The organism is Bradyrhizobium liaoningense (genome assembly GCF_018130785.1).
Taxonomy (GTDB): domain Bacteria; phylum Pseudomonadota; class Alphaproteobacteria; order Rhizobiales; family Xanthobacteraceae; genus Bradyrhizobium; species Bradyrhizobium liaoningense_A.
This window is the reverse complement of the sequence record NZ_JAFCJT010000005.1, coordinates 54,976-110,579: the sequence shown is the minus strand read 5'-3', so window position 1 is coordinate 110,579 and position 55,604 is coordinate 54,976. Positions and strand designations below refer to the sequence as shown.

Annotated in this window: 54 protein-coding genes, 1 tRNA gene and 1 riboswitch (2 of these 56 only partly in view); of the genes, 22 read left to right on the top strand and 33 right to left on the bottom strand. The window is 64.6% G+C overall.

Translation table 11 applies throughout. The features are described 5' to 3' along the window. The 4 genes from mnmG to JQ627_RS14795 all read left to right on the top strand — a co-directional run. Positions 1 to 998, top strand: partial view of a tRNA uridine-5-carboxymethylaminomethyl(34) synthesis enzyme MnmG gene (gene mnmG, locus JQ627_RS14810; protein ID WP_212484912.1) — the 3' portion only. 883 nt of this gene lie to the left of the window's left edge; 998 of the gene's 1,881 nt are visible here — the last part of the coding sequence; its start codon lies beyond the left edge, outside the window; it ends in the stop codon at positions 996 to 998. Between the two features lie 9 nt (positions 999 to 1,007). Then, entirely contained in the window at positions 1,008 to 1,778 is a 771-nt protein-coding gene (gene rsmG / locus JQ627_RS14805; protein WP_312015762.1) for a 16S rRNA (guanine(527)-N(7))-methyltransferase RsmG, read from the top strand. Positions 1,779 to 1,808: 30 nt separating this feature from the next. Further along, the gene (locus JQ627_RS14800; RefSeq protein ID WP_212484911.1) at positions 1,809 to 2,693 is read left to right on the top strand and encodes a ParA family protein; all 885 of its coding nucleotides are present in this window, start codon (positions 1,809 to 1,811) and stop codon (positions 2,691 to 2,693) included. A 137-nt stretch (positions 2,694 to 2,830) separates the two neighbouring features. Further along, a complete protein-coding gene (locus JQ627_RS14795) occupies positions 2,831 to 3,718 on the top strand; it encodes a ParB/RepB/Spo0J family partition protein (RefSeq protein ID WP_212484910.1) in 888 nt (295 codons plus the stop codon). 285 nt (positions 3,719 to 4,003) lie between these two features. Here JQ627_RS14795 and holA read toward each other — a convergent pair whose 3' ends face one another. The 3 genes from holA to leuS form a co-directional block, all read right to left on the bottom strand. After that, on the bottom strand, positions 4,004 to 5,032 hold the full coding sequence (gene holA / locus JQ627_RS14790; protein ID WP_212484909.1) for a DNA polymerase III subunit delta: 1,029 nt from the start codon (positions 5,030 to 5,032) through the stop codon (positions 4,004 to 4,006). A 61-nt stretch (positions 5,033 to 5,093) separates the two neighbouring features. Further along, positions 5,094 to 5,645 (bottom strand): LPS assembly lipoprotein LptE, encoded by a 552-nt coding sequence (gene lptE, locus JQ627_RS14785; RefSeq protein WP_212484908.1) that lies wholly within the window; start codon positions 5,643 to 5,645, stop codon positions 5,094 to 5,096. Beyond that, positions 5,632 to 8,256, bottom strand: a complete 2,625-nt coding sequence (gene leuS / locus JQ627_RS14780) for a leucine--tRNA ligase (protein WP_212484907.1) — start codon at positions 8,254 to 8,256, stop codon at positions 5,632 to 5,634. Before leuS ends, lptE begins: the two co-directional genes overlap by 14 nt. 163 nt (positions 8,257 to 8,419) lie before the next feature. Between leuS and JQ627_RS14775 the strand changes: the two genes are divergently transcribed. Then, positions 8,420 to 9,421 (top strand): GGDEF domain-containing protein, encoded by a 1,002-nt coding sequence (locus tag JQ627_RS14775; protein ID WP_249143096.1) that lies wholly within the window; start codon positions 8,420 to 8,422, stop codon positions 9,419 to 9,421. Here the strand turns inward: JQ627_RS14775 and JQ627_RS14770 are convergent. Next, positions 9,418 to 11,121, bottom strand: coding sequence for a diguanylate cyclase domain-containing protein (locus JQ627_RS14770; protein WP_212484906.1), 1,704 nt, complete (start codon positions 11,119 to 11,121; stop codon positions 9,418 to 9,420). The genes JQ627_RS14775 and JQ627_RS14770 overlap by 4 nt on opposite strands. Positions 11,122 to 11,229: 108 nt before the next feature. Here JQ627_RS14770 and JQ627_RS14765 point away from each other — a divergent pair, with 108 nt between their 5' ends. After that, on the top strand, positions 11,230 to 11,919 hold the full coding sequence (locus JQ627_RS14765; protein WP_212484905.1) for a YggS family pyridoxal phosphate-dependent enzyme: 690 nt from the start codon (positions 11,230 to 11,232) through the stop codon (positions 11,917 to 11,919). A gap of 87 nt (positions 11,920 to 12,006) precedes the next feature. Here JQ627_RS14765 and JQ627_RS14760 read toward each other — a convergent pair whose 3' ends face one another. Next, positions 12,007 to 12,792, bottom strand: coding sequence for a 2-keto-4-pentenoate hydratase (locus tag JQ627_RS14760; RefSeq protein ID WP_212484904.1), 786 nt, complete (start codon positions 12,790 to 12,792; stop codon positions 12,007 to 12,009). A gap of 6 nt (positions 12,793 to 12,798) precedes the next feature. Continuing rightward, positions 12,799 to 13,368, bottom strand: coding sequence for a L,D-transpeptidase (locus tag JQ627_RS14755; RefSeq protein WP_212484903.1), 570 nt, complete (start codon positions 13,366 to 13,368; stop codon positions 12,799 to 12,801). A 204-nt stretch (positions 13,369 to 13,572) separates the two neighbouring features. Between JQ627_RS14755 and JQ627_RS14750 the strand changes: the two genes are divergently transcribed. Then, entirely contained in the window at positions 13,573 to 14,259 is a 687-nt protein-coding gene (locus JQ627_RS14750; RefSeq protein WP_007598630.1) for a response regulator transcription factor, read from the top strand. A gap of 59 nt (positions 14,260 to 14,318) precedes the next feature. Next, on the top strand, positions 14,319 to 14,762 hold the full coding sequence (locus JQ627_RS14745; RefSeq protein WP_212484902.1) for a cyclic nucleotide-binding domain-containing protein: 444 nt from the start codon (positions 14,319 to 14,321) through the stop codon (positions 14,760 to 14,762). Between the two features lie 27 nt (positions 14,763 to 14,789). Here the strand turns inward: JQ627_RS14745 and xth are convergent, their stop codons facing one another. From xth to JQ627_RS14680, 13 genes are all read right to left on the bottom strand, one after another. Then, entirely contained in the window at positions 14,790 to 15,605 is an 816-nt protein-coding gene (gene xth, locus JQ627_RS14740; protein ID WP_212484901.1) for an exodeoxyribonuclease III, read from the bottom strand. A gap of 116 nt (positions 15,606 to 15,721) precedes the next feature. Next, the gene (locus JQ627_RS14735; RefSeq protein ID WP_212484900.1) at positions 15,722 to 16,477 is read right to left on the bottom strand and encodes an outer membrane lipoprotein carrier protein LolA; all 756 of its coding nucleotides are present in this window, start codon (positions 16,475 to 16,477) and stop codon (positions 15,722 to 15,724) included. 150 nt (positions 16,478 to 16,627) lie between these two features. Further along, positions 16,628 to 19,111 (bottom strand): DNA translocase FtsK, encoded by a 2,484-nt coding sequence (locus JQ627_RS14730; RefSeq protein WP_212484899.1) that lies wholly within the window; start codon positions 19,109 to 19,111, stop codon positions 16,628 to 16,630. Between the two features lie 9 nt (positions 19,112 to 19,120). After that, on the bottom strand, positions 19,121 to 20,335 hold the full coding sequence (locus tag JQ627_RS14725) for an aminotransferase class I/II-fold pyridoxal phosphate-dependent enzyme (RefSeq protein WP_212484898.1): 1,215 nt from the start codon (positions 20,333 to 20,335) through the stop codon (positions 19,121 to 19,123). Between the two features lie 350 nt (positions 20,336 to 20,685). Next, entirely contained in the window at positions 20,686 to 21,090 is a 405-nt protein-coding gene (locus JQ627_RS14720) for a GFA family protein (RefSeq protein WP_028158682.1), read from the bottom strand. A gap of 135 nt (positions 21,091 to 21,225) precedes the next feature. After that, the gene (locus JQ627_RS14715; RefSeq protein ID WP_212484897.1) at positions 21,226 to 22,824 is read right to left on the bottom strand and encodes a caspase family protein; all 1,599 of its coding nucleotides are present in this window, start codon (positions 22,822 to 22,824) and stop codon (positions 21,226 to 21,228) included. A 218-nt stretch (positions 22,825 to 23,042) separates the two neighbouring features. Continuing rightward, positions 23,043 to 24,491, bottom strand: a complete 1,449-nt coding sequence (locus JQ627_RS14710; protein ID WP_212484896.1) for an ammonium transporter — start codon at positions 24,489 to 24,491, stop codon at positions 23,043 to 23,045. Between the two features lie 37 nt (positions 24,492 to 24,528). Continuing rightward, positions 24,529 to 24,867: a P-II family nitrogen regulator gene (locus JQ627_RS14705; RefSeq protein ID WP_008142813.1), complete on the bottom strand. Its 339-nt coding sequence runs from the start codon at positions 24,865 to 24,867 to the stop codon at positions 24,529 to 24,531. Positions 24,868 to 25,312: 445 nt separating this feature from the next. Then, positions 25,313 to 25,915, bottom strand: a complete 603-nt coding sequence (locus JQ627_RS14700) for an ATP-dependent Clp protease proteolytic subunit (protein ID WP_038932646.1) — start codon at positions 25,913 to 25,915, stop codon at positions 25,313 to 25,315. 43 nt (positions 25,916 to 25,958) lie between these two features. After that, the gene (locus JQ627_RS14695) at positions 25,959 to 26,315 is read right to left on the bottom strand and encodes an SRPBCC domain-containing protein (protein ID WP_212484895.1); all 357 of its coding nucleotides are present in this window, start codon (positions 26,313 to 26,315) and stop codon (positions 25,959 to 25,961) included. Positions 26,316 to 26,327: 12 nt separating this feature from the next. Further along, positions 26,328 to 26,642 (bottom strand): helix-turn-helix transcriptional regulator, encoded by a 315-nt coding sequence (locus JQ627_RS14690; protein ID WP_018646000.1) that lies wholly within the window; start codon positions 26,640 to 26,642, stop codon positions 26,328 to 26,330. A gap of 41 nt (positions 26,643 to 26,683) precedes the next feature. Beyond that, positions 26,684 to 27,985 carry an ammonium transporter gene (locus JQ627_RS14685; protein WP_212484894.1) on the bottom strand — a complete coding sequence of 434 codons (1,302 nt, stop codon included), beginning with the start codon at positions 27,983 to 27,985 and terminating at the stop codon, positions 26,684 to 26,686. Between the two features lie 130 nt (positions 27,986 to 28,115). Then, positions 28,116 to 28,454: a P-II family nitrogen regulator gene (locus JQ627_RS14680; RefSeq protein ID WP_008142802.1), complete on the bottom strand. Its 339-nt coding sequence runs from the start codon at positions 28,452 to 28,454 to the stop codon at positions 28,116 to 28,118. Between the two features lie 251 nt (positions 28,455 to 28,705). On the opposite strand from JQ627_RS14680, the gene JQ627_RS14675 reads away from it, so the two are divergent. Further along, complete coding sequence (locus tag JQ627_RS14675) at positions 28,706 to 29,611, top strand: DUF4339 domain-containing protein (protein ID WP_212484893.1); 906 nt, start codon at positions 28,706 to 28,708, stop codon at positions 29,609 to 29,611. 37 nt (positions 29,612 to 29,648) lie between these two features. Here JQ627_RS14675 and tesB read toward each other — a convergent pair whose 3' ends face one another. Beyond that, positions 29,649 to 30,512, bottom strand: coding sequence for an acyl-CoA thioesterase II (tesB, locus tag JQ627_RS14670; protein WP_028158675.1), 864 nt, complete (start codon positions 30,510 to 30,512; stop codon positions 29,649 to 29,651). Between the two features lie 120 nt (positions 30,513 to 30,632). Between tesB and JQ627_RS14665 the strand changes: the two genes are divergently transcribed. Beyond that, positions 30,633 to 31,853, top strand: a complete 1,221-nt coding sequence (locus JQ627_RS14665) for a ubiquinone biosynthesis hydroxylase (RefSeq protein WP_212484892.1) — start codon at positions 30,633 to 30,635, stop codon at positions 31,851 to 31,853. A gap of 112 nt (positions 31,854 to 31,965) precedes the next feature. On the opposite strand, the gene JQ627_RS14660 is transcribed toward JQ627_RS14665, so the two are convergent. Continuing rightward, positions 31,966 to 32,163 carry a Trm112 family protein gene (locus JQ627_RS14660; protein ID WP_212484891.1) on the bottom strand — a complete coding sequence of 66 codons (198 nt, stop codon included), beginning with the start codon at positions 32,161 to 32,163 and terminating at the stop codon, positions 31,966 to 31,968. A gap of 60 nt (positions 32,164 to 32,223) precedes the next feature. Beyond that, positions 32,224 to 32,754, bottom strand: coding sequence for a TetR/AcrR family transcriptional regulator (locus tag JQ627_RS14655; RefSeq protein ID WP_212484890.1), 531 nt, complete (start codon positions 32,752 to 32,754; stop codon positions 32,224 to 32,226). 107 nt (positions 32,755 to 32,861) lie between these two features. Between JQ627_RS14655 and JQ627_RS14650 the strand changes: the two genes are divergently transcribed. From JQ627_RS14650 to JQ627_RS14625, 6 genes are all read left to right on the top strand, one after another. Then, entirely contained in the window at positions 32,862 to 33,212 is a 351-nt protein-coding gene (locus JQ627_RS14650; protein WP_212484889.1) for a hypothetical protein, read from the top strand. A 41-nt stretch (positions 33,213 to 33,253) separates the two neighbouring features. Next, on the top strand, positions 33,254 to 34,057 hold the full coding sequence (locus tag JQ627_RS14645) for a crotonase/enoyl-CoA hydratase family protein (RefSeq protein ID WP_212484888.1): 804 nt from the start codon (positions 33,254 to 33,256) through the stop codon (positions 34,055 to 34,057). Continuing rightward, complete coding sequence (locus tag JQ627_RS14640; protein WP_212484887.1) at positions 34,054 to 34,497, top strand: PaaI family thioesterase; 444 nt, start codon at positions 34,054 to 34,056, stop codon at positions 34,495 to 34,497. Before JQ627_RS14645 ends, JQ627_RS14640 begins: the two co-directional genes overlap by 4 nt. A gap of 3 nt (positions 34,498 to 34,500) precedes the next feature. Then, a complete protein-coding gene (locus JQ627_RS14635; protein ID WP_212484886.1) occupies positions 34,501 to 35,313 on the top strand; it encodes an SDR family oxidoreductase in 813 nt (270 codons plus the stop codon). Positions 35,314 to 35,533: 220 nt separating this feature from the next. Further along, complete coding sequence (locus tag JQ627_RS14630; RefSeq protein ID WP_014490760.1) at positions 35,534 to 35,812, top strand: PepSY domain-containing protein; 279 nt, start codon at positions 35,534 to 35,536, stop codon at positions 35,810 to 35,812. A 32-nt stretch (positions 35,813 to 35,844) separates the two neighbouring features. Then, positions 35,845 to 36,438, top strand: coding sequence for a cytochrome b/b6 domain-containing protein (locus JQ627_RS14625; protein ID WP_212484885.1), 594 nt, complete (start codon positions 35,845 to 35,847; stop codon positions 36,436 to 36,438). A 2-nt stretch (positions 36,439 to 36,440) separates the two neighbouring features. Here the strand turns inward: JQ627_RS14625 and JQ627_RS14620 are convergent, their stop codons facing one another. Next, positions 36,441 to 37,118 (bottom strand): LON peptidase substrate-binding domain-containing protein, encoded by a 678-nt coding sequence (locus tag JQ627_RS14620; protein WP_212484884.1) that lies wholly within the window; start codon positions 37,116 to 37,118, stop codon positions 36,441 to 36,443. A 104-nt stretch (positions 37,119 to 37,222) separates the two neighbouring features. Continuing rightward, positions 37,223 to 38,146 carry a thioredoxin gene (gene trxA / locus JQ627_RS14615; RefSeq protein WP_212484883.1) on the bottom strand — a complete coding sequence of 308 codons (924 nt, stop codon included), beginning with the start codon at positions 38,144 to 38,146 and terminating at the stop codon, positions 37,223 to 37,225. Positions 38,147 to 38,421: 275 nt separating this feature from the next. On the opposite strand from trxA, the gene JQ627_RS14610 reads away from it, so the two are divergent. The 4 genes from JQ627_RS14610 to JQ627_RS14595 all read left to right on the top strand — a co-directional run bounded on the left by JQ627_RS14610 (position 38,422) and on the right by JQ627_RS14595 (position 42,017). Further along, positions 38,422 to 38,496, top strand: a tRNA-Gly gene (locus tag JQ627_RS14610). Positions 38,497 to 38,572: 76 nt separating this feature from the next. Beyond that, entirely contained in the window at positions 38,573 to 39,559 is a 987-nt protein-coding gene (locus tag JQ627_RS14605; RefSeq protein ID WP_212484882.1) for an NAD(P)-dependent oxidoreductase, read from the top strand. A gap of 381 nt (positions 39,560 to 39,940) precedes the next feature. Beyond that, positions 39,941 to 41,221 (top strand): sorbosone dehydrogenase family protein, encoded by a 1,281-nt coding sequence (locus JQ627_RS14600; protein WP_212484881.1) that lies wholly within the window; start codon positions 39,941 to 39,943, stop codon positions 41,219 to 41,221. A gap of 202 nt (positions 41,222 to 41,423) precedes the next feature. Next, the gene (locus tag JQ627_RS14595) at positions 41,424 to 42,017 is read left to right on the top strand and encodes a cytochrome c (RefSeq protein WP_212484880.1); all 594 of its coding nucleotides are present in this window, start codon (positions 41,424 to 41,426) and stop codon (positions 42,015 to 42,017) included. 185 nt (positions 42,018 to 42,202) lie between these two features. Here the strand turns inward: JQ627_RS14595 and panE are convergent, their stop codons facing one another. The 4 genes from panE to JQ627_RS14575 all read right to left on the bottom strand — a co-directional run bounded on the left by panE (position 42,203) and on the right by JQ627_RS14575 (position 45,970). After that, positions 42,203 to 43,126: a 2-dehydropantoate 2-reductase gene (gene panE, locus JQ627_RS14590; RefSeq protein ID WP_212484879.1), complete on the bottom strand. Its 924-nt coding sequence runs from the start codon at positions 43,124 to 43,126 to the stop codon at positions 42,203 to 42,205. A 109-nt stretch (positions 43,127 to 43,235) separates the two neighbouring features. Further along, the gene (locus tag JQ627_RS14585) at positions 43,236 to 43,844 is read right to left on the bottom strand and encodes a 2-hydroxychromene-2-carboxylate isomerase (RefSeq protein ID WP_212484878.1); all 609 of its coding nucleotides are present in this window, start codon (positions 43,842 to 43,844) and stop codon (positions 43,236 to 43,238) included. A gap of 90 nt (positions 43,845 to 43,934) precedes the next feature. Next, positions 43,935 to 45,284 carry an MATE family efflux transporter gene (locus JQ627_RS14580; RefSeq protein ID WP_249143095.1) on the bottom strand — a complete coding sequence of 450 codons (1,350 nt, stop codon included), beginning with the start codon at positions 45,282 to 45,284 and terminating at the stop codon, positions 43,935 to 43,937. Positions 45,285 to 45,373: 89 nt separating this feature from the next. After that, positions 45,374 to 45,970, bottom strand: a complete 597-nt coding sequence (locus tag JQ627_RS14575; RefSeq protein ID WP_212484876.1) for a DUF2239 family protein — start codon at positions 45,968 to 45,970, stop codon at positions 45,374 to 45,376. Between the two features lie 147 nt (positions 45,971 to 46,117). Here JQ627_RS14575 and JQ627_RS14570 point away from each other — a divergent pair, with 147 nt between their 5' ends. Then, positions 46,118 to 46,783 carry a glutathione S-transferase family protein gene (locus JQ627_RS14570; RefSeq protein ID WP_014490749.1) on the top strand — a complete coding sequence of 222 codons (666 nt, stop codon included), beginning with the start codon at positions 46,118 to 46,120 and terminating at the stop codon, positions 46,781 to 46,783. 34 nt (positions 46,784 to 46,817) lie between these two features. On the opposite strand, the gene JQ627_RS14565 is transcribed toward JQ627_RS14570, so the two are convergent. Together JQ627_RS14565 and ggt are read right to left on the bottom strand one after the other, a co-directional pair. Continuing rightward, complete coding sequence (locus JQ627_RS14565; protein ID WP_212484875.1) at positions 46,818 to 48,113, bottom strand: MFS transporter; 1,296 nt, start codon at positions 48,111 to 48,113, stop codon at positions 46,818 to 46,820. Positions 48,114 to 48,210: 97 nt separating this feature from the next. After that, positions 48,211 to 49,959: a gamma-glutamyltransferase gene (gene ggt, locus JQ627_RS14560; protein WP_212484874.1), complete on the bottom strand. Its 1,749-nt coding sequence runs from the start codon at positions 49,957 to 49,959 to the stop codon at positions 48,211 to 48,213. A gap of 103 nt (positions 49,960 to 50,062) precedes the next feature. On the opposite strand from ggt, the gene JQ627_RS14555 reads away from it, so the two are divergent. Then, positions 50,063 to 51,448, top strand: coding sequence for an MFS transporter (locus JQ627_RS14555; RefSeq protein WP_212484873.1), 1,386 nt, complete (start codon positions 50,063 to 50,065; stop codon positions 51,446 to 51,448). Positions 51,449 to 51,604: 156 nt separating this feature from the next. On the opposite strand, the gene purH is transcribed toward JQ627_RS14555, so the two are convergent. From purH to JQ627_RS14540, 3 genes are all read right to left on the bottom strand, one after another. Beyond that, positions 51,605 to 53,197, bottom strand: a complete 1,593-nt coding sequence (purH, locus tag JQ627_RS14550) for a bifunctional phosphoribosylaminoimidazolecarboxamide formyltransferase/IMP cyclohydrolase (RefSeq protein WP_212484872.1) — start codon at positions 53,195 to 53,197, stop codon at positions 51,605 to 51,607. A 25-nt stretch (positions 53,198 to 53,222) separates the two neighbouring features. Beyond that, positions 53,223 to 53,304: riboswitch (ZMP/ZTP riboswitch) on the bottom strand. A 57-nt stretch (positions 53,305 to 53,361) separates the two neighbouring features. Continuing rightward, positions 53,362 to 55,080 (bottom strand): heparinase II/III family protein, encoded by a 1,719-nt coding sequence (locus tag JQ627_RS14545; protein WP_212485105.1) that lies wholly within the window; start codon positions 55,078 to 55,080, stop codon positions 53,362 to 53,364. A 155-nt stretch (positions 55,081 to 55,235) separates the two neighbouring features. Continuing rightward, positions 55,236 to 55,604 carry the 3' portion of an RsmB/NOP family class I SAM-dependent RNA methyltransferase gene (locus tag JQ627_RS14540; protein WP_212484871.1) on the bottom strand. 978 nt of this gene lie beyond the right edge of the window, so the window shows 369 of its 1,347 coding nt (coding positions 979-1,347); the start codon falls outside the window, past its right edge — the gene reads right to left on this strand; its stop codon occupies positions 55,236 to 55,238.

The window sequence follows — 55,604 nt, the reverse complement described above, 5'->3', positions numbered from 1 at the left end:
TCTTCCTGGAGCCGGAAGGGCTCGACGATAGCACCGTCTATCCCAACGGCATCTCGACCTCGCTGCCGGAGGAGGTCCAACTCGCGATCCTCGCGACCATCCCCGGCCTTGAGCGGGTCAAGATGGTCCGTCCGGGCTATGCCATCGAATACGACCATATCGACCCCCGCGAACTCGATCCGACCCTTCAGACCAAGCGTCTCCGCGGCCTGTTCCTGGCCGGGCAGATCAACGGTACGACGGGATACGAGGAAGCTGCCGGGCAGGGTATCGTGGCTGGCCTGAATGCAGCTTTGGCCGCGAGCGGCGCCGCTCTGACCGTTTTCGACCGCGCAGACGGCTATCTCGGCGTGATGATCGACGACCTCGTCACCCGCGGCATCAGCGAACCCTATCGGATGTTCACCTCGCGGGCCGAGTATCGGCTGACGCTGCGGGCTGACAATGCCGATCAGCGCCTTACCGAGAAGGGGATCGCACTTGGATGCGTCGGAAGTGCCCGGACGCAGCATCACCGTGCCAAGATGGGCGCTCTGAATGCGGCCAGGACGCTGTCGAAATCCCTGACGATCACGCCGAACGAGGCGATCAAGCACGGGCTGTCCCTGAACCGCGATGGTCAGCGCCGGTCGGCCTTCGAGCTGATGGCCTATCCGGACATCGGCTGGAGCCAGGTCCGGACCATCTGGCCGGAGCTGTCGGCGACCGACCCCGTTATTGCTACCCATCTGGAGATCGACGCCAAGTACGACGTCTACCTGGAGCGCCAGAGCGCCGATGTCGAAGCTTTCAGGCGCGATGAGGGGATGGTGCTGTCGGACGTCGACTATCAGCAGGTCCCCGGTCTCTCCAACGAGGTGCGGGCCAAGCTGGAGAAGGCGCGGCCGTTCACCGTCGGCCAGGCTGGCCGGATCGACGGAATGACGCCGGCAGCGCTCGGCATCCTCGCGGCCTATCTCCGGCGCGAGGCACGGAAGACCTCAAAGGCGATCGCATAGGCGTTTCACGTGAAACAGCGCGGGCCGGGCGGCAGATCGTCATCAGGGAAACCATCGGCGGGTGAGGGCGCGGGTCGTCGATTCGAACCGGCGCCGGCCAGACCGAAGATCGACAAAGCCAGTGCCAACGATCGGTCGCTGGACTCCATCATCGCCGCGGACAAGTTCGCGGCGCTCAGGCTCGCTCCCGTTTCACATGAAACGGAAGCGCGCCTCGATCGCTACATCGCGCTGCTCCGGGAGTGGCAGGCGAAGACCAATCTGGTCGCGCCCTCCACCTTGCCGCAGCTCTGGACCCGGCACATCGCCGACTCGCTCCAGCTCGTCGATCTCGCGCCGTCGGCCAAACGCTGGGCTGACCTCGGCAGCGGCGGCGGCTTTCCCGGAATCGTCCTCGCCTGTGCCATGGCCGGGACGCCGGGCGCCAGCGTCCATCTCGTCGAGCGAATCGCCAAGAAGGCCGCCTTTCTGCGCGAAGCGATCCGCGTCACCACATCTCCGGGGGTCGTACATCTCGCTGAGATCGGGGATAATGTGGATAGAATCACCGGCCCCGTCGATTGCGTCACCGCGCGTGCGCTGGCTCCGCTACATCAACTCATAGGCTTTGCGGAGCCGCTGATGCGCCAGGGCGCAAAGGCGCTGTTTCTTAAGGGTCAAGATGTAGAGGCTGAATTGACCGAAGCCGCTAAATATTGGAATATTCAGCCGCAGCTTCACCAGAGCCGTACAGGCGACGGTTGGATCGTCGAGCTGATGTCCGTCGAGCGGCGCGGCTGAGGCGTTCAGGGGTCGAGTGGGGAATTTGCGATGAGCGTGACTGACGAACCGCAGCAAGAACAGACCGCCCAAGAAGAGACCACCCAAGAACAGGCCGCTGAGGTCCCACAGGGCCACCCGCGCATCCTGGCGCTGGCGAATCAGAAGGGCGGCGTGGGAAAAACAACCACCGCGATCAATCTTGGCACGGCACTCGCTGCGATCGGCGAGCGCGTCCTGATCGTGGATCTCGATCCGCAGGGCAACGCCTCGACCGGCCTCGGCATCGACCGCCGCAACCGCTCCTGCTCGACCTATGACGTGCTGATCGGTGAAGCCCCTCTGCGTGAAGCCGTCGTGTCGACCGCGGTACCGCGGCTGCACATCGCGCCGTCGACCATGGACCTCTCCGGCCTCGAGCTCGAGCTCGGCACCACGCCCGGGCGCGCGTTCAAGCTGCGTGACGCCATCGGCGCGCTCAACAACAACGTCTCGCCGGACGCCGATTACACCTATGTGCTGATCGACTGCCCGCCCTCGCTCAACCTGCTCACGGTGAACGCGATGGCCGCCTCGGATGCGATCCTGGTGCCGCTGCAGTGCGAGTTCTTCGCGCTCGAAGGTCTGTCGCAATTGCTCCAGACGGTGGAGCAGGTGCGCTCGACGCTCAATCCGAACCTGTCGATCCACGGCATCGTGCTGACCATGTTCGACTCGCGCAACAACCTCTCGAACCAGGTCGTCGCCGACGTTCGCCAGTTCATGGGTGAGAAGGTCTACAAGACCATGATCCCGCGCAACGTGCGCATCTCGGAGGCGCCGTCCTACGGCAAGCCGGTCCTGGTCTACGATCTCAAATGCGTCGGCAGCGAAGCTTATCTGCGGCTCGCCACCGAAGTGATCCAGCGCGAGCGCGAGCTGCGCGTCGCGCATTGACGATGCCGTAGGGTGGGTAAAGGCGTGTTCGCCGTGCCCACCATCTTCCGCACACAACTGGTGGGCACGCTTCGCTTTGCCCACCCTACGATAATTCAGTTCTGGAGTGCTGCACCGTGAATCCAAGGGAGCTGGCGATGGCTGACGAAGCGCGTTCGCGACTGGGCCGGGGTCTTGCGAGTCTGATCGGCGATGTCGGTGGCGAGGCTCAGCATGTCGATCGTCCGCGCGCGCAGCGCAAGGTGCCGATCGAATTCATCAAGCCCAATCCGCGCAACCCGCGCCGTGCCTTTTCGGAAACGGAGCTCAAGGAGCTCTCCGATTCGATCAAGCAGCACGGCGTGATCCAGCCGATCGTCGTGCGTCCGGTGAAGGGCGCGCAGGATCGCTTCGAGATCATCGCCGGTGAACGGCGCTGGCGCGCCTCGCAGATGGCCGGCCTGCATGAAGTGCCGATCGTCCCCGTCGACATCAGCGACAGCGATGCGCTGGAGTTCGCGATCGTCGAGAACGTGCAGCGCGAAGACCTCAACCCGATGGAAGAGGCGCTGGGCTATCACGCGCTCGCCAACGAGTTCAAACGCAGCCAGGACGACATCGCAAAAGTCGTCGGCAAGAGCCGCAGCCACATCGCCAACATGATGCGGTTGACGAAGCTGCCGACCGAGGTGCAGGCGCTGATCACGAGCGGCGATCTGACCGCCGGCCACGCCCGCGCGCTGATCGGCGTGCCCGATCCGCTCGCGGCCGCCAGGCGCATCGTCGAGGAAGGCCTCAACGTCCGCCAGGCCGAGGCGCTCGCGCACGAAGAGGGTGTGCCGGAACGCAAGCCGCAGAAGGCACGCGCCAGCGGGGGCAAGGACAAGGACCCCGACACGATCGACCTCGAAAAGCGCGTCAGCGATGCGCTCGGGCTCAAGGTCACCGTCAATCACCGCGATCCCGGCGGCTCCGTCCAGATCAACTACCGCAACCTCGATCAGCTCGACGAGGTGATGAAGCGGCTCGCGAAGGGCGCGCTGTAAGCACACCAACTCTATCCCGTCACCCTGAGGTGGCCGCTTCTTCAGCGGCCCTCGAAGGGCGACGGCCCGGCTGTATCGGGGCCGTTCATCCTTCGAGGCTCGCGCCGCGTTGCGCCGCGCGGCTCGCACCTCAGGATGACGGATTTGGTGCTTCGCTCGATCGTTGCGAGCACAACTCTCTCCATCGTCATTGCGAGCGCAGCGAAGCAATCCAGACTGCCTCCGCGGCGGGATTCTGGATTGCTTCGTCGCTTGCGCTCCTCGCAATGACGACGAGGGGACGGCTCAGCCGCGCCGCTTCGCATTCGCGGCGATGGCCATCAGCGTGCGCTGGGCGATTGCCGCGGCGAGCGTCGATTGCTTGCGGGTGTCGAGCGCGGCGGTCGCGAGCTGCTCGATGATTGCGGCGAGCCGCGCTACGCTGAAATTGCGCAGCGCAGTTTCCACCGCCGGCTTTCGCGAAAAATGCAGGCGCGGATAGCCGCCCTCGAGCACGGCGGAGGCAGGCTGGCCATCGGCGATCGCGAGCGCGGATTTGTGCAGCCACGCGGCCTGGCGCTGCGCGGCGGAGATGATCACGCCCGGATAGGTGCCGGCGATCATGGCCTTTGCAAACTCGGTCTCGACGATGTCGGGCCGACCGGCGAAGGCACCGTCGACGATGGGATCGAGCTTCAGCTCGGACGCATCGGCGACCACGGACATCACGTCATCCAGCGTGATCTCGCCTTTGCCATGTGCATAGAGTGTCAGCTTGCGCAGCTCATTGCGCGAGGCCTGGCGGTCGCCGCCGAGGAATGACATCAGCGCCGCGCGGGCATCCTGCGCGATGCGCAAACTGGCGATGCGGAGCTCGTCGTCCATCAGCTTGGCAAGGTCGCGCTCGGTGTCGGGGTAGCAGCCGATTGCGACGGCCGCCTTGGCGCGCTCGCAGGCTTTGCGCAGTGGCGATTCCGGGCGCAGCTCGCCGGCCTCGATCACGATGCGGCAATCCTTCACGCCCATCTCCGCCAGCGTATCGATACCGCTGGCAAAGCTGCGGGAGCCGGCGCGGACACGGATGGCGCGCCGGCCGCCGAACAGCGGCACCGTCATGGCTTCATCGACGAGCCGCGACGGCTCGGCGGAGAGTTCGTCGCCGTCGAGCTTGACGAGTGAGAAGGGATCGTTGGGGTCGTCGACGGCCGAGGCAATCAGTGCATCGGCGCGCTCGCGTACGAGGCCGGCATCGGGACCGTAGAGCAGGATGATCGGTCGGCCCGCGTCGGGACGGGCGAGGAAGGCGTCGATCTCTTTTCCGCGCAGCGCGACCATGGTGCCTGGGTTCGTCCATTCCGCGGGGCGCTCCTCGAGCGCCCGAAATGGCTGGAGCGGTCTATGTGCCGGCGGTGAAGAACGAGGCGAGCCGGGTCGTGATGTTCTCGGCGATCTCGTTGGCGGCACGATCCTCGGCATCGCGCAAGGCCCGGTTGCGGGCAAAGCGCTGATAGGAGCCGGGCATGTCATAGGACACGCGCGAGAACGTCGTGCCGGTCATGACCGACTTGCCGCTGACGACCTCGATCAGATTGTACTGGGCATCGATGCCGTAGTTTTCACTGCTCGGCAGGCCGGTATTGGGATCGACGATCAGCGACGATTTGCTGCTCGCGAAGCGAATCTCCAGGCGGTGGGTCGGCGACATGCCCGTGGCCGTGCCGTAGAGCTTGAACGCCAGGGCATTGCGGACCTCGACGCCGACGCGGGCTTCCCGGGAGGCATTCGGCTTGGCGATTGGCGGGAGATCGACCCCCATCAGCTTTTCGCGCAGGCCGGGGGTGCCGTCGGTACGCTCGGCATACATCGGCTGGAAGCAGCCGGCCGTCAGCGCCGCCAATGCGGCAACCGCCAGCAAGCGGGCTGCGATGCGGATCCTAGCCGACAACATTCACGATCCTCTTGGGGACGATGATCACCTTGCGGACGGGCTTGCCGTCCAGGGCCAGCTTTACCGCATCGAGGGCCAAAACGGCAGCCTCGATTTCCGGATTCTGGGCCGCTGTTGCAACTGTGACCTCACCCCGCTTCTTGCCGTTGACCTGGACCACCAGGGTCACGCTGTCTTCAACCAGCAAATCGCGTTCGATTTGGGGCCAATCGGCCTCGGAAACCAGTCCGCCATGGCCCAGAACCTGCCAGCACTCCTCGGCCAGATGCGGCATCATCGGGGAGAACAGCTGGACCAGGATCTGGCTGGCCTCCCGGATCGCCCAGGCAAGGTCAGGGGCGGGCTGGCCGGGGCGCTGGAGCACCTCCGAAAACGCATTGGCGAATTCGCGGATATGGGCAAGGCAGACATTGAAGTGCAGCCGCTCGATCCCGGTGGTGACCTTGTCCAGCGCGCCATGGGCGGCCTTGCGCAAGGCGGTCGCATCCTCGCCAAACCCGGCCGGCCGGGCCTCTGACGCAGCCTTGCAGAGTTCCACCGCATCGTTCACCAGCCGCCACAGCCGCTGTACGAAGCGCGAGGCGCCCTGGACGCGCTCGTCGCTCCAGATCACGTCGCGGTCGGGCGGGGAGTCCGACAGCATGAACCAGCGGGCGACGTCGGCGCCGTAAGTCTCGATGATGTCGTCGGGGTCGACCGTGTTCTTCTTCGACTTCGACATCTTCTCGATCGGGCCGATCTGGATGTCTTCGCCTGAGGTCAGCAGCGTCGCGCGCCTGCCATTGCCGCCGACTTCGATCTTCACCTCGGCCGGCTGCACATAGGTGCCGTCGGCCTTTTGGTAGGTTTCGTGCACCACCATGCCCTGGGTGAACATGCCGGCGAACGGCTCGTCCAGTGCAATGTGCCCGGTCGCCTTCATCGCGCGGGTGAAGAAGCGGCTGTAGAGCAGATGCAGGATCGCGTGCTCGACGCCGCCGATATACTGGTCGACCGGCAGCATCCGGTTGGCGACCGCGGGCGTCGTCGGCGCGTTCTCGTTCCAGGGATCGGTGAAGCGCGCAAAGTACCAGGACGAATCCACGAAGGTGTCCATGGTGTCGGTTTCGCGCTGGGCCTTACCGCCGCATTTCGGGCAGGTGACGTGCTTCCACGTCGGATGATGGTCGAGCGCGTTGCCCGGCTTGTCGAAGGTCGCATCCTCCGGCAGCGTCACCGGCAGGTCGGCATCCGGCACCGGCACGACGTCGCACTTCGGGCAGTGGATCACCGGAATCGGGCAGCCCCAATAGCGCTGGCGCGAAATGCCCCAGTCGCGCAGGCGGAAATTGACCTGACGCTCGCCGACCGGCGCGTTGCCGCGCAGCTCGTTTTCAAGACGTTTTGCAACTTCGTCCTTGGCCTGATCGATCGTCATGCCGTCGAGGAAGCGCGAATTGATCATGCGGCCGTCGCCGTCATAGGCGGTGTCGGTGATGACGAAGGTCTTGGGATCCTGGCCCTCGGGGCACACCACCGGAATGTTGCCGAGATTGTACTTGTTGACGAAGTCGAGGTCGCGCTGGTCATGCGCGGGGCAGCCGAAGATCGCGCCGGTGCCGTATTCCATCAGCACGAAGTTGGCGACATAGACCGGCAGCTTCCAGCTCGGGTCGAACGGATGCACCGCGCGGATGCCGGTGTCGAAACCCTGCTTCTCGGCGGTATCGATAATCTCCTGCGCAGTACCGATCTTCTTGATGTCGGCGATGAACTGGGCAAGCTTCGGGTTCTTCGCGGCAGCTGCCTGCGCCAGCGGATGATCCGACGAGATCGCCATGAATTTCGCGCCGAACAAGGTGTCCGGGCGCGTCGTGAATATCTTCAGCTCGCTCTCGCCAGCGGGCGTCGTCGCCTGATCCAGCGCGAAGCGGACCAGCAGGCCCTCGGAGCGGCCGATCCAGTTGCGCTGCATCAGCCGCACCTTGTCGGGCCAGCGATCGAGCCCATCAAGCGCGGACAGCAGCTCCTGCGAGTACTTCGTGATCTTGAAGACCCACTGGCTCATTTCCCGTTGTTCGACAACGGCACCCGAGCGCCAGCCGCGGCCGTCGATCACCTGCTCGTTGGCGAGCACGGTCATGTCGACCGGATCCCAGTTGAGCTTGCGCTTCTCACGCTCGGCGAGGCCCGCGCCGAGCATGTCCAGAAACATCTTCTGCTGATGCTTGTAGTAGCTGGGATCGCAGGTCGCGAATTCGCGGGACCAGTCCAGCGACAGCCCGATCGAGCGGAGCTGCTTCTTCATCGCGGCGATGTTGTCGTAGGTCCAGGCCTTCGGCGCGACCTTGCGCTCGATGGCGGCGTTCTCGGCCGGCAGGCCGAAAGCGTCCCAGCCCATCGGGTGCAGCACGTTGAAGCCCTTGGCGCGCATGAAGCGGGCCAGCACGTCGCCGAGCGTGTAGTTGCGGACATGGCCGATATGGATGCGCCCGGACGGGTAGGGGAACATCTCCAGGACGTAGTATTTCGGCCGCGAATCGTCGTTCTTCGAGACGAAGATCGCCTGCTGGTCCCAGGCAGCCTGCCAGCGCGGTTCGGCGTCGCGGGCGTTGTAGCGTTCGGAGGTCATGGAATCGTTGGGTTTTCGTGGATTCGGCCGTCTAAAGACGGCGGACTAGGCCATAAAAGTCCTTAGGGGGTCAATGGGTTGCCGCTGGCTGCAGCCCCCCGCAATGCTGCTCCGCTAAAGTACGGAGCGCCCATTGGGATCGGATTAAGGGGTCGGTGCGAGGTTGGCCGCCAACAGCACCCCGCCAGGCGATGGAATCAGGCTTCCGCCGACGCCGACCAATTTTGCCGTCTGGTTCCAATATTTCGCAGGCAGCCATGATGACCTGCGCAACGCCATCGATCTCCTGATCGACCACAACCGTCCCTTCGACGCCAGGACCAATCAGGACCTGTTCGAGACCTATGTCGCGCCCCGGGCCGTCGCCGTCGCCTCCGAGACGTCCGAGCGGCTGCATGCCCTCATGGGGGCGGCGAAGGAGTTTCTGGCGACGGCGATCGCCGACAATCACTCCCAGATGCAGGCGATCAGCGAGGTCGCTGATCAGGACAAGGCCGGCGTCGATCCGAAGGCGCTGGTCGCCCAGCTCATGAACGAGCTGGCGCGGGCCGCCACGAGGGCGACGCGGCTCGAGGCAGGCTTTGCGGAAAAGACCCGCGAGCTCGACGTGATCCGCGACTCGCTCTCCAAGTCCGAAGAGCGCGCCCGGACCGATACGCTGACGGGCCTCGCAAACCGGCGGGCGCTCGATGAATTCCTGCGCAAGGCGCAGGCGACTGCGGATTGGGGCGAGCCGCTCAGCGTGCTGATGCTCGACATCGACCACTTCAAGACCTTCAACGACAATTTCGGCCATGGCGTCGGCGACCAGGTGCTGCGCCTGATGGCGAAAGTGTTGCGCGAAAAAGTTCGCGAGCAGGATTTGTCGGCCCGCTACGGCGGCGAGGAGCTGATCGCGGTGCTGCCGGATGCCGATCTTGCCACTTGCGCCGAGATCGCCGAGCGCATCAGGCGCGCGATCGCCGAATGCACCATCACGCGCCGCTCGACCGGCGAGACCCTGCCCAACATCAGCGTGTCGATCGGTGTGGCGCAGTACCGGACCGGCGAAGCGATCACCGATCTGATCGAGCGCTGCGACCGCGCGCTCTATCTCGCCAAGGGCGGCGGCCGCAATCGCGTGGTGACGGAGATCGAGCTCGATCGCGCCGGAGCCGCGGGCTAGGCGCTCGCCGCCAGGATCATGTCGGCCGGGCCGTTCTCGATCGCCTGCACGCCGTGCTCGACGACGTTGTTGCGGCCGCGGTGTTTTGCGGCGTAGAGCGCGGCGTCGGCGGCTTCGATGAGATCACCCGGACGCAGACTCTCGTTGGGCTTTGCCGCCGCGACGCCGATCGAGACCGTGACGATCATGTGGGCGGAGGTGATGTGCGGCAGGCACAGCTTCAGCACGGCCGCACGCACCTGCTCGCCGATCTCGACGGCGTGGTTCACATCGGTGTTCGGCAGCAGCAGGCAGAACTCCTCGCCGCCATAGCGGGCCGCAAATCCCATCGTGTCGGCCGCGATGCCGGACAACGATTCGCCGAGCCGGGTCAGGCAGGAATCGCCCTCGAGATGGCCGTAGGTGTCGTTGAACAGCTTGAAGTGATCCACGTCGATCATCAGCAGCGCGAGCTCGCTGCCATATTGCTGCGCGCGCATCCATTCGAAGTCGAGCCGGCTCTGGAAGCCGCGGCGATTGGCCAGCCCCGACAGCATGTCGATCGAGGCCATCACGGTCAGGCGGTCGTTGCTCGCGATCAGCTCGCGCTCGCGCTGGCTGAGCTGCGCGGCCATCGCGTTGAACGCGCGGGCCAGCGGCACGAACTCGGCCGGCAGCCGGTTGCGCGCGGCGCGCGCCGAGAGATCGCCCTCGCCGAGGCGCTTGGCCATGTCCGCCAGCATCTCGATCGGCTTGATCACGAGTTTTTCCGCGGCAATCAGCGCGCCGAGCAGCACGAAAACGACGACGAACGCGAGCTGGAGATAGGCGGTGCGGATGTCGCGGCTGACCGCCGCGGACACCTTGTCCTCGTCGATGCTGGCAATCAGGCGGGCATTGGTGCCGGCGATGCGGATATAGCTGACCGCGCGGCGGGAGCCGTCGGCGGCGAGGAAAGAGAGTGAGCCCTCGTCCTGGTCCGAACGCAGCGCCCTGTCGGCGATCGCGGACATCAGCGGCATGTTGTCGAGCGGACGGCCGATCGCGCTGTGCTGGTCGGCGGGCGCGGCCAGCACGGTGCCGGCGCTGTCGACCAGCACGGCGGTGATGCCGGCACGACCGCCGAGATTGCTCATGACCTTCGACATCCAGTCGAGGTTCACGGTGGCGAGCACGACGGCATCCGCCACACCGCTGAAGGCCGACACCGGATAGACCGCCATGACGGTCGGCGACGGCACGGGCCGCGACAGGATGAAGTCGCTCAGCACGAAGCGGCCGGTTTCCTGCGCCTGCTGGAAGTAAGGCCGGTCGCTGAGGTCGAGGCCCACATACATGTTGTTGGTGGCGCACTGGATGCGTCCGTCCTGGCCGGCGATCAACAGCGTGCGGATCCAGGGAAGGTTCGACGGCAGGCTCGCGCGCAGCACGTCGCAGCTCTTGCTGATGCCGCCGGCGGAGGCGCGGATGAAGGCTTCAGATTTCAGGATGGTCTCGACCGACGAGATCACTTCGCGCTGCGCATCGGCGCTGTGTCTTGCAATGGTGGTGAATTCGGTCGCGGCCTGCGCGATCTGCCGCGCGCGCGTGTCCTCGAGCGAACGGATGCGCTCGAACATCAAGGGCGTCACCAGAATCACCGCGAGCAACGCAAGCCGTGCCCGGATTCCGAGAACCTGCTTGAGTTTCGCTCGTTTGCGGTTGAAACTGACTTTTGCCATCTTCGCTGCCCACCCCATGGGCCAAGGTAAAGCGAAGGGTTCAAAAACTCTTTCTTGAACTCGGTAAAATTGGACTTACCTCGGTTACGATCGCAATCAATCGACGTCATGACAGAAGAAAACGCCGCGCCGGTAACCGGTCATTCACCAAACGCGCTCGCCGCGGTCGAAGCCGAAATTGCGCGCGCCTGCAAGGAAGCGCGGCGCGATCGCGCCTCCGTGACGCTGATCGCGGTGTCCAAGACTTTCGCCGCGGATGCAATCACGCCGGTCATCGACGCCGGACAGCGCGTATTTGGCGAGAATCGGGTGCAGGAGGCCAAGGGCAAATGGCCGGCGTTAACGTCCGCTTATTCCGGTATCGCGCTGCATCTGATCGGGCCGCTGCAATCCAACAAGGCAAAGGAGGCGGTGGCGCTGTTCGATGCCATCCATTCGGTTGACCGCCCGAGCATTTGCCAGGCGTTAGCCAAGGAAATCGAATCCCAGAACAGGCACCCGGAACTGTTCGTCCAGATCAATATCGGCGAGGAGCCGCAGAAGGCCGGCATCGCTCCCGGCGAGGCCGATGCCTTCATCGCGAGCTGCCGCGACACCTATGGGCTGACGATTTCCGGGTTGATGTGCATCCCGCCGGTCGACGAGCCGCCGGCGGCCCATTTCGCGCTGACGGCCAAGATCGCGCAGCGCAATGGATTGAAGAAGCTCTCGATGGGCATGAGCGCGGATTTCACGAACGCCATCATGCTCGGTGCCACGCATGTGCGCGTGGGGAGTGCGATCTTCGGACACCGGTAAGAGCCGTCATCGACGGCCGCGCCCAGTAACGGCTTTCGAATTCGTCATTGCGAGCGCTCGCAATGACGGCGGTGTGTGAGGCCGCCTCTACACAAACCTGACCGACACCTTCCCCAGCACGCCAAAATCCGCGGCGAAATGGTCGCCGGCCTGAATCGGCAGCGGCGGATGGCACGTGCCTGTCGTCACCACCTCCCCTGCCCGCAAAGTTATGCCGAGCCCGCGCAGCTCGTTGGCAAGCCAGGCCAGGGCAACACGGGGATCGCCGAGCACGTTCTTGCCGTGGCCGTGATAGCGCTGGCCGCGCAGCGTGATCTGCGGCCGCTCCTCGACGAGATCCATGGCGCGCCAGTTCGCAGTCGTCGCTGCGCCCAGCACGAACAGATGCGCGCAGGCATTGTCGGCGATGAGCTGCGCCTCCCCGGCGCTGATGAAGTCGCCAAAGCGCGAGTCGGGAATCTCGATCGCGGGATGCAAGGTGTCGACGGCGGCGAGCACGTCGGCGACGCTGTACGGCGTCGCGCGCGGCGGCAGATCGCGGCCCATGACGAAGGCGAACTCCGGCTCGCCGACGCGCATCTCGTTGCCGTTCATCGACGCCGTGCCGCCGTCGGCGATCACGGTGTCGCTCATGATGCGACCGGCCAGCGGTCCCGCGACATTGATGTGCTTCTGTCCGGCCTCGCTCGTTGCCGCGATCTTCCAACCGAACAGTTGTCCAAGTGATTGGTTTTCGAGGACGGCCTGGATCGCATAGCCATCAGCGCGGTTCTGCGGCCGCAACCGCGGCTCCAGCGCGTCAAACTTGGTGCCGTCGCGCCAATGTTTGACCAGGACCTGCGATGCGGCGGCAATCTGATCCTTGTCGAGCATGTGTCCTCACCCGATGATGATTCTTGTTCTTGGTCCCAGTCGCCGCAGCAATTGCAGCATCGCCGCCTTGGTCATCGAGACGCAGCCCGCGGTCGGCCCGAAATTGTCGCGCGCCAGATGCAAAAACACCGCACTGCCGCGGCCGGCGATGCGAGGTCTGGTGTTGTGGTCGATTTCGATGATGAAGTCATAGAGATGGTCGGTCCGCTTGAGACGGTCGCCGCCCTGCTCCGGTCCGAGCCGGATCGCCTGATTGTAGTGGCGATCTCCGGGGTCCTCGCACCAGGCGTCGGTGTCACCGATGGTCCGGGCCGGAAGAAAGGTCTGCGGACGGCTGTGGCGGTCGCCCCGCCACCATAATTGCCTGGGACGGAAGCCGCCCCTTGGGGTGCCGCCATCGCCCTCGCGCTTGTTTGCCAGGATTCCGCCCCGCCCCAGCGCCACCGGGATCGTCAGCGCGCCGGCCGTCAGCCAGCCCCGGCGGGGATTCCCGGCAGCAGGTTTAACGCGGATCGCCTGGAGCGGTCCGGAGCTTCGATTCCTTGGGTAACTGACTGAAGTAGCTTTGTTTTTCATGTGAACGTGCGATGTCGAATTCATTACAGGACATTCATCAAAACGGCCTGAGATTTTGAGTTAGAGTGGTTCTGGCTTGTGAATCGGTAACAGCCCACTACTTCAACACGAACAACAATAATAACGGCGACCCCCCTAACTTTCCCTCGCGGCTGGGTGCAGCATGCATGCGCGCCGAGCCGGACTCCAAAAGGATGACCCCCTATGGCCAATGCCCGCAAGATCCTCATCGTGGATGACGATACCGATCTGCGCGATACGTTGGTGGAGCAATTATCGCTGCACGAAGAATTTGAAGCCTCCGCCGTCGATACCGGGGCCAAGGGTGCGAGCGCCGCGAAGGCCAATGCCCCCGATCTGGTCCTGATGGATGTCGGCCTGCCCGACACCGACGGCCGCGAGGTGGTCCGTTCCCTGCGCAAGGGCGGCTTCAAGGCCCCGATCATCATGCTCACCGGGCATGACACCGATTCCGACACGATTTTGGGGCTGGAATCGGGCGCCAACGACTACGTCGCAAAACCCTTCCGTTTCGCCGTGTTGCTGGCCCGCATCCGCGCCCAGCTCCGCCAGCACGAGGCGAGCGAGGACGCGGTGTTCTCGGTCGGCCCCTATTCCTTCCGCCCCGGCTCCAAGATGCTGACCGCCGCCAATGCGCGCAAGGTGCGGCTGACGGAGAAGGAAACCGCCATCCTCCGCTTCCTCTACCGGGCCGGCCAGATGCCGGTCTCGCGCGAGACCCTGCTCCAGGAGGTGTGGGGCTATAATTCCGGCGTCACCACCCACACGCTGGAAACCCACATCTACCGTCTCCGTCAGAAGATCGAGAAGGACGCCGCCAATCCGGAGATCCTGGTCACGGAAGCCGGTGGCTACAAGCTGGTGCCGTGATACGCTTCAGGGGCGTGCGAATCGTTTTAGATTGCGTGCCCTTTGAGCCCCGGACCTGAATGTCAATCGACGACGACGTAGCGCTTCTCGAGCGTGTCCCGACACTGCGCCTGTTGGGAGACGCTTCGTTGCGCATGCTGGCGATCGGTTCCGAGCAGCGCAACTTCGTCCGCGGCGACGTCCTGTTCAATCTCGGCGACGACGCCGATGCCGGCTTCGTGGTCCAGCGCGGCGCCTTTCGGGTCGACGACGGCGCGGGTGCGGAGATGATCGCAGGTCCCGGCGCGCTGATCGGCGAGCTCGCGCTGGTGGTGCCGATGAAGCGGCCGTCGAGCGCGATCGCGCTGGAGCACGCCTCCGTCATCCGCGTCGCGCGCAGCTTGTTTCAACGCGTGCTCGAGAGCGATCCGGCCGCCGCCGTTCGCCTCCGCGACGAATTCGCGGTGCGCTCCAGCCAGATCGCGAGCGATATATTGATGGCGGGCGCGAAGCTGACGTCGTGAGACGTCATCGTAGCCAGGACGGCGCCGTCACACCTCCAGCGTCACCGTCACCGGCACGTGGTCCGACGGGCGCTCCCAGCTCCGCGCGTCGCGCAGGATCTTGAAATCGCTGACCGCGTCCTTCAATGCGCGCGAGACCCAGATGTGGTCGAGCCTGCGGCCGCGATCACCGACGGTCCAGTCGGCGGAGCGGTAGCTCCACCACGTGTAGACCTTTTCCGACATCGGAAAACGTTCGCGCGCGACGTCAACCCACTCACCGGCCGCCAGCGCGGCTTGCAGCTTCTCGGTTTCGACAGGCGTGTGCGACACCACTTTCAGAAGCTGCTTGTGCGACCACACGTCGTTCTCGTGCGGCGCGACGTTGAGATCGCCGACCAGGATGTGGCGATCCTCCCCGCGCGGATGCAGCGGCTCGCAGGCCTTCATCTCGTCGAGGAAGCGAAGCTTGTGGTCGAATTTCTCGTTCAGCGCGGGATCGGGAATGTCGCCGCCGGCGGGCACGTAGAAATTATGCAGCACCAGCGGCTTTGCGATGCTGGCCTTCGCGCCGAACGACACGGAGATGTGTCGCGAATCCACCTTGTCGCAGAAGGTGCGGATGTCTTTCGATTCGAACGGAATCTTCGAGACGATGGCGACGCCGTGATAGCCCTTCTGCCCGTTCAACGCGACATGCTCATAGCCCAGCCGCTTGAAACGCTTCAGTGGAAAGGCATCGTCGATGCACTTGGTCTCCTGGAGGCACAGCACATCCGGCCGCGCGCTCTTGAGAAACTTCGCGACCAGGTCGATGCGAAGCCGCACCGAATTGATGTTCCAGGTTGTGAGGGAAAAACGCATGGGAGATGCGTCTTAGCAAGCTCTCGTAGGGCGGGCAAAGGCGCAAAGCGCCGTGCCCACCGTCTTTTCGAGACCGGGAATGGTCGGCACGCTTCGCTTTGCCCAGCCTACGAGATCTATCCCGGCGACGGGCCGTAGTTCGTGAAATCGATCTTGAACATGCCGGGATCGAGCTTCTTGGTCGCGTCGAGATTGTAAACCGCGATCGTGGTGTCGTAGCCCTGCGGGTCGGTGACGGTCCACTGCTTCAACTGGCCGTCCTTGGCGCCGAACATCAGCAGCAGGCGGCTGGTGCCGACCAATGCCTGCTTCTCCTCGATGGTGACGCTGACGAAGACGTCGTCGGCAGAGACGCTGACGACGTTGGTGTCCTTCATCAGGTCGATGCGGTCGGACAGCAGGAAGCGCAGCGGCGTCTGCGACAGCGGATAGACGTCCTGCGTCGCGAGCTTGCGGTCGCGCACCACCAGCGAGGATCCGTCGGCGACGATGTCGATCGGGCTCGGCTCGTCATATTCGAAGCGTACCTTGCCGGGCTTCTGGATGTAGAAGTCGCCCTGCGTCTTGCTGCCGTCGGGACCGACCTGGACGAAATTCCCGACCAGCGTCGAAAGCGACGACAGGTAGGCGCTGACCTTCGCCGCCTGCGCCTTCTGGTTGGCATCGAAGGTCTGGAAGATGCTGCTCGGCACGTTGCGGCGCGGATCCGGAATGACCGGGTTCGGCGGCTTCTGGGTCGCACCGGTGATCGTGGGGCCCCCGGCGGACGCCCCACCATCGCGGCCCTTCGGCGCGGGTTTGGGCACGGGCACGGTCTGGGCGAACGACGTCGCGGTCACCATCGCGGCGGTGACGAGAAGCATACCGGCCACGCGCGCGCTTCGCGCGGCGATGGAGGCAGCGAATCGAATGTCCGGATGTCTGATCAACGCGTCGTCCTGTATGGCTGGGCGCCCTTTTAGCGTGATTTCGCAAAAGCAGATATCGATTTTGCGTGAAATTATGTTTAGAGGCCCCCTGCCTCACATATGGCTGTCTTCTTCCTCGACCAGAATTTCACGCTTTCCGGCGTGGTTGGCGGGTCCGACGATGCCTTCCAGTTCCATGCGCTCCATCAAGGACGCGGCACGGTTATAGCCGATTTGCAGGCGGCGCTGGATGTAGCTGGTCGAGGCCTTGCGGTCGCGTTTGACGATGGCCACGGCCTGTTGGAAGAGATCGCCGCCGCCATCTGCACCCATGCCGCTGGCGTCGAACACGGCACCGCCGTCCTCGTCCTCGGTCGGCTCCTCGGCCGTGACCGCTTCGAGGTATTCGGGCTGGCCCTGCGTCTTGAGGTGGCGCACCACCTTCTCGACTTCCTCGTCGGAAGCAAACGGTCCGTGCACGCGGCTGATGCGGCCGCCGCCTGCCATGTAGAGCATGTCGCCCTGCCCGAGCAGTTGCTCGGCGCCCATTTCGCCCAGGATGGTGCGGCTGTCGATCTTGGACGTCACCTGGAAGGCGATGCGGGTCGGGAAGTTCGCCTTGATGGTGCCGGTGATGACGTCGACCGAGGGACGCTGCGTCGCGAGGATCACATGCAGGCCCGCGGCGCGCGCCATCTGCGCGAGACGCTGCACTGCGCCTTCGATGTCCTTGCCGGCAACCATCATCAGGTCGGCCATTTCGTCGACGATGATGACGATGTAGGGCAGCGGGTCGAGCGAGAGCTTCTCTTCCTCGTAGATCGCCTTGCCGGTTTCCTTGTCGAAGCCGGTGTGCACCGTGCGCGTCGGTTCCTCGCCCTTGGCCTTCAACTCGAGCAGGCGCGTATTGTAGCCGTCGATGTTGCGCACACCGAGCTTGGCCATGTTCTTGTAGCGCTCTTCCATCTCGCGCACGGCCCATTTCAGCGCGACCACCGCCTTCTTCGGGTCGGTCACGACGGGCGTGAGCAGATGGGGAATGCCGTCATAGACGGAGAGTTCGAGCATCTTCGGATCGACCATGATCAGGCGGCACTGGTCGGGGCGCAGCCTGTAGACCAGGCTGAGGATCATGGTGTTGATGGCGACCGACTTGCCGGAGCCGGTGGTGCCGGCGATCAGCATGTGCGGCGTGCGCGCGAGGTCGATGATCACGGGGTCGCCGCCGATGGTCTTGCCGAGGCAGAGCGGCAGCTTTGCAACCGTGTCGGTCGCTTCCTTTGCGATCAGCAGTTCACGCAAATAGACCTTCTCGCGATGCGCGTTCGGCAATTCGATGCCGATGGCGTTGCGGCCCGGCACGACGGCGACGCGCGCCGACAGCGCGCTCATCGAGCGGGCGATATCGTCGGCGAGCCCGATCACGCGCGACGACTTGATGCCGGGCGCCGGCTCCAGCTCGTACAGCGTGACCACGGGACCCGGATTGGCCTTCACGATCTCGCCGCGCACGCCGAAATCTTGCAGCACGCCTTCGAGCGAGCGCGAATTGGCTTCCAGCTCGGCCTTGCTGAGCGGCTGGCGATCGCCCGCCTTGGGCGCGGCCAGCACGGACACGGACGGAAGCTCGAACCTGTCGGAGGATTTTTTGGAAGCGGCCTTCGGGGCGGCCTTCTTGCGCGGGGCGCGCGCGGCCGGCTCCTCCTCCTCCTCTTCTTCTTCGTCTTCCTCTACCTCGTGCTCGTCCTCGTCATCCTCGTTTTCGGACTGCGGCGAGATCGACGGCGCGGCGCGGCCGCCGCCGAGATTCGGCTCCTGGCGGCTGAACGCAACGGTTTTGGTCTTCGGTCCGCTCGAGACCAGGGAGCGGTAAGCGGTGCCGAGCAGCCAGATCAGCCGCGCCTTCGTGCTCATCAATGCGTGGAACAGCCAGCCCAGCGACACCGAACCGCGATCGCTCTCCTCGTCTTCGTCGAGCGGCTTGTCGTCGTCCTCGATCTCCGCGAGCTCGTCGTCATGCTCGCGTGCGCCAAGGCCGCAGGCGATCAGGAAGGTCGCGGCCATCGCGGCGAACAGGATCGTGCCCAGCACCATGCGATAGATCGTGCCCGGTGGTCCGAAAATCACCGCGGGCGCGCGTACCAGGGCATCGCCGACCACGCCGCCGAGGCCGGTCGGCAGCGGCCATGCGCCGCCATGCGGCCAGCAGCTGACAAAGCCCGCAGCGATCACGGTGCAGAGAATCCAGGAACCTAGCCGTAGCGCCTCACGGTCGAACGGGCGGTGGGTCATCATGCGCCAGCCCCACACCGCGACCGTCAGGACCAGCATGATTGCGCCGAGCCCGAGGATCTGCATCGCAAGGTCGGCGCCGATCGCGCCGGCATAGCCGAGAATGTTGCGGATCGGCCGTGAGGTCGCGTGGCTGAGGCTTGGATCCTGCACCGACCAGGTCATCAGCGCGGCCGAGGCGACGCCGGACAATGCAATCAGGCCGAGACCGGTGAGCTCGCGCATACGCCGCGCCAGCCCCTCGCGGATCGACGGTGGCAGATGGCCGACCAGTGGAATGACACGTTCGATTGCCGACATGCTCATGGGCCCCGCCTAACCCAGAGTCTCGACCAGCCGGTGCAGCGCCTGCGCCGTGGTCTCGCCATCCTGCACCAGCGCGAGGCGAATGAAACCCGCGCCGGGATTGAAGCCGTCGGGCTGGAGCCGCGCCAGATAGCTGCCGGGCACCACGCGCACGCCTGCTTCCTTGAAGAGCTTGAGTGTGATCGACACGTCGTCGCCGAGCGCGGACGTGTTGAGCCAGACGCAAAAGCCCGCGTCAGGCCGGCGATAGCCGTAACGGTTGCCGATGATCTGGTCGGCGAGATCGAACTTGATCCGGTACAGCCTGCGGTTCTCCTCGACATGGGCCTCGTCGCCGTAAGCGACGGTCGCGACATGCTGGAGCGGCACCGGCACCTGCGGCGCCGCGATGTTCCGCAGCTCGAGGAACATGCCGATGAGCTTCTTGTCGCCGGCGGCGAAGCCGACACGGAGCCCCGGCAGGTTGGAGCGTTTCGACAGCGACTGGAAGGCAACCACGCGGGTGAAGTCGGGGCCGGCACATTCAAGCGCGCTGCCCGGGGCCTCGCGGGTGTAGATCTCGGAGTAACACTCATCGCTGAGGATCACGAAGCCATAGCGGTCGGCGAGCTGCTTCAACCGCCTGAAATAGTCGGGCTTGGCGACCGAGCCCTGCGGATTGGCGGGCGAGGCCAGATAGAACGCCACCGTGCGCGCCAGCGTCGCTTCGTCGATGGCATCGAGATCGGGCAGAAAGCCGTTTTCCACGGTGGTCGGCAGATAGACCGGCTCGCAGGCCGCGGCGCGGGCGCCGGCGCCATAGACCGGATAGAACGGATTCGGCATCAGGATGGCCGGCTTGCCGGGACGCGGGCCGACATAGCGCGCGGCCGCGATCGCGGCGAGGAACAGCCCCTCGCGGCTGCCATTGAGGACGAGAATCTCGTTCTCGGGGTCGAGCGGCCGCGGCAGCTTGAAGCGCGACGACAGCCAGGCGCCCGCTGCCTTGCGGAACGGGTCGGTACCCTTGTTCGCCGGGTAACGGCCGAAATCGGCGATGTGCTTGGCCAGAACCGGGCCGACGAAGTCAGGCACGGGATGCTGGGGCTCGCCAACCGCGAGCGTAATCAACGGCTTGCCCGGCTGATGGGGTGCCAGCAGCTCGTTCAGCCGGACGAAGGGCGAGCGTTCGCTATCGGAGCTTCCGCTGTCCTGCGGCGCACGGGATGAAGCGGTTATAGCCATTCTGGACGCCAGCACTCTTGGAACAGCCGGTCGCACCAAGGCGCCGGCGGGAAGCGGTTCAGTTCACCATAGATAGGGCGAGGTTAAGACGCGATTAACCATCGGCTTTCCGCGCCATCAAGAGTCATTTCCGTGCCCCGGATTTGAGCTCCGGCCCGTCCAGAGGGGAAAAAATGAGGCCGGATACAATGGATGCGGGGCGGGCCCGGGTCCTGTCATGGCCGGGCTCGTCCCGGCCATCCACGGCCCGCCCAAGAACGTGGATGCCCGGGCCTTCGCCTCGCCGAAGCGGCTTCGGCCGCGCAGGCGGGACGAGCCCGGGCATGACGAGTCTTTCGGGATGGGCGCGCTCAATGCCCCGGCAGCTTCTCGAACGTCGCCATGCCCGCGGGGATCGCGTGGAACTCCTGCTTGTCGCAGGTGTAGATCGCCATCTGCGGATGGAACTGCTTTGGCTCGTCCAGGGTGCCGACCTTCAGGATCGCCGCTGGCAGTCCCGGAACCTTGGTCACCAGATGGGTGCCGCATTCGGCGCAGAATTCGCGCGTGACGGCGCGTTCGAGGTCCTTGCGCGTGAACTGTTTGGGCTGCCCGGTGATGTAGCTGAAGCCGGCCACCGGCATCGCGATGAAGGTGTTGGGTGCGCCGCCGGAGATGTACTGGCACTCGCGGCAATGACACTGGGCCTGCATCATCGGATCGCCCTCGGCCACGTAGCGCACTTCGCCGCAATAGCATCCGCCTTCCAACCGCATGACGACCTCCCGGTTTGTTTTCGTTGTGGTCGATATTTCTGCGCCGGCAATCTGGAATGGCAATCTTTTTCTTCGTCGCGTGGGCAAAAAGAATATGGCGTCCTCGATGTGAAGGCTGCGGAGAATGCCTTGCGCCTATCGCTTGGCGATGCCGCAGCCGTTGTAAGCTCGACTTCTCCAGCATCCGCTGCTCATGCATTCCGCTTCCTGCCGCACGCAGAAGGTTGAGCCACAATTGGGCTGGCCGCCAAAACTGACGCAAGCCACCGCGCAATTTCTGCGCATTATGGAGCAGCTCATTCCGTTACCGTCCGGCGCGGCCCGTCCGCCCTCGCGCCGATCGGAAGGCGCAGCAGCCGTATTGTCATTGCGCTTTGCGGCGCGCTTCGGGTCGGGCGGCCTCCGCTCGGATTCTCCGCCTGGCGCTGATACCTTCGAAAAGTCGTAGCGACACGGCCAATAGGTTTCCGTGCGGACGCCGGCCCCTTTGGAAGCCTTCAGTTCGAGCACGATCTTGTATCGATAGGACGAGCCGACGGGGCGGTTCAGCGGATCCTTGTCACCAATGATGCCGTTGACGGAGATGGTGCTGTTGCCGTCCGCTTCGATCTTGCCGTCATAACTCACAGAGTCGGGCTTACCCTCGTCCCCGAGCACCGTGTGCAGCACTCCCTCCTTGATGCGGAAGACATATTGGCGATGGGCTTCCGGAAAAGGCGGTTTGCTCTCGCAGCTTTCGTTGGCGATCCAGGTTCCGTCGAAAGTCGTCGGGCGTTTTGCGCTGTCGATGGATTTCGACAACAGCTCGATGCGGTATTTCGCCAGGTCTGCAAAGGCGCAGGACGGGAAACGAACCAGATGATCCCTGAAGGCCGTGACGGTCCCGAGCGCGTCCGCGCCGCGCCAATGGTCGGCGGCCTCTGCGCAAGGGTCAGTCCGAGGTGAAGATGGTGTCAGCGCCGCGGTTTCGGCTTTGCCATTGAGGTAAAACTCGCCGAAGAACGACAGCGACAGCTCCGGGACCTGTGATCCCTTGGTGCGCTTGTAGACGCCGGCGCCGATGGTCTGGAACACTGTATTGATATTGTCCCTGTCGCTGATGTGCTCCAGGAACGAGCTGGTATAGGGACTGTTGCGGCCGTCGCCGTCGTCGGCCGTGCGACCTGCCTGGGTCGCATAGGAGATGATGGTGCCTTCCGGGCTCGCCATCTTGGCCAGCCCGCGGCTGACGGTTACGCCGCGTCCCTGCCCGACGTTTCGCCGGAGTTCGTCCGCGAAGGGATTGTCGCGGCAGGCGTCGAGCACGAGGATGCGCAGGTTCTTGGCCCGCTGCAAATCCGCCAGGATCTCGTCGGCGCGCACCAGGCGCCGCAGATCGACCTCGTCGCGCAAGACGGCGTCGACGGGGACCAGATAGTTGACGCCTGCGAATTGCAGCGCGTGTCCGCTGTAATAGAACAGGGCCACGTCGGCGCCGCGGGCCTCGCGCGCAAAGCGAAGAACAGTGTCCTGCATGGCGGCCTGATCGAGATCGGTCGCGACCAGGGGCTCGAATCCCGATCGCTTCAGCGCCGCGCCGATGTCGGCCGCATCATTGGTCGGATTGGCGAGCGCGGGAGCGTTCCGGTAGGCGCCGTTGCCGATGACCAGCGCAACGCGCTTGTCGGCCTTGGCGTCGAGGGCAGACAAGGCAAGCGACAGCAAACACAATGCCACGAAACGCAACAGGCTCATGAGACCGTGCTCCGGACGGGAGCATGATATTCACCAGTCTCGGGACAATGCAATTTGGGCCTGGTGCAGGCGTGGCCGCTGCGACGATGCGGCGCGGGCAAAAAGAAAGGGGCTCCAACTTGCGCTGGAGCCCCTCAACGGTCGGGACATTGCCGGGTATGTGCCCCAAACCGTAGTTGTGGACGCGGTCCTGGAAAAGACCGCGCCCGGGAGGAGAGTTACATGTTGTAGGCGCGCTCGGTGTGCTCGGTGATGTCGAGGCCTTCACGCTCGCTCTCGACATTGGCGCGGAGGCCAACGATCACATCGACGACCTTGTAGAGGATCGCCGAACCGACGCCCGACCACACCAGCGTGGTGCCGACAGCCTTGAGCTGAGCGAGCACCTGGACCGCGAAGTCGTAATCGGCGACCTTCGGCGGGATCGCGGTGTAGTCGACGATGCCGGCGCCGCCGAGGGCGGGGTTGACGAGGATGCCGGTGCCGATCGCGCCGACGATGCCGCCGACGCAGTGCACGCCGAACACATCGAGGCTGTCATCGTAGCCGAGCGCGTTCTTCACGACGGTGCAGAAGAACAGGCAGACCACGCCGACGATCAGGCCGAGGACGATCGCACCCATGACGCCGGAGAAGCCGGCGGCTGGCGTGACCGCCACGAGGCCCGCGACAGCGCCGGAGATGACGCCGAGCACCGACGGGTGACCCTTGACGATCCACTCCGCGAACATCCACGACAGCGCGGCGGCTGCGGTGGCGACGAAGGAGTTGGTCATGGCGAGGGCCGCGCCGCCGTTGGCTTCGAGGTTGGAGCCGGCGTTGAAGCCGAACCAGCCGACCCAGAGCAGCGAGGCGCCGATCATCGACATGGTCAGCGAGTGCGGAGCCATCAGCTCCTTGCCGTAGCCGACACGCTTGCCGATCAGCAGAGCGCCGACGAGACCTGCGATGCCGGCGTTGATGTGCACCACGGTGCCGCCTGCAAAGTCGATCGCGCCCATCTTGAAGATCCAGCCGGCGTCGGCGTTGATCTCGTCGAGCTTGGCCTGCGCCGCGGTCTTTGCCGCCGCGTCAGTGGCAGCAGCCAGAGCCTTGGCAGCATCCTGGATCGTGTCCGGGCCGGGCCAGTACCAGACCATGTGCGCGATCGGGAAGTAGATCAGCGTGACCCAGAGCGGAATGAAGAGCGCGATTGCCGAGAACTTCATGCGCTCGGCGAAGGCACCGACGATGAGGGCGGGCGTGATCGCCGCGAAGGTCATCTGGAAGCACACATAGATGAGCTCCGAGATGTTGGCGTCGACCGAGAAGGTCGCGGCTTTCGAGTCGGTGGTGACGCCCATCATGAAGGCCTTGGAGAAGCCGCCGATGAAGTCGGAACCGCCGGTGAAGGCGAGGCTGTAGCCGTACACGGCCCAGATCACGGTGACGACGCAGACGGTGTAGAAGACCTGCATCAGCACGGAGAGCATGTTCTTGGAACGGACGAGGCCGCCGTAGAACAGCGCGAGGCCGGGGATCGTCATCAACAGCACGAGCACTGTCGATGTCAGCATCCAGGCGTTGTCTCCCTTGTTGACCGTTGGCTCGGCATAGGCCGCGGTCGCAGCGAACATGCCGACTGCGAGAGCCGCCAATCCCGCGCCATAGGGACGCTTAAACGTCATTTTATTCACTCCTGATTGGTAAAGGTTGAGCGCGAAATCAAAGGGCCGCGGCATCGGCCTCGCCGGTGCGGATGCGAACCGCATGGTCGAGGTTGATGACGAAGATCTTGCCGTCGCCGATCTGTCCGGTTTTCGCGGCGGACGTAATGGCGTCGATGGTCTTGTCGACCTGGTCGGAGGCGACAGCGACCTCGATCTTGATCTTGGGCAGGAAGCTCACGGCATATTCAGCACCGCGATAGATTTCCGTATGGCCTTTCTGGCGGCCATATCCCTTGACTTCCGTCACCGTGAGACCGTGAACGCCGATGGCGGTCAGGGCGTCACGGACTTCTTCCAGCTTGAATGGCTTGATAATCGCCATAACAATTTTCATGGGTCCTATCCCCGCTTGGCCCGGTCCGGACATGGCCGGGCGTTTCTCGACTGGTTCGCCACGAGGGAGAAGTTCACTACGCGGGCACAGCCAGCACCCCTAGAATCAAATGCCGTGCCAGATCGGGCGGCTTGCCTAACGGACTATGAAAACGGGTGTTTTCGCGTTTGACGCGTATCGCGGTGCAGTGCGCTATTACGTCGCGCTCAAAACGTGGTCACGCCTGCTCAAAAAGCATGCACGACAGGCCGCCGACACAATGTTGCTCATGTGTCGGGCAGGTCAAAGGTATCGAGATACGGAAGATGCAGGCCGACGGGCCTCGCCGGGCTGCGAGATACCGAACCCTTCGCGCTCGTGCTCATGGGATACGCGCAACCGGCCGATCAGTCTGAGCAGGTCGGAGTCCGGGAGGGTATCCGGCTCAAAGCCGTCGTTGGCCGCATCAGGCGGCCTCGCGCTCCGCAAAGACCCGGTCGATCAATCCCCATTCGACCCCTTGCTGCGCGGTCATGAAGTGGTCGCGGTCCAGGGTACGTTCCACCTCCGCCTCGGTGCGCCCGCAATGCTGCGCGTAGAGCCGGGTGATGCGCCGCTTGGTTTCCTGCATTTCGTTGGCATGGATCAGGATGTCGGACGCCTGGCCCTGGAAGCCGCCGAGCGGCTGATGGACGTGAAGGCTCGCATTGGGCAGCGCGGCGCGGTGACCTGGCTCGCCGGCCATCAGCAGGAACGAGCCCATCGAGCGCGCGGTGCCCATGCACAGGGTATGAACCGGCGCCTTGATGAACTGCATGGTGTCGTACATGGCGAGACCTGAGGTGACCACGCCACCATAAGAGTTGATGTAGAGATTGATCGGCCTGTTCGGATTCTCCGCCTCCAGGAACAACAATTGCGCGCAGACCAGTCCGGACATCGCATCATTGACCTCGCCGTTGAGGAAGATGATGCGTTCGCGCAGGAGCCGCGAATAGATGTCGAAGGATCGCTCGCCGCGGGCGGATTGTTCGACAACCATAGGGACGAGCTGAAGCATGTCGCGCATTGGCGACCTCCATGTTTGCAGGTGACGAAGTCTTGTTGAGGTGTTAGGCCGCCGCGCGCATCATGCGGCAATTGCTATTGGCGGGCTGCGGCAGCCTTGTTTGCTCTTCGCAGGCTTGCTGGATGATGCGGAAGCGGGTGCCGCCGTCCTCGTTCGGCTCGATCCGGAAGATGACGTGGCTCTCGCGAAACGGCGGCTCTGAATCGCGAAGCCGGTAGCGCACCTCTTCGCCTGCGATCGTTGATTCAGGCTCAGCCCCCGCAAGGTCGGAGTTCGGCAGCCAGCGCTCGCGCAAGGCCGGAATGGTCACGGCGCGCCAGACCTTTGCCGGCGGCGCATCGAAATCATATTCAAGTACCAGGGCTTCGTCGGGACGATCAGGCTTCGCGGCGTCGCTCATTGATCCCAGTCCTTATTGATCCATGTCCTTGAGGAGATCGGCGAGTGCTTCCATGCGCTTCGGCCAGTAGGCACGGTAGCGCGCAAGCCATGCCCCGATGGCGACGATTCCGTCCGGGTCGACTTCGTAATTCACGAAGCGGCCCTGCCGCTGTTCGCGCACGAGGCCTGCCGCGCGCAGCACCGAAAGATGCTGCGACATCGCCGGCTGGCTGATCTCCAAACCGTCGCGCAAAGCGCTGGCATTCAGGCTTCCGCCAGCGAGTTTCTCAAAGACCTTTCGGCGCGTCGGGTCGGCCAGCGCCTTGAAGATGTCGGCTTCGATCATGCCAACACATAAGCATGTACTTATGTGTTGCGCAAGCCCGATTACTGCAGCGCTTCGCCGTGCTGCGAGATATCGAGCCCTTCGAGTTCGTGCTCACGGGATACGCGCAAGGGCACGAACAGGGCGACCAGCTTGAGCAGGATAAAGCTCACGCCCGCCGCCCAGACGAAGGTGACCGCGACCCCGTAAAGCTGGATCAGCAATTGCTGCGGATGGCCCTCGATCAGGCCGGCGGTGCCGCCGATCGCGCTGGTCGCGAACACGCCGGCCAGCAGCGTGCCGGTCAGGCCCCCGATGCCGTGGACGCCGAACACGTCGAGGGAGTCGTCATAGTTGAAACGGTGCTTCAGCCAGGTGCAGGCCCAGTAGCAAACCGCGCCTGCGACGATGCCGATCACGATGCCATGCCACGGCGCGACGAAGCCCGAGGCCGGCGTGATGGTGCCGAGGCCCGCGACCGCGCCGGAGATCATGCCGAGCACCGACGGCTTGCGCCGGGTCGACCATTCGATCGCGCCCCAGGTCAATGCGCCGGAGCAGGCGGCGAGATGGGTCGCGATGATCGCCAGCACCGCGCGCGAATTGGCCGCGCCCGCCGAGCCGCCGTTGAAGCCGAACCAGCCGACCCACAACAGGCCGGTGCCCATCACCGCGAGTGACAGATCGAACGGCGAGAGATTTTCAGTGCCGTAGCCGTGGCGGCGCCCCATCACCTTGGCGGCGACGAGGCCGGCGGTACCGGCCGACAGATGCACGACGAGGCCGCCGGCGAAATCCAGCACGCCCATGCTGGCGAGGAAGCCGCCGCCCCACATCCAATGCGCCAGCGGAATGTAGACGAAGATGAACCAGGCCACCGAGAACACGAGATAGGCCGAGAATCGCATCCGGTCGGCGACCGAGCCCGCGACCAGCGCCACCGTGATGATGGCAAAGGTCATCTGGTACAGCATGAACAGCGCTTCCGGGATCGTCTTCGCCGCCGGGTTGACGCTGTCCATCGTCATGCCCGCGAGGAACCAGCGGTCGAGCGTGCCGATCCACGGCCCGTCGCCGACGAAGCAGAGCGAATAGCCGAACGCCACCCAGAGAATGGAGATCATCGTCACCGCGGCAAGGCTCTGCGCCATGGTCGCGAGCACGTTCTTCTTGCGCACCATGCCGGAGTAGAACAGCGCGAGCCCGGGGATCGTCATCATCAGCACCAGCGCGGTGGCGACGATCATCCAGGCGGTGTCGGCGGTGTTGATCTCGGAGCCCGCAGCATGGGCAGGCGCGGCAATGATCGACATAAATCCGGCCGACGCAGCCATAACGGCTGCGCGGCGCAACAATCCCGCCATGTCATTTCCCCCAGCATGGAAATTGCGTCGCAGCCGTGGCGTCGTTGCCCGCTGCGATCGAACAAGAAGCAGAGCGTTTTCGAGCGAAGTGGATACCGGTTCGCGTCAGGAAAACGCGTCAAAACAAAAGCTAGAGCGCGTCGCTGTCGGTTTCGCCGGTGCGGATGCGCAGCGCATGGTCGATCGGCGTGACGAAGATCTTGCCGTCGCCGATCTGTCCGGTGCGCGCCGTCGCGGTGATCACGGCGACCGCCTTGTCGGCGACGTCGGAGGCGACGGCGATCTCGATCCTCAGCTTCGGCAGGAAGTTCACGACGTATTCGGCGCCGCGATAGATCTCGGTGTGGCCCTTCTGGCGGCCATAACCCTTCACCTCGGTCACGGTCATGCCGTGGACGCCGATCGCGGTCAGCGCCTGGCGGACTTCATCGAGCTTGAAGGGTTTGATGATCGCGACGACGAGTTTCATGGTCAGGCCTATTCCCCGGGATGCGCCGCGCCGTATGTCCCCGGCGCAGCGTCAATCTGGCATCTTTCCGGGCAGATGGCATAAAAAACTTGCAGGTTGAAGCGGAAAAACGTTTTGCCATGTGAACGGCCGCCTCTGTACAGGGCATCCGTTCATCCTTCACAATGCGTTTTTGGCATGGATGCGGTGAACCGAAGCGGTGAACCTAAGCTTCTTGGCCGGTACAAAAGTATGTTTGAGGGGGACGTTTCATGGCGAGTTGGTTCTACGCATCCGAGGGCAAGCAGCAGGGGCCCTATCCGGAAGGGCAATTCCGTGACCTGATCGCGCAGGGAATTGTGCGCCCGGATACGCTGGTATGGTCCGAGGGCATGGCCGGCTGGCAGAAGGCCGCCGAAATCCCCGGCCTGATCGGCGGCAGTGCGCCCCCGATGATGCCGGCCGGCGGTCCGCCGATGATGGGCTCCGGTGGTTACGCTGGCGCCGGCTACGCGGGTGGCGGCGGCAGCGGAGGCGCGCTGGCGGTCGATTTCGGCATCCTCGAGTTCACCTGGCGCAGCATCGTGATGCTGATCGGCATGTGCTTCATCATCCCGATCCCGTGGGTGTTCGTCTGGTACACGAAATGGATCGTGTCCTGCGTGAAGGTGCCCGGGCGGCCCAATCTCAGCTTCACCGGCAATGCGATGACGCTGGTGCCTTGGTTCTTCGGATTCATCGTTCTGGCGATCGTGATCGGCTTCATCGGCAGTGCGCTGCTCAGCAATCTGCTGTTCATCGCGCAGATCGCTCTCTACTGGCTCCTTATCAAATGGATGGTCGCGAACCTCGCTTCCAACGGGCAGCCGCTGGGCTTGAGCTTCACCGGCTCGGTCTGGGCCTATGTCGGCTGGAATCTGCTGTTCGCGATCTCCGTCATCACGATCATCGGCTGGGCCTGGGTCGCCGCGGCTCAGATGCGCTGGTTCTGCCGCAGCATCGAGGGCACGCGGCGTGAGATCGTATTCAAGGGCAGCGGTCTCGGCATTCTCTGGCGCGGCATCGTCGCCGCGATCCTGTCCAGCTTCATCATCCCGATCCCTTGGGTGTACCGCTGGATCATGAACTGGTTTGCATCGCAAACCGAGCTCGCTCCGCGCGGGTCGGTCGGAGCTTGATCGCAAATCCCAGGCGCGACGAACTCGCGCCCGGGCTCTAGGACTTCCGCTCGCGCACGGAGCCTTCCTGCGCGACGGAGGCCACCAGCGTACCGTCGGGCTTGAAGATCGAGCCGCGGGTCAAGCCGCGGCCACCTCGTGCGTTCGGCGAATCCTGCGCGTAAAGCAGCCATTCGTCGGCTCGGAAGGGGCGGTGAAACCACATCGCGTGGTCGAGGCTCGCCGGCATCATGCGTTTGTCGAACAGCGTGCGGCCGTAGCGCGCCATGATCGCATCCAGCAGCGAAAAGTCCGAGGCATAGGCCAGCGCGCACATGTGCAGCGCCGGATCGTCGGGCAATTTCGCCGCGGTCCTGATCCAGACGTGAATGCGGCCGTCGTCGATCTTCTCGCCGAAATAACGGCTGAGCTCGACCGGGCGCAGCTCGATCGGACGATCGGACTCGTAGTAGCGACGGATGAACTCCGGCATCTCCTTGAACATCGGCTGCTTCGCCACCTCCTCCGCGGTCAGCTTTTCCGGCGGCGGCACGTCGGGCATCTTGTCCTGATGATCGAACGCGCTCTCCTCGTCGGTGTGGAACGACACCATGATCGAGAAGATTGCGTTGCCGTGCTGGATCGCGGTGACGCGGCGGGTCGAATAGCTCTTGCCGTCGCGCAGGCGCTCGACCTGGTAGATGATCGGAATCTGCGGATCGCCCGGCAGGATGAAATAGCAATGCAGCGAATGCGGCAGCCGGCCCTCGACCGTGCGACAGGCCGCAACCATCGCCTGCCCGATCACCTGGCCGCCGAACACCCGCTGCCAGCTCGTCTTCGGGCTGTTGCCGCGGAACAGATTCACCTCGAGCTGTTCGAGGTCGAGGATCGAGATCAGGTCGATCAGGCTTTTGGACATGATGGTGCTTTCGCATCGCCCCGGAATGGCACAGTCGGGCGGTTCCGCCCTTGTTTCACCGCACTGTTTCGCCCAGCTCAAGTCTGCTAGCAAGACCAAGAGTTAGCCGGGATTTTGGGTATGTCAGTACAGGGTAGCATTGTCATTGGCGGCGGCGCGTTTGCGGGCCTGGCGCTGGCACTGGCGTTGCGCCAGGGGCTCGGTCCCGAAATCCCCGTCATCGTCGCCGATCCGGCGCTCAGCACACGTCCGAGCCGCGACCCCCGCGCGACTGCGATCGTGGCCGCCTGTCGCCGCCTGTTCGAGGCGATCGGCGCCTGGGACGACGTCAGAGGCGAGGCGCAGCCGATCCTCGACATGGTCGTCACCGATTCCAAGCTGGAGGATGCCACCCGTCCTGTGTTCCTGAACTTCGCCGGCGATGTCGCGCCCGGCGAGCCCTTCGCGCATATGGTCGAGAACCGCCGCCTGATCGACGCGCTGGTGGTGCGGGCCGAGGCCGAGGGCATCGATCTCCGCGCCACGACGGTCGCGTCCTATGACGCGCGCCCGGAAGGCGTCGACGTGACGCTCGGCGATGGCAGCGTGATTGCGGCCAGCCTTCTGGTCGCCGCCGATGGCGCGAGGTCGAAGCTGCGCGAGCGCGCCGGCATCGTCACCCATGGCTGGGAGTACGATCAATCCGGCATCGTCGTCACCGTCGGCCATGAGCGCGATCACGACGGCCGCGCCGAGGAGCACTTCCTGCCGGCGGGTCCCTTCGCCATCCTGCCGCTCTCCGGAAAACGATCATCGCTGGTGTGGACCGAGCGCCGCAGCGAAGCCGCGCGCATCATCGCGTTGAGCGACGAGGAGTTCCACGGCGAACTCGAGCGCCGGTTCGGCCTGCATCTCGGCGAGATCAAGGCGCTCGACAAGCCGCGCGCGTTCCCGCTGTCCTATTTCGTGGCGCGCTCCTTCATCGCCGAGCGTCTCGCGCTGGTCGGCGATTCCGCGCATGTCATCCACCCGATCGCGGGCCAGGGCCTCAACATGGGGCTGAAGGATGTCGCCGCACTGGCCGAAGTCGTTGTCGATGCCGCGCGGCTCGGCATGGATCTCGGCGGCGCCGACGTGCTCGAACGCTACCAGCGCTGGCGACGCTTCGACACCATGGCGATGGGCGTTGCCACCAACTCGCTGAACTTCCTGTTCTCCAACCAGTCGACGCTGCTGCGCACGGTGCGCGACATCGGCCTCGGCCTCGTCGACCGCGCCCCGCCGCTGAAGAACCTCTTCATCCGCCAGGCCGCCGGTTTGACCGGTGAGATCCCGCGGTTGCTGAAGGGTGAGGCGCTGTAGAAAAAGGCTCGGATCTTCGTAGCGCGGATGGAGCGAAGCGTAATCCGGGGCCGCTGCATCGTCAGCGCAAGAATTCCCGGATTGCGCTGCGCTCCATCCGGGCTACGCGCTCTCAATCGATCTTGCGCGCCTCTTCCGGCAGCATGATCGGGATGCCGTCGCGGATCGGGTAGGCGAGCTTGGCGCTGCGCGAGATCAGCTCCTGCTTCGCGGAATCGAACTCCAGCGGACCCTTGGTCAGCGGGCAGACCAGGATCTCCAGCAATTTGGGATCGACGCTGGTTTCGGGGCGTTCGTTGGGCGCGTTCATTGGGGTCTCCGGCAGTCCGAGCCTCTAGCACAGAAAATTGCGCTCGCCCATCGTCGCCGTTCAGGCGGACACCATCGTCAGGATCTCGTCCAGCAGTCCCTGGAGCCGTGCCGCCGGCACCGGCGCGCCCGACAAGGCAAAACCGAGAAACGTCCAGTACAGGATCTGGGCCCGGGCCTGCGCCATCGCCGGCGCAAGCCCCCGCGTCGCAAGCAGCGTCTCGATATAGTCGATCCTGCGGCGGTCGATTGCGCGAACCGCGCCCTGCGCGGCCGCATCGAACGCCGCCCAGTTGCGCACCGCGCGCTCCAGGTCGAGCCGGGCACCAAAGGATCTCTGCAGCAGCGCCTTTAGCGGCTCGTCGCCGGCGGCCTCGACGTCGGCGATGATCTGTTCGGCCGCGATCTCGCGCCAGCGCTTGAGGACCGTGGCGTGGAACGCGCCGAGATCGGCGAAATGCCAGTAGAAGCTGCCGCGCGAGACGCCCATGGCCTTTGCGAGCGGATCGGCCTTCAGGGCCGTGAAGCCGCTCTTGGCCAGCGCCTTCAGGCCCTCTTTGATCCAGTCGTCGGCGGAGAGTTGTTCGGTCATGACCGGGTTCCAGAACTAGGCCATACACTACTGTATTGACAGGCGGCGTGCCAGCGCCTATCTCACCATACACAAGTGTATGGATGAAGCTTCAGGGAGCTCTGCCGATGCGTGATCTCTTGCTCCAGTGCGCGGGCGTCGTGGCCATTGCCGTGGCCCTCATCCATGGCATTCTCGGCGAGACCAAGGTCTTTCCCCGCGCCCGCATCGAGCCGGAACGGCTCCGCACCCTGATCCGCCTGGTCTGGCAGGCCTCGACCGTCGCCTGGATCGGCGGCGGCGTGCTCCTCATCGCGGCGCCCTGGATGGGCTCGGCGACGGCACGCCACTGGATCGTCGCGACCCTGGCCTGCGTGTTCGGTTTCTCCGCTGTCGCCAACGCATGGGCCACGCGCGGCCGGCACTTCGGCTGGATGATGCTCAGCGTGGTCGTCGTGCTGGCGGTGGCCGGTTACTGAGCCTCGAGACGATAAGCCACGCATTCAAGCGGAGCGGCGTCATGGAAAATCGCGTTCGACTGACCATCGAGAACGGCGTGGGTCATCTCCGGCTGAACCGTCCGGACAAGATGAATGCGCTCGACCCCGCGATGTTCGAGGCGATCATTGCAGCAGGCACGCGGCTCGGCGCACGCAAGGACCTCCGCGCCGTCGTTCTCTCCGGCGAAGGGCGTGCGTTCTGTGCAGGCCTTGACCTCGACCGCCTTCTCGCCACCGCGAACGGCGATCCGCTGCTCCCGTCCATTGACCTGACGCGCCGGACACACGGTATCGCGAACTACGCCCAGCATCTCGTCTGGCTCTGGCGTGAGCTGCCGGTGCCGGTGATCGCAGCGGTGCACGGCGTTGCCTTCGGCGGCGGCTTCCAGCTCGCGCTGGGGGCTGATCTCCGCTATCTCGCGCCCGGAACACGGCTAGGAGTCATCGAGGCCAAATGGGGCCTCGTGCCCGACATGTGCGGCACCCAGCTGATGCGCCATCTCGCGCGCGACGATATCGTGCGCGAGCTGACCTATTCCGGCCGCGCCTTTTCAGCGGAAGAAGCGCTTGCCTATGGCTTTGCGACGCGGCTCACCGAGGATCCCGTGTCGGCTGCGCTCGCCACGGCGCAGGAGATCGCGAACCGCAGCCCCGATGCCGTCCGCGCGGCCAAGCGCCTGTTGAACCTGTCGGCGACCTCCCATGCCGCGACCGGTCTCGCCTCGGAAACCGCCGAACAGGCGGCACTGCTCGGCGCGCCCAATCACATCGAGGCCGTCAGAAGCAACCTTGAGAACCGCGCACCGCGATGGAGCCAGGCATGAGCGCGACCCTTGGATTCGACCTGCAAACGCTCCACGCGGTCAACGCCTCCGCGGCGTTCAACCGCTCCGTGGGCTTCGAAGTCGCTGCGGCCGGCAAGGGCGAGGTGACCATCCGCATGAGGTGGCGCGACGACCTCACCCAATATTCCGGACATCTGCACGCCGGTCTGATTGCGGCCCTGCTCGACACCGCCTGTGGCTTCGCCGCTGCGACGCTCGTGGGTCCGGTCACTGCGTCGCATTTCTCGATGAATTGCCTGAGGCCGGCGATCGGCACTTATTTCGTCGCGAAGGGAACGACGCTCCGCGCCGGGCGCAGGCAGGTGTTTGCCCGCGCCGAGCTTTTCGCGGCCGATGAGCGAGATGATCTGGCTCTCGTCGCGACCGGCGAAACTGTGCTCGTTCCCACCGGCGAGCCGCGCAAGGCTGACGGGAGCTGAGCCATGGCGCTGACATTGGTCACCGGAGGCACAGGTCATCTCGGCCGGGATATCGTCGATCGTGTCGTTCGCGCCGGGCATCGCGTTCGGGTGCTTGCGCGCGCGCCGGGTGCGCGATCGGACGTCGAATGGGCCGCAGGTGATCTCGCCACGGGCGCCGGGTTGCGGAACGCGCTGCATGACGTCGACACTGTTATCCATGCGGCGACCTGGTCGCCGATCGCACGGCGCGGCAGCATCCGTCCGATCGACTTCTTCAGATCGCCTTCGGCGGTCGATGTCGAGGGTTCCGAGCGGCTGCTGGCATTCGGTGCGGAAGCCGGGGTGCGCCACTTCCTCCACATCTCGATCGTCGGTCTCGACGAAGCGACCCTGCCCTATTCGCGGGTCAAGCTCGCCGGCGAACGGCTGGTGCGCGCATCCAGCCTGTCTTGGTCCGTCGTCCGCGCGATGCCGTTCTATTATCTGTTCGACAGGCTGCTTTCGGGCCTCGCCTGGCTTCCGGTGTGGCCGGTGCCGACGACGCGATTCAATCCGGTCGACACGTCCGATGTGGCCGACCACGTCGTCACCTGCGCGTTCGACGGACAGCGCGGCGTGCGCGCGGAGATCGGCGGGCCAGAAACGCTCGATCTGGTCCTCTTCGCCCGCCAGTATCAGGATGCGAGACGACTGCATCGAAAAATCCTGCCGATCGATCTTTCGGAGACAAGGGCGCGCGGCATGGGCTTCGTCGTCAGTCGGGGCGTACGCGGACGCCTCACCTGGGCGGACTGGCTGCGGTGTAACTCTCCTGAGACGCGAAGTGCGGCCTAGCGCAGCCGGCAAGGCCAGCGGGCATCCTCCAAGGCCGTGAGGCGTAAGGCCGCAGCGACTGTCCAAATCCATGCTGCGCACGGAGCACGCTGATCTTTTTCGGATCATTAGAATGCCTCTAAACCCCGCCAGGCTCGAACCGGATTGACTTCATCCTCTCCTTTGCTTCCTTCGGTCCCGCTTCGCGCCACGCGCGCACACGACAGAGGAGGAGACGTTCGTGAAGGTCATTCGTGTTGTTGCAATTGCACTGACGGTCGGCTTGGGAATGAGCTCGGCGGCCATGGCCGACGGCTTCAAGGATTGCACCAAGCTCGACAAGGCGTCGTGGAAGCCGGCCAGCGAAGCCGAAGCCAAGGCCAAGGCGCTGGGTTACGAGGTGCGGCGCTCCAAGATCGAAGGCTCGTGCTATGAGGTCTACGGCGTCAAGGAAGGCAAGCTCTACGAGCTGTTCTACAGCCCGGAAGACCTCAGCCTGAAGAAGACGGTTGCCAAGTAAGGTCTCGAGTAAGGCTCAAGGATAGTCACGGCTTGATCGACGAAGCGGTGCCAGAAGCGCGCGGGGTGTCCGACAGGGCCCCCGCGGATCGAACTGCATCGCGGACCGTCGCTGTCTGGGACCTCCCGTTGCGCCTGTGGCACTGGGCCCTCGCGGCCAGCATTTTGGCCGCGTGGTTCACGCCCACCGTCTACGACAATCTTCACCGCATCGCCGGCTACACGGTGCTCGCGCTCCTGGCCTTCCGCCTGGTCTGGGGTTTCTGGGGAAGCCGCTATTCGCGCTTCCGCATGGTCGGCGTCAGGCTTCGTGCCGCGCCACGCTATCTCTGGAATCTGCGTCGCGGCATCACCGGCCGCTATATCGGGCTCAACCCCGCCGGCACGTTGATGCTGGTCGCGCTCCTGCTGTCGATCGCCGTCTCGGCCATCACCGGCGCGCTGTCGGTGACCGTGACCTTCTTTGGCATCTGGTGGATCGAGGACACCCATGCCTACGCGTCGGACGCCGTCATCGTGCTGGTCGTGGTGCACGTGCTGGGCGTGGTGCTGATGGGGCTTCTTCAGCGCGAGAACCTGATCCGCGCGATGCTCACCGGACGCAAGCGCATCCGGCATCACAACTGAGATCACTGCAGCGGCGGATCGCCCGAGGTGCGCTTCTTGGCGAGATCCATCTCGGTGACCGCGATCAGGATTTCGGCGCGGGTCTTCAAATCCGGCGCTTCCAGCATGGCCTGCTTTTCCGCGGGGCCATAGGGCGACATCATCGCCAGCGCATTGACGAGCGCCTCGTTGGGCGCGCCCTCGACGCCCTCCCAGTCGACCTTGAGATTGTTGGCTTTCAGGAAGTCCGCCAGCACAGTCAGCAGCGCTTCGCGATCGACCTCGTCCTCGCCCATGCGCGCGGTGAAGTCGTCGAGGAAGGTGAAGAAATCCACCTTGCACTGCCGGTAGGCGGTCAGCACCTCGAGCTCCTCGACCACCTTGAAGCGTGACACGCCGGTGAGCTCGAGGATGTAGCGGCCGTCGCCGGATTCGGCGAGCTGGGTGATGCGGCCGACGCAGCCGACGCGGAACAGCGCCGGCCTGTCGGAATTCTTGGGCGAGTGTGCGACGTCGGGCTGGATCATGCCGATCAGGCGATGGCCGTCGCGCAAGGAATCGTCGACCATCGAAAGGTAACGCGGCTCGAAGATGTTGAGCGGCATCTGGCCGCGCGGCAGCAAAAGCGCGCCCGGCAGCGGAAATACCGGAATGATCTCCGGGAGGTCGGCGGGGCCGCGATATTCGATGTTGATCGGCATCTGGACCCCGCTAGACGCGCTAGAGCATGATCCGGATCCGGAGAACCGCGTCAGCGCAAAGTGTGAAGCGGTTTTCCGACAAGATCATGCTCCAACAATAACCATTACGAAAACAGGATCGTCGACAAGCGCTTGCGTCCCTCGACGGTTGCATCATCCGTGCCACCCCAGGCCTCGAAGAACTGCACGAGCTGCTTGCGGGCGCCGTCGTCGTTCCATTTGCGGTCGCGCTTGATGATCGCCAGCAACTGCTCGGTGGCCGCCGCCCGATCGCCTTGGGCATTCAGCGCGGTCGCAAGGTCGAACCGTGCCTGATGATCGAGCGGGTTTGCGGCGACTTTCTGTTCCAGTTCGGCCACCGGCCCCAATTGCTCCGCCTGCTCGGCGAGATCGATCGCGGTCTGCACGGCCTTCACGGCGGGGTCGTTGCGCTTGGATTCCGGCACCATCGCCAGCGTCTGCTTGGCCTGCTCCATCGCGCCGGAGACGGCATAGCATTTCGCAAGCCCGGCAAGGGCCGCGATGTTGGTCGATTCATGCTGCAGCACTTCGGCATAGATCTGGGCGGCCGCCGCGGCATCGCCTTCGGCGAGTACGGCCTCGGCCTCCTGGAGAATCTCGGCGATGTTCGCCTCGCCGGGCGCCGTGACGCCCTTGGTCACCTTTTCGATGAAGGCGTTGACCTGGCTCTCGGGCACCGCGCCCATGAAGCCGTCGGCCGGCTGGCCGTTGACGAAGGCGATCACGGCCGGGATCGACTGGATGCCCATCTGGCCCGGGATCGCCGGATGCTGGTCGATGTTCATCTTGACCAGCTTGACCTTGCCCTTGGCCGCCTTGACCGCCTTTTCCAGCACGGGGGTGAGCTGCTTGCAGGGGCCGCACCACTCCGCCCAGAAGTCGATCAGCACCGGCTGGCGCTTCGATTCCTCGATGACGTCCTTCACGAAGGTCTGGGTGGTGGTGTCCTTGATCAGATCGGCCGCAGCCGGGCCCGCCGCTCCGTTACCCTGGTCGATGATCGTCACGGGATCCCCTCGTCTGATGGCTGGAATGGCGGCTCTTTAGCACGTCGCCAATTCATATGCTTTGTTGTCGGCTCCTAGATTGGGCCGAATGGGCCGAATTTCAATCCATCAGGGTCGATTCGCCGGTTCCGGAGCGTTTTCGGGCGATTTGGCCGCATTCGGGGTCCATATGGGCCCTTCAATTGCGAATCTATGCTGCCGGTAGCTGTTGCATTCGCCGTCCGGTTTTGGCATACGACAGCCGTTGCCGGCGCGTCACGCGACCGACACAGGATGCGGGTGTAGCTCAGTGGTAGAGCACGACCTTGCCAAGGTCGGGGTCGAGGGTTCGAGCCCCTTCGCCCGCTCCAATTTTTCCCAAAGCATCCAGCCAAACCGGGTCGGGTCGTGGTTTTCCACGCCGCTGGCGGCTGTATCGGGTCTCAAATGACAATTCTGGTCACGGGCAGCGCAGGCCACCTCGGGGAGGCGATTCTGCGGACGCTGCGCGGGCGCCGTTCACCTGTGCGCGGACTTGATTTGAAGCCATCGCCCTTCACCGATGCCGTCGGCTCGATCGTCGATTCCGACTTCGTGCGGCGCCAGATGGACGGCGTCATCGCCGTGATCCACACCGCGACGCTGCACAAGCCGCATGTGGCGACCCACGGCAAGCAGGACTTTGTCGACACCAACGTCGCCGGCACGCTCAACCTGCTCGAGGCGGCGGTGGCGGCCGGCGTGCGCAGCTTCGTCTTCACCAGCACCACCAGCGCATTCGGCTCGCAGCTTCGGCCCGAGGCGGGACAGGCTTCGGTGTGGGTCACCGAGGATCTGCCGCCGATCCCGAAGAACATCTACGGCACGACGAAGCTGATGGCTGAGACTCTGTGCGAGCTGTTCTTTCGCGAGCGCGGCCTGCCTGTCGTGATCTTGAGGACCTCGCGCTTCTTTCCGGAGGACGATGACGATCCCGCGATGCGATCGGCTTACCCGCTGGACAACGCGCAGGCCAACGAGCTGCTCTATAGGCGGCTGGATATAGCGGACGCGGTGAGCGCCCATCTGCTCGCCACCGAGCGTGCGCCGAAGATCGGCTTCGCCCGCTACATCGTCTCCGCGACGAGCCCGTTCGAGCCCCGCCACCTCGCTGCGCTCGCGCGCGACGCGGCCGGTGTCGTGCGCGAGCTCTATCCGGATTGCGCGCAGCTCTATGCGGCGCGCGGATGGCGGCTATTCCCCGAGATCGACCGCGTCTATGTCAACGACCGCGCACGGCATGAGCTAGGCTGGCGGCCCGAATTCGACTTCGCGCATGTTCTGAACAGCCTGCGTGAGGGGACGGACTTTCGCAGCACGCTGGCACGCGCGATCGGGTCGAAAGGCTATCACGACACGGTGTTCGACGACGGGCCCTATCCCGTCGCCTCGTAATCGCCGCGTTTGCTGTTTTGCTCGACCCATCAAATGTCTGTCCGGCGTCACCGGCAGCAAACGGCGCTGGGCCGTTCTACTGTGCATGGGGTTGTTTTCGCAATTTTTGTGCGACCGCCCCTCCTGCTGCCTGCAAATCAGCCGCGCGCCATTTTGATTCCGCGTTGCAGCGAGAGCGTTATCGTCGCCGTGCGAGTCTTCGTGGAAATTCCGTCTCAATTTCTATTGAGTCTGACCGCGCTGCATGCGACGCGCTTCTCACCGTCCGCAGATGTGCTAACCTTTTTGCGTCTGTCGTCCTGACAGACTCCGAACTTCGCCTCTCGACTAGCAAAACAAAATAATGTGCAGCCCTGACGGCTGCCTTAGGGGAGTGACGTGATGAAATTCCATCAATCCGTCTTTCAATCCGTCCTGGCACTTGCAGCGGTTGCCCTTCTCGCGGGGACAAGCGCAGTCAATGCGCAGCAGCAGGACAAGAACCGCCAGTTGAAGAAATACGAATCCGGCACCAAGGAGTTCTGGACCCATCCGCCGGACGACTGGTTCCTCGGCGACGAGACCGAGGCGCAGAAGGGCCTCGCGCCGCCCTCCGGCCCGCCGACCGGCGCGTCCGAGGCCGAGCTCGCCGCGATGATGAAGAAGATCAAGCTCCCGGCCGGCTTCAAGATCGAAGTCTATGCGCCCGGCGTTCTCGCGGCGCGCCAGATGGCCTGGGGTGACAAGGGCACGCTGTTCGTCGGCTCGTTCGGCCTTGGCAACGTCTATGCCATCAAGGACAACAACGGCAAGAAAGAGGTCAAGACCATCCTGAAAGGGCTGAACATGCCCACCGGTCTCGCCTTTAGGGATGGCGCGCTCTACGTCATCGCGGTCGATAAGCTGATCCGTTACGACAACGCCGAAGCCAATCTCGACAAGCTCGGCGACGGCAAGGTCGTCTACGACGACATGCCGTCCTATGCCGCGCATGGCTGGAAGTACATCGCCGTCGACAAGGAAGGCTGGTTCTACCTGCCGTTCGGACCGCCCTTCAACGTCGGCGTGCCCCCGACCAGCGTCTCGCAGATCCGGCGCGTCGATCCCAAGACCGGCAACGCCGAAATCTATGCGCTCGGCGTTCGCAACTCGGTCGGCGGCGACGTCGATCCGCGCACCGGCAAGTTCTGGTTCACCGAGAACGCGCGCGACTGGATCAGCGACGATCTGCCCAGCGACAAGCTGAACATGATCTCGAAGATCGGCGAGCACTTCGGCTATCCCTATTGCCACCAGGGCGACCTGCCCGATCCGAAGTTCGCGATGGGCCACAAATGCTCCGAGTTTACGCCGCCCGTGCTGAACCTCGGCGCGCACGTCGCTCCGCTCGGCATGAAGTTCTATACCGGCGACCAATTCCCCGCCGAGTACAAGAACAACATCCTGATCGCCGAGCACGGCTCCTGGAATCGCCACAAGTACCAGGGCGGCAATATCACGCGCGTGATCGTCGGCCCCGATGGCAAGAACGCCAAGAAGGAGGTGTTCGCCTCCGGCTGGATCGAGGGCGACCAGGGCTATCTCGGCCGTCCCAACGACATCATCCTCGCCAAGGATGGCTCGATCCTCGTCGCCGACGACTGGGCCGGCGCGATCTATCGCATCAGCTACAGTAAGAAGTAGCGTAGAACGACACGAGGCTGCGACCGGATGACGGCCGCAGCCTCTTTTGTTTGTGACAGGCTTGCAGCGGAACGCGTTCGTCGTGCCCGGACTTGATCCGGGCATCCATCAAACGAGAAACCTCCTTGCAAACGGGATGGATTGCCGGGCCGACGCCAAGCAGGCGGGTCAAGCCCGGCAATGACAGTCGGAGAAATCAGCCATGCGAGTCGTTCGGTTTGGAATTCTGTCTGTGACGCTATCGCTCGCAGCACTTGCAATCGTCCGCGCTCAGGCCGCCGATAACGCCGCGATCCAGGAGAAGGCCGCCGTCTGCTCCGGCTGTCACGGCGAGAACGGCATTTCGCAGACGGAGAACATCCCCTCGCTGGCCGGCCAGCCCGATCAATTCATCCAGTGGCAGCTCGTGTTCTTCCGCGCCGGCTCGCGCAAGAACGACCAGATGCAGCCGATCGTCGAGGAGATCACCAACGAGGACATCCGCAATTTCGGCGCCTATTTCGCGCAGATGACGCCGCCGAAGGCCGCGGAAGACGGGGATCCGGACCTGTCGAAAAAAGGCGCGCAAGTTGCCGTCGGCCGCCGCTGCGCCTCGTGCCATACGGATAGCTTTGCCGGCACCAAGGCCGTCGCGCGGCTCGCGGGCCAACGCGAGGAATATCTGGTCAAGGCGCTGCACGACTACAAGGCCGGTCAGCGCGTCGGCGGCGGCGTCGCCGCGATGGCCGATGTCGCCTATCACATGAGCGACGAGGAAATCACGGCGGTCTCGCACTATCTCGCGTATTTCAAATAGCGGAAGGTGCAATCACCAAACTCCGCTGTCATCCCGGACAAGCGAAGCGCAGATCCGGGATCCATAACCACAGGAAGTAATTTGGCGAAGGCTGGTGGTGAGCAACTCGCTCCATAACCACTCCCTGTGGTTATAGGTCCCGGGCTCGCGCTGCGCGCGCCCCGGGACGACAGCGGAGCTTGAAGCTACCCCGCCCGCTGCTTCTCATACGCCTTCAGATGCGTATACGCGATGCGCAGCTTCGGCACCGGCACCTTGGCTGCATCGGCGCGCGCGATGAGGTCGCCGATGACGTGATCGGCTTCGACCGGCAGGCCCGCCTTGATGTCGCGGAACATGGATGCCGTCATCGGCGATCCCTCGGTGGTGAGGTTGCCCTTCACGCGCTCGAAAAACGGGCCGCCCGGCGTGTAGCCCGACGCGGTGGCGATCGCACTGGTCTCGTCCAGCATGCCGAGCAAGAAGTCCCTGCCGCCGGGGGCCGCGAGGATGTTGCCGACGGAGGTCCGCATCAGGCTGGTGCTTGCGGCGAGCGAAGACAGGAACACCCACTTCTCCCACATGTCCTGCATGATGTTCTGGCTGGCGGCGGCGCCATTGATGCCGCTCTTGAAGGCCTCGTCGATCGCCTTGACCCGATCCGACAGTTTGCCGTCGCGCTCGCCGTAATTGAGCGATTGCATCGGCTGGAGCTGCACCACCTCGCGCTTCTCGTTCAGGGTCGCCGCGATGGCGCAGAGGCCGCCGAGCACGCGCTCCTTGCCGAATTTTTCGTCGAGCGTGTCAAGATGCCTCATGCCGTTGAGCATGGGGATGATCACGGTGTTCGGGCCGACGGCGGCCGCGAACGACTTGATGGCGTCGTCGAGGTCGAACGCCTTGCAGCTCAAGAGCACGACGTCGAAATTTTCCTTGAGCGCGTCGGCCTGCACCGTCGGCGGATTCTTCAAGGTCACGTCGCCGTTCGGGCTCTTGATGACGAGGCCGGCGCTCGCGAGCTCGCTGGCGCGCCGCGGCCGGACCAGGAAGGTGACGTCGCGGCCGGCCTGCAACAGCCTGCCACCAAAATAGCCGCCGATGGCGCCGGCGCCGACCACGAGGATACGCATGGGATTGTCCTTATTGTTGCTGTTGGCGGCCTATCTATAGGCGCCCTTGCGGTCGAAGCGAAGCAATCCAGAATGGTACCGCGATCACATTCTGTCGCCGGAGAATGGGCTATTCGCCCAGCACCATCTCCTCGACCTCGCGCAGCTGCTCCTTGCCGAAGAACATCTCGTTACCGACGAAGAAGGTCGGCGAGCCGAACGCGCCGCGGGCAACGGCCTCCTCGGTGTTCTTGATCAGCCTGCCCTTGACCTCGGGCTCCTGGGCGCGGGCGAATAGCTTTTGCGCATCGAGTCCGGACGAGACAAGCGCCTTCGCCGCAACTTCCGGGTCGTCCATCTTCTTCGGCTCGCGCCACATGTGGTGGAAGGCGGCCTCGACGTATTTTTCGAACACGCCCTCGGCCTGGGCCGCGATCGCGGTGCGCATCAGGTTCAGCGTGTTGACCGGGAAGAACGGATTCATGACATAGGGCTGGACCTTGAAGCGCTTGATGAAGCGCTCGGTCTCGACCACCTGGAATTCGCGCTTGTTCTTGATGCCGGCCAGCGTCTCGGCCGGCGACTTGTTGTTGGTCGACTTGAAGATGCCACCGAGCAGGATCGGAACGTACTCGAATTTGACGCCGATGCGGCTTTCGATCGCCGGGATCGCGAGATGGCTGAGATAGGCGTTCGGGCTGCCGAAATCGAACAGGAATTGTGGGGCTGTGCGGGTCAAAATCGTTCTCCCTGATCTGGCTTTTCATCCATTGTGGCGCAGGGCGTGCCACAGGTCCACCGTTTAATGATGGTCATAATATCTTGATGATCAGATCAGACGCCGGGTCGCCCGCTTGCGCCAGACCAGGAAGTAATAGCCCATCTGCAAGACGAACATGGCGCAGAACACGATCGGATAGGCGGCCCATACGCCCTTCAGGCCGATCGTGCGGCTCAGGATCACCGCAGCCGGAAGCTCGATCGCGACAATGGAGAAGATCGAGAGCAGCATTGGCGTGAGCGCCACGCCGGCGGCACGCATCGCGCCGGAAAATACCGTGGCCAGGCCGAACGGCACTGAGCTCCACAGGGCGATGAAGAGCAGCCCTTTCGCCAGATCGAGCACGGCGCCGTCGGTGATGAAGAGGCCGAGCACGGCGCGCGGCACGAGATAGATCAGTGCCACCAATCCGCCGGTCAGCGCGATGTTGAACGCAAGACCTGTGCGCACGATGCCGTCGAGCAGCGCCTTGTTGCCGCCACCGATGGCTTGCGCGCCGAGGATCGAGACCGCGACCGAAATCGACATCGCGGTGAACTGCGTGTAGCCCAGCACCTGGTTGACCGCGCCGTAGGCGGCGGTAGCCTCAGAGCCGTAGCCGTTGATGAGACCGAGCAACACCAGTTCGGCAATCGCCATCACCACCATGCCGATCGCGCTCGGCAGTCCGATGCCGAGGATCTTTGCGAGCACGGCGCGATTAAGCCGCAGATGACGCAGCAGCGCAGCGTCCGGTGCCAGCGCATGCTTCTTCCGCAGCAGATAGACCGCCAGCACGAGCAGCGTCAGCGCGTTGGCAATCGCAGCCGCCCATGCCGGACTGGTGATGCCGGCCACGGGAATACCGAACGAGCCGCGAATCAGCATCGGCGTCAGGATCAGGCCGATCGCGGTCGACAATGCCAGCGCCAGCAACGGCGTCACGGCGTCACCGACGCCGCGGATCATCGCCGTCATCAGCAGGAAGACGAAGCCGAGCGGCATGGTGAGCAGCATGATGCGCGCATAGGCGCTGGCCTGGTCGAGAATGTCTGCGGGCGTCGCGAGCGCCATCATCAGTTGGCGGCTGAAGATCCCGCCGACGAGTGCAACTGAAATCGAGAGCAGGAGGCCGATCGCGAGCGTCGTACCCACGACGCTCTTGATCTTCCCGTGCTCGCCCGCGCCGAAGGCCTGACCGATCAGCACAGTGGCGCCGGTGCTGAGACCCATGACGAAGGCGAAGAGAAAAAACATCACCGGGAAGAACACCGAGACTGCTGCGAGCGCGTCGACGCCGATCATCTGGCCGAGATAGACATTGCTGACCGTGCCGAACAGCGATTGCAGCGCATTGCTCAACATCAGCGGTGCGAGGAAGCGCAGGAACGTTGTCCAGAGCGGTTTTGGAGCGGACATGGATTTGCCTTTCATCGGGGCGTGCAAAGCCGTTGCCGCGCGATGCACGCGCGGCTTGGCCGACGATGGGGTGAGAGAAAGGGCTGCGCCTAGGCGCGGTCGCTGTAGGCGAGCTTGACGATGTGGTCGCGGACGTCGACCGGCCAGTCGGCGATCAGTCCGGTGAAGCGCCGCCGGTCATCCGCGAACAGGGCGCGCGAAGCTTCCTCGAACGCCGGCAGGTTACCTGCCATGGTCGACATGAAGTGATAGGCCGCATCGCGGGCCTGCCGCGCGCGGTCCTTGTCGCCGCTTGCGCGCCTTGCCTCATCGACGAGCTTCCGCAGGGCGACCGAGGCGCCGCCCGGCTGCGCGCCGAGCCACTCCCAATGCCGCGGCAGCAGCGTCACCTCGCGCGCGACCACGCCGAGTTTCGGTCGACCGCGACCGCGCGGCTCGCTCGGTGGTACGGTCTCCTCAACGGGGGGCGGGACAAGCTTCGCCAACCGCGCCAGCACCTCCCGATCCCCGCCGCGCAGATCGAAGTCGATCGATCGGCCCGTGCCGTCCTCGAAGATGATGATGGGCTCGTCCGGCGGTGGGGCCATCCGCTTGACGACCAGCGCGACTTCTCCTGCCGACCCGGACGCCAGGCGGCGCTGGCCCTGGAAAGCTGTGAAAGTCCTTTGCATCGAGATCATTGCCATATTGATGAGGTTGGCCTTTTAATACCCGGGTAAATTGTCAGCGTCAATATATCCGGGTGAAAATATCCGTCCGGATGGCTCGACATTGTGTTCCCGGGCTGGCACGTACCGGCCGACCGACCACGCCTAGCCGGGGGGATCCCAACGATGCTGACCGTTCATCACCTCAACAATTCCCGCTCGCAGCGGGTGCTGTGGCTGCTCGAGGAACTGGGCGTGCCCTACGAGATCGTGCGCTATCAGCGCCAGCCGGACATGCGTGCGCCGAAGGAACTGCGCGCCATCCATCCGCTCGGCAAGTCGCCCGTCATCACGGACAACGGCAACACCATCGCTGAATCAGGCGCGATCATCGAATACCTCATCGCCACCTACGGCAACGGCCGGCTGATTCCGCCGCCGAACACGCCGGAGCGGCTGCGCTTCACCTATTGGCTGCACTATGCGGAGGGCTCCGCGATGCAGCCGCTGCTGCTCAAGCTGCTATTCACGCTGATGCCGAAGCGCGCGCCCGCGCTTCTTCGCCCACTGGTGCGCAAGGTCTCCAACCAGGCGCTCACCGCGCTGGTCAATCCGCAGCTCAAGCAGCACATGGATTACTGGGAAGGCGAGCTCGGCAAGAGCGAGTGGTTCGCCGGCAATGAGTTCACCGCCGCCGACATTCAGATGAGCTTCCCGCTTGAAGCAGCCCAGGCGCGTGGCGGGCTCGAGCTCGGCCATCCCAAGGCGATGGCATTCCTGGAGCGCATCCACGCGCGGCCGGCGTACGCCAGAGCCCTGGAGAAGGGCGGGCCGTATCAGGTGGGGCGGTAAATTTCCTCACCGCCCCCGGGACCACGCCACCCGACTAGTCTGCGTGCAGCACGCGGCCGCGCGTCTCCGGCAGCGCGAACGCTGCGATGAAGAACACCGCGTAGGCCACCACCGCGAACATCGCGATCGCGTTCGCCAGCGACGTCGTCGCCGAGAGCGCGCCGACCAGGAACGGAAACAGCGCGCCGATGCCGCGGCCGAAATTGTAGCAGAAGCCCTGGCCGGAGCCGCGCAGCCGCGTCGGATAGAGCTCGGTCAGGAATGCGCCGATGCCTGAGAAATAGCCCGAGGCGAAGAAGCCCAGCGGGAAGCCGAGCACCCACAGGATCTCGTTGGTGAGCGGCAGCTGCGTGTAGAGCAGCACCACGGCCATGGCGCCGATCGAGAAGATCAGGAACAGGTTGCGCCTGCCGATGCGATCCGCGAGCCAGGCACCGACGAGATAGCCGACGAAGGAGCCGATGATCAGCGTCGAGAGATAGCCGGTCGAACCGACGATCGACAGGTGCCGCTCCTTGGTCAGGAACTGAGGCACCCAGAAGGTGACGGCGTAGTAGCCGCCCTGGCAGCCCGTCGCCATCAGCGAGGCCAGGATCGTGGTCTTCAGGATCGGGCCGGAGAAGATTTCCCAAAGCGCCGGACGATCGCCGCTCGCAGCCTGTTTGGCGCGGGCCTCGGCGGCGATCTCGGGTTCGGTGACGGAGCGTCGGATGTAGAACACCAGCAGCGCCGGCAGCGCGCCGATCACGAACATCCAGCGCCACGCCGTCTCGGCCGGCATCAGTGAGAACAGGATCGCCTGCGACAGCACGGCGAGGCCCCAGCCGACCGCCCAGCCCGACTGCACCGAGCCGACTGCGCGTCCGCGATATTGCGGCCGGATCGCCTCGCCCATCAGCACGGCGCCCGCCGCCCACTCGCCGCCGAAGCCGAGGCCGAGCACGGCGCGAGCGATCAGGAGCTGGTCGAAATTCTGCACGACCGCGCAGACCAGCGAGAAGAACGAGAACCAGATGATGGTGATCTGGAGCGTCCTGACACGTCCGATATGATCGGAGAGATAGCCGCCGAGCCAGCCGCCGATCGCGGAGGCCAGCAGCGTCACGGTGCCGGCGAGCCCCGCCGAAGCTGCATCGACCTTCCACAGCGCGATGATGGTGCCGATCACCAGCGGATAGATCATGAAGTCCATGCCGTCGAGCGCCCAGCCCGCCGCGCAGGCCCAGAACGTCCGCCGCTCCGGCCCGTTCATATCGCGGTAGAAGGCGAGAAGGCTGGTGTCTTCGATCTCCGCGCGCTCAATGCGCTGGGTCGGATCGGTTGTGCTCATGTGCGTTTCCCCGGCGGTCCCTTAAAGCTGCGCGGTGGTAGCACGCGGGGCAGCCCGCGCAAGCAGGCGGGCGCTCCCGTGCCATGCAATGGCGAGACTACTGTCCCGCGGCTGCCGCGCCGCGGGTACGCGGATCGGGCGCGCCGAGCGAGCCGTTCGGCGTCACCAGAATCGAATTGGCCGAGGTCTGTCCCATCGGCTCGACGATGAGGTGATCCATCGCCTTCAGCTCGAACAGCACATCGCCGGGAAAGCCGCTCTCGATGCGAACCTCGTCCGGCAGCCATTGGTGATGCAGCCGCGGTGCCGCCACGGCGGCGGCCACATCCATCTTGTAGTCGAGCACGTTGACGATGACCTGGAGCACGGTCGAGATGATGCGGCTGCCGCCGGGCGAGCCTGTCACCAGCACCGGCTTGCCGTCCTTGAGCACGATGGTCGGGGACATGGAGGATAACGGCCGCTTGCCGGGCCCGGGCAGATTGGGCTCGAAACCGACGAGTCCGTAGGCGTTGGAAGCGCCGACCGCCGCAGTGAAATCGTCGAGTTCGTTGTTGAGCAGCACGCCGGTTCCGTCGGCGACGAGGCCGACGCCATAGCTGAAATTCAGCGTGGTGGTATTGCTGACGGCATTGCCGCCGGCATCGACGATGGAAAAGTGCGTGGTATTAGTGCCCTCGCGCGGCGCGGGAGGGGCGGAGACGAGCTGCCTCGACGGCGTAGCGCGATCGGTGGAGATGCCAGCGCGCAGCTTGGCGGCGTAGTCCTTTGCAGTGAGCGTTCCGATCGGTGCATTGACGAAGGCAGGATCGCCGAGATAGCGCGCGCGGTCCGCATAGGCACGCTTCATGGATTCGATCAGCAGATGCAGCGAAGCCGGCGACCCCTGTTTCAGATCGGCGAGCTGAAAGCCCTCGAGGATGTTGAGCGTCTCCACCAGCACCACGCCGCCGGAGGAAGGCAGCGGCATCGAGACAATGTCGTAGCCGCGATAGGTGCCGCGCACCGGGGCACGGGCCACCGCAGAATAGGATTTCAGGTCGGCCGGCGTCATGATGCCGCCGGCGTCAGTCACGGCCTTGGCGAGCCTTTCCGCGACCGGCCCCTCATAGAAGCCGTGCGGCCCCTGTGCGGCGACGGCCGACAGCGTTTCGGCGAGATCGCCCTGCACCAGCCTGTCGCCTTCGCCGAGCGGCGTGCCGTCGGGGCGCGAGAAGATTTTGGCCGACGAGGGCCAGCGCGCGAGCCGCCGGTGCCAACTCGGCAGCGTGTCGGCAATGTCGTCGGTGACGACAAAACCGTCGCGGGCGAGCGTAATCGCGGGCTCGAGCAACTGTGCCAGCGTGAACCGGCCCGAGCCGTGCTTCTCCAGCGCCAGCGCGAGACCCGCCACCGTGCCGGGCACGCCAATGCCGAGCGCCGAATCCCGTGACTTCGCCGTATCGGGCTTGCCGTCAGCGCCGAGGAAGATCTGCGGGGTGGTCGCAGCCGGTGCCGTTTCACGATAGTCGATCGTGATGTCTTCGTTGTGCTCGGCCGAATGGATCACCATGAATCCGCCGCCGCCGATATTGCCGGCGCGCGGATAAGTCACTGCCATCGCAAAGCCGGTGGCGACCGCGGCATCGACCGCATTGCCGCCGCGGCGCAGGATGTCGGCGCCGACTTGCGCCGATATCTTTTCCTGCGCCACGACCATGCCGTGCTCGGACGGAACGGCGTGCACCGTGTCGAGTGCGGGTGGGACATAGGTCCGCCGCGCATCCTGCGCGGCCGCAGGCGCAAGACCAAACGCTAGAGTGGCAACGAAGGCGAAAAATGTCCGCCGTGTCGGATAGGACGACATCTTCTAACTTTCGTCGTGGCCATGGGGCAGTTCACACGCGTCGCTTCAATGCTATACGGTTTGCCCTCACAGAGGCAAAACTGTTCGTGATGGGGACTGGAATATGACGACGATCGCCCCCGATGCGCGCTTGGTCGGCGCGCAGCGGACCTATCCGCCGCGCGCCGCCGTCATCAGCTGGATTTTCTTCGACTGGGCTGCGCAGCCTTATTTCACGCTGATCACGACCTTTGTTTTCGCACCCTATTTCGCCACCAGCATTGCGCCAGATCCCGCCACCGGCCAGTCGTTGTGGGGCTTTGCGATGGCGGCTGCGGGTCTCGCGATCGGGCTGATGTCGCCGGTGCTCGGCGCCATTGCCGATGCCTCAGGCCGCAGGAAGCCGTGGATCGCAGGATTTGGCGCGCTGCTGGTGCTGGCGGCCTGCACGCTGTGGATCGGCAAGCCCGGCGATCCCGCCATCATTCCGCCGCTGCTCACCGCGGTCGCGCTCGCCAGCGTCGGCGCGGAATTCGCCACCGTCTTCAACAACGCGATGATGCCGACCCTGGTGCCGCCTGAGCGGATCGGCCGGCTCTCCGGCACCGGCTGGGCCACGGGTTACATCGGCGGCATCGTCAGCCTGATCATCGTGCTCGGCTTCCTCGCCGCCAATCCCGAGACCGGCCGCACGCTGCTCGGCTTCAAGCCGCTGTTCGGGCTCGATCCGGTCAGCCATCAGGGCGATCGCATCGTCGGACCGCTGACCGGGCTGTGGTTCATCATCTTCGTGACGCCATTGTTTGTGTTCACGCCGGATTATCCGGCGAAGCGCCCGGTGCGCGAGGCGCTACGGGCGGGATTGTCCGAGCTGAAGCAATCGATCAAGGGTCTGCCGCAGCAGAAATCGCTCGCGGCATTCCTGCTCGCCAACATGATCTACACCGACGGCCTGGTGTCGCTGTTCGCGTTCGGCGGCATCTATGCCGCCGGTACCTTCGGCTGGCACACGATCCAGATCGGCACCTTCGGCATCATGCTCGCGATCGCGGGCACCTTTGGCGCATGGCTTGGCGGCAAGCTCGACGATCGCCTCGGCCCGAAGCGCGTCATCGCCGGCAGCCTGCTTGTTCTGTTGCTGGCGGTGGCGGCGATTCTTCTGGTCGACAAGGACAGTGTCCTGTTCGTCAAGGTCGCGCCGCCTCTTCCGGGCGCGCCTCTGTTCTCGAGCGCGGCCGAGCGCGCTTATCTCGTTTTGGGTTGTCTCATTGGCGCTGCCGGCGGCCCGCTTCAGGCCGCCTCGCGCACGCTGCTGATCCGTCTCGCGCCGAAGGACCGCATCGCGCAGTATTTTGGCCTGTTCGCATTGACGGGGAAGGTGACGTCCTTCATCGGCCCGCTGCTGATCGGCATGATCACTGCGGTGACGGCGAGCCAGAAGGCCGGCATGGCCGTGCTGGTGGTGTTCTTCGTCGCGGGGCTGGGGTTGTTGATGCGGGTGAGGGATTAGCCGCACCACGCGATCTCACCTCCGTCATTGCGAGGAGCGAAGCGACGAAGCAATCCAGACTTCCTCCGCGGAAAGGTTCTGGATTGCTTCGCTGCGCTCGCAATGACCGAGTAGATGGAATCGTCGTAGCTCTGGCAGTGCGCTCCGCCGACCGACTCAGTGCCTGAAGTGCCGCGTGCCCGTGAACACCATGGCGATGCCGTGCTCGTCGGCGGCCTTGATCACCTCGTCGTCACGCATGGAGCCGCCGGGTTGCACCACGGCGGTGGCGCCGGCCTCGATGCAGGCGAGCATGCCGTCGGCGAACGGGAAGAACGCATCCGACGCCACGACCGAGCCCTTGGTGAGCGGCTGGGCGAGCTTCAACTCAGCCGCGGCATCCTGCGCCTTGCGCGCCGCGATCCGCGCTGAATCGACGCGGCTCATCTGGCCCGCGCCGATGCCGACGGTGGCGAGATCCTTGGCGTAGATGATGGTGTTGGACTTGACGTGCTTTGCCACGCGGAACGCGAACTTCAGATCGCGCATTTCAGCGTCCGTCGGTGCACGCTTGGTGACGACCTTGAACGTCATGTCGTCGACCACGGCGTTGTCGCGGCTCTGCACGAGGAGCCCGCCGGCGACCGTCTTGGCGGTGAGGCCCGGCGCGCGCGGGTCGGGCAGGCTGCCGGCGAGCAGCAGGCGCAGATTTTTGCGCGCGCCGATGATGGCGATCGCCTCCTCGCTGGCATCGGGCGCGATGATCACCTCGGTGAAGATCTTCGTGATCTCGCGCGCGGTGTCGGCGTCGAGCGCGCGGTTCATCGCGATGATGCCGCCGAAGGCCGAGGTGGAATCGCAGGCCAGCGCCTTGCGATAGGCGCTGACGAGGTCGGAGCCTTCGGCTACACCGCAGGGATTGGCGTGCTTGACGATGACGCAGGCCGCGGTGCGCTTGGCGTCGAACTCGCCGATGCACTCATAGGCCGCATCGGTGTCGTTGATGTTGTTGTAGGAGAGCTCCTTGCCCTGGAGCTGCCGCGCTGTCGAGACGCCCGGACGTTTGTCGGGCGTCGCATAGAATGCCGCGGTCTGGTGCGGATTCTCGCCATAGCGCAGCGACTGGATCAGCTTTCCGCCGAAGGCGCGGAAGTCCGGCGCGTCGATCTCGAGCTGGCGGTTGAACCAGTTCGAGATAGCGGCGTCATACGCGCCGGTGCGCGCATAGGCCTTCGCGGCAAGCCGTCGGCGCAGCTTCAGCGTGGTTGCGCCGTTGTTGGCGGCGAGCTCGTCGAGCACGGCCTTGTAATCCTCGGCTTCAACCACGACGGCGACGTCGTCATGATTCTTGGCGGCGGCGCGGATCATCGCGGGGCCGCCGATGTCGATGTTCTCGATGCAATCCTCGAAGCCCGCGCCTTTGTCGACGGTCGCCTCGAACGGATAGAGGTTGACGACGAGGAGATCGATCGGCGCGATGCCGTGCGCCTTCATAGCCTCCGCATGTTCCTTGTTGTCGCGGATCGCGAGCAGGCCGCCATGCACCTTCGGATGCAGCGTCTTGACGCGGCCATCCATCATCTCGGGAAAGCCGGTGAGGTCGGAAACGTCCTTCACCTTGAGGCCGGCCGCGGCGATCGCTTTCGCGGTGCCGCCGGTCGAGACCAGCTCGACATCATGCGCGGCAAGCGCCTTTGCGAACTCGATCAGGCCGGTCTTGTCGGAAACGGAGAGAAGGGCGCGGGTGACGCGACGGGGATGGTCAGTCATGAGCAAGATCCTCTGTCTTAAGGAGTGTCTATGCCCAGGCGCGCGGCGGATATGTCCCGCGCTTCCCGATGGTGCTCCATCCAAGGTCGCCAGTCGCGCGAGCGAGGGCTCGATAGCAGTTTTCGACGGCCTTCACAACGACGAGATGGGCCGAATTCGTGCGTTTACAGCGGAAGTTCCGGCTCGCGCCGGGCGTTGCGGCGGGCATTGGTCACGGCCGGCGAAGCGCTTGAGCGGACAAAGCTCCAGCGGATCGTGGGCGCCTGCCGTGCATCCTGCCGGATCACGATCTGCGCGGTGCGGCGGGGACCGTCATTGCCGGCCAGGAACACGCTGTCCTCGAGATCGACCTTGTCGTCCAATGCGTCAAAGGTCCAGACGTCGCGATTCGGCAGCACCAGCATGACGCCGCGGGCATCCGACAATCGGCTCGCCTTCACCGCCGGATGCAGATGGAAGCGCAGCACGAAATCGGCGTCGGCGCCCTTGAAGCGTCCGCCCTGCGGCGGCGACAGCGTGTCCTCGCCGTCGATGCGCGCGCCGTCATTGGCAACCATCAGCACGCGGCGATGGATCGCGCCGAATTTCGCGAGATAGCCGTCATGCGAGGTCGTGAGCAGCGTGCCGTTCTGAACGATTTCGCGATAGCTCTCGACCTCGACCGGGCCGCTGGTGACGGGTGAGCCGTGCAGGAGCCGCTTCATCGCCGACATCTCGACGAACTGGCATGAGGACGTGTCGTGATAGGTCAGCGTCGAATGCGCGGCGGTGCCGCGCGCGAACGGTCGCCAATTGTCGCGGCCGGTGGTCGGCATGCCGCAATTGGTGACGATGCGGCTGATGCCGGAAGACAGTTCGAATGACAGGCAGCCGGCATGGGCGTCGTGGCTGACGCCGGCCGGCGGCGGCGGGCCGGTGTCGATGATCACAGTGGTCTGGCCGGCATCGAGACGCTGGAAGCCGGTATGCGGCATGTTGGCCATCGGCGCGCCATGGGTGTCGTCATAGGCGAGCAGCGTGGCGAGCAGGTCCGAAGGCGTCGCACTCATGCCGTTGAAGAGCGCGAAATTGCCGTCGCCGTGCCGGAAGAAGCGCAGCATCGGCATCATGCGGTCGATCGCGTTGAGCAGCGCCGGCGGCGGCGCGATGTTGCGCGCGGCAAAGGTCTGTCGCAGCGGCAACAGGTCGATCAAGAGCTCGATCAGGGCGCCCGGATTGCGGGAGATGTGGCCGCCGTCGGGCAGGATCTGCCGTTGCAACTCGTCCGAGAGCTTTTTCGAGACGCTGCGGATGTGCCGCGCCTGGTTGGCAAGGCACAGCGCCGCGTAGCACAGCGCGATCAGCACCTGGAGCTTCGGCACACCGTCGGGAATGTTGACCATGGTGTAGCGCAGGAAGCGGATCTCGCGCGTCAGCGCCCGCAGATAGCGGCGATAGAATTTGTTGTCGGTGTCGTTGAGCACCAGCGGCGCCTGCGACAGCAGCGAGATCACACGCCGCGCCAGCACGTCGGCCCGCCGCGCGACGGCGCGGCGCTTGTTGGCGGGATTGGCGATCCAGTCCTCGACCAGCGCGCGCGCATTGGCCCGCGTCAGCGCGGTGTCGGCGGCGCGCAGATGGCGCAGCCAGCCGAAGCCGAGCAGCGCGACCTCCCAGTCTTCCGACGGCGGTTCGAGATCGAAGATCGAGCGGCCGTGGCAATTGACGATCTTGCCGGCGAAGACGAAGCGGCCCGCATAAATCTCGGCGGCCCGCGTCGCATCTGCCGTGCGCAAATCATGCGGCGCGATGATCAGCCGGTCGGTGCGGCCGGGCCAGACCCGCGACAGCGCAACGGAACCGCCACTCGCGCGCGCGAGCATGTTCCGCGCGAAGCGGTTCATCACCAGCGTCGAGATACGTCTGCGTTGAGCGACCGACACGCCTTGCCTTGAAGGGGGAGAAGATTAGCGACGAATCCTTCTTAATCCCAAAATCGGACGGCCGACACCATCTTGAAGTGTCGCGAATCAGCGCCGTCGCAAAAACCGGTGCAAAATCAGGATTTAACGAGCCGGGCCGCGTAGAAACCGTCGAGCCCGCCGAGCTTGGGATCGGCGTTCGGCAGGTGGCTGGGCAGGGTGCGCAGGTCGCCCTCGGTGGTGATGATCTCGCTGAGCCCCGAGACCTCGGATGCCTCGATCGGCATACGGCGCAGGCCGCCCTCCGCGGCCAGCAGCGCCGCGATTGCCTGCTCGCCCTCTTCGGGTTCCAGCGAACAGGTGCAGTAGACCAGCGTCCCGCCCGGTTTAAGCAGCGAGACGGATTTCTTCAGCAGCCGCTGCTGGAGTGCGGTCAGGGCGGCGACGTCGGATTCCTGCCGGAGCCAGGCCACGTCGGGATGGCGTCGGATCGTGCCGGTCGATGT

Excerpts from the sequence above, each read along its gene's own strand:
- JQ627_RS14800 (WP_212484911.1), top strand. The coding sequence starts at position 1,809 with ATGAGCGTGACTGACGAACCGCAGCAAGAACAGACCGCCCAAGAAGAG.
- JQ627_RS14795 (WP_212484910.1), top strand. The coding sequence starts at position 2,831 with ATGGCTGACGAAGCGCGTTCGCGACTGGGCCGGGGTCTTGCGAGTCTG.
- holA (WP_212484909.1), bottom strand. The coding sequence starts at position 5,032 with ATGGTCGCGCTGCGCGGAAAAGAGATCGACGCCTTCCTCGCCCGTCCC.
- lptE (WP_212484908.1), bottom strand. The coding sequence starts at position 5,645 with ATGTTGTCGGCTAGGATCCGCATCGCAGCCCGCTTGCTGGCGGTTGCC.
- leuS (WP_212484907.1), bottom strand. The coding sequence starts at position 8,256 with ATGACCTCCGAACGCTACAACGCCCGCGACGCCGAACCGCGCTGGCAG.
- JQ627_RS14770 (WP_212484906.1), bottom strand. The coding sequence starts at position 11,121 with ATGGCAAAAGTCAGTTTCAACCGCAAACGAGCGAAACTCAAGCAGGTT.
- JQ627_RS14765 (WP_212484905.1), top strand. The coding sequence starts at position 11,230 with ATGACAGAAGAAAACGCCGCGCCGGTAACCGGTCATTCACCAAACGCG.
- JQ627_RS14760 (WP_212484904.1), bottom strand. The coding sequence starts at position 12,792 with ATGCTCGACAAGGATCAGATTGCCGCCGCATCGCAGGTCCTGGTCAAA.
- JQ627_RS14755 (WP_212484903.1), bottom strand. The coding sequence starts at position 13,368 with ATGAAAAACAAAGCTACTTCAGTCAGTTACCCAAGGAATCGAAGCTCC.
- JQ627_RS14750 (WP_007598630.1), top strand. The coding sequence starts at position 13,573 with ATGGCCAATGCCCGCAAGATCCTCATCGTGGATGACGATACCGATCTG.
- JQ627_RS14745 (WP_212484902.1), top strand. The coding sequence starts at position 14,319 with ATGTCAATCGACGACGACGTAGCGCTTCTCGAGCGTGTCCCGACACTG.
- xth (WP_212484901.1), bottom strand. The coding sequence starts at position 15,605 with ATGCGTTTTTCCCTCACAACCTGGAACATCAATTCGGTGCGGCTTCGC.
- JQ627_RS14730 (WP_212484899.1), bottom strand. The coding sequence starts at position 19,111 with ATGAGCATGTCGGCAATCGAACGTGTCATTCCACTGGTCGGCCATCTG.
- JQ627_RS14725 (WP_212484898.1), bottom strand. The coding sequence starts at position 20,335 with ATGGCTATAACCGCTTCATCCCGTGCGCCGCAGGACAGCGGAAGCTCC.
- JQ627_RS14720 (WP_028158682.1), bottom strand. The coding sequence starts at position 21,090 with ATGCGGTTGGAAGGCGGATGCTATTGCGGCGAAGTGCGCTACGTGGCC.
- JQ627_RS14715 (WP_212484897.1), bottom strand. The coding sequence starts at position 22,824 with ATGAGCCTGTTGCGTTTCGTGGCATTGTGTTTGCTGTCGCTTGCCTTG.
- JQ627_RS14710 (WP_212484896.1), bottom strand. The coding sequence starts at position 24,491 with ATGACGTTTAAGCGTCCCTATGGCGCGGGATTGGCGGCTCTCGCAGTC.
- JQ627_RS14705 (WP_008142813.1), bottom strand. The coding sequence starts at position 24,867 with ATGAAAATTGTTATGGCGATTATCAAGCCATTCAAGCTGGAAGAAGTC.
- JQ627_RS14700 (WP_038932646.1), bottom strand. The coding sequence starts at position 25,915 with ATGCGCGACATGCTTCAGCTCGTCCCTATGGTTGTCGAACAATCCGCC.
- JQ627_RS14695 (WP_212484895.1), bottom strand. The coding sequence starts at position 26,315 with ATGAGCGACGCCGCGAAGCCTGATCGTCCCGACGAAGCCCTGGTACTT.
- JQ627_RS14690 (WP_018646000.1), bottom strand. The coding sequence starts at position 26,642 with ATGATCGAAGCCGACATCTTCAAGGCGCTGGCCGACCCGACGCGCCGA.
- JQ627_RS14685 (WP_212484894.1), bottom strand. The coding sequence starts at position 27,985 with ATGGCGGGATTGTTGCGCCGCGCAGCCGTTATGGCTGCGTCGGCCGGA.
- JQ627_RS14680 (WP_008142802.1), bottom strand. The coding sequence starts at position 28,454 with ATGAAACTCGTCGTCGCGATCATCAAACCCTTCAAGCTCGATGAAGTC.
- JQ627_RS14675 (WP_212484893.1), top strand. The coding sequence starts at position 28,706 with ATGGCGAGTTGGTTCTACGCATCCGAGGGCAAGCAGCAGGGGCCCTAT.
- tesB (WP_028158675.1), bottom strand. The coding sequence starts at position 30,512 with ATGTCCAAAAGCCTGATCGACCTGATCTCGATCCTCGACCTCGAACAG.
- JQ627_RS14665 (WP_212484892.1), top strand. The coding sequence starts at position 30,633 with ATGTCAGTACAGGGTAGCATTGTCATTGGCGGCGGCGCGTTTGCGGGC.
- JQ627_RS14660 (WP_212484891.1), bottom strand. The coding sequence starts at position 32,163 with ATGAACGCGCCCAACGAACGCCCCGAAACCAGCGTCGATCCCAAATTG.
- JQ627_RS14655 (WP_212484890.1), bottom strand. The coding sequence starts at position 32,754 with ATGACCGAACAACTCTCCGCCGACGACTGGATCAAAGAGGGCCTGAAG.
- JQ627_RS14650 (WP_212484889.1), top strand. The coding sequence starts at position 32,862 with ATGCGTGATCTCTTGCTCCAGTGCGCGGGCGTCGTGGCCATTGCCGTG.
- JQ627_RS14645 (WP_212484888.1), top strand. The coding sequence starts at position 33,254 with ATGGAAAATCGCGTTCGACTGACCATCGAGAACGGCGTGGGTCATCTC.
- JQ627_RS14640 (WP_212484887.1), top strand. The coding sequence starts at position 34,054 with ATGAGCGCGACCCTTGGATTCGACCTGCAAACGCTCCACGCGGTCAAC.
- JQ627_RS14635 (WP_212484886.1), top strand. The coding sequence starts at position 34,501 with ATGGCGCTGACATTGGTCACCGGAGGCACAGGTCATCTCGGCCGGGAT.
- JQ627_RS14620 (WP_212484884.1), bottom strand. The coding sequence starts at position 37,118 with ATGCCGATCAACATCGAATATCGCGGCCCCGCCGACCTCCCGGAGATC.
- JQ627_RS14605 (WP_212484882.1), top strand. The coding sequence starts at position 38,573 with ATGACAATTCTGGTCACGGGCAGCGCAGGCCACCTCGGGGAGGCGATT.
- JQ627_RS14600 (WP_212484881.1), top strand. The coding sequence starts at position 39,941 with ATGAAATTCCATCAATCCGTCTTTCAATCCGTCCTGGCACTTGCAGCG.
- JQ627_RS14595 (WP_212484880.1), top strand. The coding sequence starts at position 41,424 with ATGCGAGTCGTTCGGTTTGGAATTCTGTCTGTGACGCTATCGCTCGCA.
- panE (WP_212484879.1), bottom strand. The coding sequence starts at position 43,126 with ATGCGTATCCTCGTGGTCGGCGCCGGCGCCATCGGCGGCTATTTTGGT.
- JQ627_RS14580 (WP_249143095.1), bottom strand. The coding sequence starts at position 45,284 with ATGTCCGCTCCAAAACCGCTCTGGACAACGTTCCTGCGCTTCCTCGCA.
- JQ627_RS14575 (WP_212484876.1), bottom strand. The coding sequence starts at position 45,970 with ATGGCAATGATCTCGATGCAAAGGACTTTCACAGCTTTCCAGGGCCAG.
- JQ627_RS14570 (WP_014490749.1), top strand. The coding sequence starts at position 46,118 with ATGCTGACCGTTCATCACCTCAACAATTCCCGCTCGCAGCGGGTGCTG.
- JQ627_RS14565 (WP_212484875.1), bottom strand. The coding sequence starts at position 48,113 with ATGAGCACAACCGATCCGACCCAGCGCATTGAGCGCGCGGAGATCGAA.
- ggt (WP_212484874.1), bottom strand. The coding sequence starts at position 49,959 with ATGTCGTCCTATCCGACACGGCGGACATTTTTCGCCTTCGTTGCCACT.
- JQ627_RS14555 (WP_212484873.1), top strand. The coding sequence starts at position 50,063 with ATGACGACGATCGCCCCCGATGCGCGCTTGGTCGGCGCGCAGCGGACC.
- purH (WP_212484872.1), bottom strand. The coding sequence starts at position 53,197 with ATGACTGACCATCCCCGTCGCGTCACCCGCGCCCTTCTCTCCGTTTCC.
- JQ627_RS14545 (WP_212485105.1), bottom strand. The coding sequence starts at position 55,080 with ATGAACCGCTTCGCGCGGAACATGCTCGCGCGCGCGAGTGGCGGTTCC.